Here is a 49,040-nt window from a genome sequence, read left to right as displayed (position 1 = left end):
CCCGCGGGGGGGGGGGGCGGGCGGGGGGCGCCCCCCCCCCCCCCCCCGCCCGGGGGGGGGGGGGGGGCGCCCCCCCCCCCCCCCGGGGGGGGGGGGGGGCGGCCGGCGGGGGGGGGGCCCGCGGCCTGGTTCTTCCCGGCCGCGGGGGCCTGGCGGGCCGACCGGTCGGCCGGGCTGGCGAAGGTGGTGAACTTCGGTGCTGCGGCCTTGCTCAGGTCCGGCGTGGTGACCCCGTGGGTCTTGCCGGTGGCAGGGCCGGCCGCGTGGGCCGTACCCGGTACGAGAGATGCGATCGAGATGCCGGCCGCCAGAACGGCTGCGGATGCTGCGAGTCGGCGATGAGACACCGAGCCCCCCCCAAATGTCTGTGAGTCCTTGATCGGGACTGAAAGCCCGCTCAGAGTACATAGCTCCATGGCGTTTGCTCACGCGGGTTTTCGCAGGTGGGACGGGCTTTTGCCGGAGTGTTCCGGTCCGGTTGCCCGGCCGGTGACGGGACCGGCGCTAGCGTGAGGACCGACTGTCCGTGCGAGCGGACGAGACCTGTGCTGAGTGGAGGCGTCCATGAAGGCTGCGGTGCGCAAGTGGGAGGCGGTGCGGGAGTTTGCCCGCGGGCTGCCGGAGGCCGTGGAGGAGTTTCCGTGGGGCCCGGAGGACTGCGTCGTGAAGGTCAACAAGAAGATCTTCGTCTTCCTGGGCAACACCGACGGCCCGCGGCCGCCCGGGCTCTCCGTGAAGCTCAAGGACGAGGCGCTGCACGGCCACGCCATGACCGCGCCCGGGGCGGAGCCGACCGGGTACGGGCTGGGGAGGGCCGGCTGGGTCTCCGTACCGCTGGGGGAGAAGGGGCAGCCGTCCCTCGAGGTGCTGTGCGAATGGGTGGAGGAGAGCTACCGGACGGTCGCCCTCAAGCGGCACCTGGAGGAACTCGACGCGCGAAACGAGTCAACCGGCTAAGCGCTTGCTCTTGTGCTGAGTGGAACGCGTTCCTAGCATCACTGGTGTTACATCAGTTGTGTCACACAGTGGTGGCAGGGGTGCCAGGGATGCTGGGGGCTCGATGGCAGTGACAGGGAACGTGTCCGGCAGCGGCCCGCTCGCGGGCGTGCGCGTCGTCGAACTGGCGGGCATCGGCCCGGGCCCGTTCGCCGCCATGCTCCTCGCCGATCTGGGGGCGGACGTCGTACGGGTGGACCGTCCCGGCGGTGGCGGGCTCGCGGTCGATCCCGCGTACGACGTCACCAACCGCGGCAAGCGGTCCGTCCTGGTCGACCTGAAGTCCGCCGAGGGCCCCGCGCAGGTGCTGGACCTGGTCGAGCGGGCCGACGTGCTCGTCGAGGGCTTCCGCCCCGGGGTCGCCGAACGGCTCGGCGTCGGCCCCGCCGACTGCCACGCCCGCAATCCGAAGCTCGTCTACGGCCGGATGACGGGCTGGGGCCAGCGCGGTCCGCTCGCGCACACCGCCGGCCACGACATCGCGTACATCGCCGTCACCGGCGCCCTCGGCATGATCGGGAATCCGGGCGAACCCCCGGCGGTCCCCGCCAACCTCGTCGGGGACTACGCGGGCGGCTCGCTCTACCTGGTCATCGGCGTCCTCGCCGCCCTCCGGCACGCCCGCACCCCGGGCGGCACCGGCCAGGTCGTGGACGCGGCCATCGTCGACGGCACCGCCCACCTCACCGCCATGATCCACGGGATGATGGCGGCCGGCGGCTGGCACGACCGGCGCGGGGCCAACCTCCTCGACGGCGGCTGCCCCTTCTACGGCACGTACGAGACCTCCGACGGCCTCTACATGGCGGTCGGCGCGCTGGAGCAGCAGTTCTACGACACCTTCGTGGAGCTGCTCGGGATCAAGGACCGGGCCCCGGCGCGCAAGGACGTGGCCCGCTGGGGCGAGCTCCGCGAGGCCGTCGCCGCCCGTTTCAAGTCCCGTACGCGGGACGAGTGGACGGCGGTCTTCGAGGGCTCCGACGCCTGTGTGGCGCCCGTGCTGTCCCTGCGCGAGGCGCCGCACCACCCGCACCTCGCCGCCCGCGGGACCTTCACCGAGTTCGGCGGGACCGTCCAGCCCGCCCCCGCGCCGCGCTTCTCCGCGACCCCGACCCGTGTCACCTGCGAACCGGCCCTGCCGGGCGCGGACACCGAGTCCGTGGCCGCCGACTGGGACGTACCGGCCCTGCTCCCGAAAGAGGCCTGATGGAACTGTCGATGATGCTCGACTACGCCGGCGACCCGCGGCAGGCGGCGGACCGTGCGGCCGAGCTGGAGGCGGCCGGGCTCGATGCCGTGTGGGTCGCCGAGGCCTGGGGCTTCGACTCCCCGACGATCATGGGCTATCTGGCGGCCCGCACCGAGCGGATGAAGATCGGCTCGGCCATCCTCAACGTCTACTCCCGCACCCCGGCCCTCATCGCGCAGACGGCGGCCGGGCTCGACGCGGTCTCCGGCGGCCGGGCGCTGCTGGGCCTCGGTGCCTCCGGCCCGCAGGTCGTCGAGGGCTGGCACGGCAAGCCGTACGACAAGCCGCTCGGCCGGACCCGCGAGACCGTCGAACTGTGCCGCCGGATCTGGCGCCGCGAGACGATCGACCACCACGGCATCACCGACATGCCGCTGCCGCCCGAGAAGGGCGGCCGGCACGGCAAGCCGCTGAAGATCCTCACCCGGCCGGTCCGTGACGCGATCCCCGTCCACATCGCCTCGCTCGGCCCCGCGAACGTGCGGATGACCGCCGAGATCGCCGACGGCTGGCTGCCCACCCTGTTCATCCCGGAGAAGGCCCACGCGGTGTGGGGGAGCGCCCTCGCCGAGGGCGCGGCCCTGCGCGCCCCGGAGCTCGGCCCGCTGCAGACCGTCGCGGGCGGGCTGCTCGCGATCGGCGAGGACGCGGCCGCCGTACGGGACCTGGCGCGCCCGCAGATCGCGCTGTACGTCGGCGGGATGGGCGCGGTCGGCAAGAACTTCTACAACGACCTCGCCGTCGCCTACGGCTACGAGGAGGAGGCCCGGAAGATCCAGGAGCTCTACCTCTCCGGCCGCAAGCGCGATGCGGCGGCCGCCGTCCCGGACGAGTTCTGCGAGCTCATGACGCTGTGCGGGCCGCAGAGTTACGTACGCGAGCGGGTCGAGGCCTTCCGGGAGGCGGGCGTCACCATGCTGAACGTCACGCCCGTCGGCGCCGAGCCGGCCCGGCTGATCGAAACCGTCAAGAGCTGGCTTTAGGGGGCCCGATGCAACGCCGCATCTTCGACGCCGACCACGAGGCGTTCCGCGAAACGGTCCGCACCTTCCTCACCAAGGAGGTGCTGCCGCACTACGAGCAGTGGGAGAAGGACGGCATCGTCAGCCGCGAGGCCTGGCGGGCCGCAGGCCGGCAGGGCCTGCTGGGCCTGGCCGTCCCGGAGGAGTACGGGGGCGGCGGGAACACCGACTTCCGCTACGCCGCCGTGATAGCCGAGGAGTTCACCCGGGCCGGAGCGGCCGGGCTCGCGATCGGCCTGCACAACGACATCATCGGCCCGTACCTGACCTCGCTCGCCACCGAGGAGCAGAAGCGGCGCTGGCTGCCCGGCTTCTGCTCCGGCGAGACCGTCACGGCGATCGCGATGACCGAGCCGGGCGCGGGCTCCGACCTCCAGGGGATCCGGACCAGCGCCGAGGACCGGGGCGACCACTGGGTGCTCAACGGCTCCAAGACCTTCATCTCCAACGGCATCCTCGCCGACCTGGTGGTGGTGGTCGCCAAGACCACCCCGGAGGGCGGGGCGCACGGCCTGTCGCTGCTGGTGGTCGAGCGCGGCATGGAGGGCTTCGAGCGCGGCCGCAACCTCGACAAGATCGGCCAGAAGGCGCAGGACACCGCCGAGCTGTTCTTCCACGACGTCCGCGTCCCCAAGGAGAACCTGCTCGGCGAGCTGAACGGCGCCTTCGTCCACCTGATGACCAACCTCGCGCAGGAGCGGATGGGCATCGCGATGGCCGGCATCGCCGCCGCCGAGTACCTGCTGGAGATCACCACCCAGTACGTCAAGGAGCGCGAGGCCTTCGGGCGGCCGCTGTCCAAGCTCCAGCACATCCGCTTCGAGATCGCGGAGATGGCCACCGAGTGCGCCGTCACCCGCACCTTCCTGGACCGCTGCATCGTCGACCACTCCAACGGCGAGCTGGACCACGTCCACGCCTCGATGGCCAAGTGGTGGGCCACCGAGCTCCAGAAGCGGGTCGCCGACCGCTGCCTGCAACTGCACGGCGGATACGGCTACATGACCGAATACCGGGTCGCGCGGGCCTTCACCGACGGCCGCATCCAGACCATCTACGGCGGTACGACCGAGATCATGAAAGAGATCATCGGCCGTTCGCTGCTCGGCTGACCTCCCCCTTGGAAACCTCCGAAAGGCTTGACCAGTGAGCACCGAAGCTTACGTATACGACGCGATCCGCACGCCGCGCGGCCGCGGCAAGGCCAACGGCGCCCTGCACGGCACCAAGCCGATCGACCTGGTCGTCGGCCTCATCCACGCCCTGCGCGAGCGCAACCCCGGCCTGGACCCCGCCACCATCGACGACATCGTGCTCGGCGTTGTCGGCCCGGTCGGCGACCAGGGCTCCGACATCGCCCGGATCGCGGCCATCGCCGCGGGGCTCCCGGACACGGTGGCCGGCGTACAGGAGAACCGCTTCTGTGCCTCCGGCCTCGAGGCCGTCAACCTGGCCGCCGCGAAGGTCCGCTCCGGCTGGGAGGACCTGGTCCTCGCCGGCGGCGTGGAGTCCATGTCCCGCGTCCCGATGGCCTCCGACGGCGGCGCCTGGTTCAACGACCCGATGACCAACTGGGACACCGGCTTCGTCCCGCAGGGCATCGGCGCCGACCTGATCGCCACCATCGAGGGCTTCTCCCGGCGCGACGTGGACGAGTACGCCGCCCTGTCGCAGGACCGCGCGGCCGCCGCCATCAAGGACGGGCGCTTCGCGAAGTCCGTCGTCCCGGTCACCGACCGCAACGGCCTGGTCGTCCTGGACCACGAGGAGTTCGTCCGTCCGGGGACGACCGCCGACACCCTCGCCAAGCTCAAGCCGTCCTTCGCGGACATCGGCGACCTCGGCGGCTTCGACGCCGTCGCACTGCAGAAGTACCACTGGATCGAGAAGATCGACCACGTCCACCACGCGGGCAACTCCTCCGGCATCGTGGACGGCGCCTCGCTCGTCGCCATCGGCACCCGCGAGGCGGGACAGCGCAACGGACTGGCGCCCCGCGCCCGGATCGTCTCCGCGGCCGTCTCCGGCTCCGAGCCCACCATCATGCTCACCGGCCCCGCCCCGGCCACCCGCAAGGCCCTCGCCAAGGCCGGCCTGACCATCGACGACATCGACCTGATCGAGATGAACGAGGCCTTCGCCGGCGTCGTCCTGCGCTTCGTCAAGGACATGGGCGTCTCCCTCGACAAGGTCAACGTCAACGGCGGCGCCATCGCGCTCGGCCACCCGCTCGGCGCCACCGGCGCGATGCTGCTGGGCACCGTCATCGACGAACTGGAGCGCCAGGACAAGCGCTACGGCCTCGTCACCCTCTGCGTCGGCGGCGGCATGGGCGTCGCGACCGTCGTCGAGCGACTCTGAACCGTCCTGCATCCCCCTGCCCCCGGACCTTCCGAAACGAAAGCAGTGACCATGAGCGAGTCCACCACGATCCGCTGGGAACAGGACGAGACCGGCGTCGTCACCCTGACCCTCGACGACCCGAGCCAGTCCGCCAACACGATGAACCAGGCCTTCAAGGACTCCATCGCGGCGATCGCCGACCGCGCCGAGGCCGAGAAGGACTCCATCCGCGGCATCATCTACACCTCCGCCAAGAAGACCTTCTTCGCGGGCGGCGACCTCAAGGACATGATCGGGCTGCGCCCCGAGCACGCACAGCTCGCCTTCGACACCGGCACCGCGATCAAGAGCTCGCTGCGCCGCATCGAGACCCTCGGCAAGCCCGTCGTCGCCGCGATCAACGGCGCGGCCCTCGGCGGCGGTTACGAGATCTGCCTCGCCTCCCACCACCGCGTCGCCCTCGACGCCCCCGGCTCGAAGATCGGCCTGCCCGAGGTCACCCTCGGCCTGCTCCCGGCCGGCGGCGGCGTCACCCGCACCGTGCGCCTCATGGGCATCGCCGACGCGCTGCTCAAGGTCCTGCTCCAGGGCACCCAGTACAACCCCCAGCGCGCCCTCGACAACGGCCTCGTCCACGAACTGGCCGCCACCCCCGAGGAGATGCTGGCCAAGGCCCGCGCCTTCATCGACGCCAACCCCGAGTCGAAGCAGCCGTGGGACGCGCCCGGCTACAAGATCCCGGGCGGTACGCCGTCCAACCCGCGCTTCGCCGCCAACCTCCCGGCGTTCCCCGCGAACCTCAAGAAGCAGCTGAACGGGGCCCCGTACCCGGCCCCGCGCAACATCTTGGCCTGCGCCGTCGAGGGCGCCCAGGTGGACTTCGAGACCGCGCTGACCATCGAGGCCCGCTACTTCACCGAGCTGGTCACCGGACAGACCGCCAAGAACATGATCCAGGCGTTCTTCTTCGACCTCCAGGCCGTCAACGCCGGCCGCAGCCGCCCGCAGGGCATCGCACCGCGCAAGGTCACCAAGGTCGCCGTCCTCGGCGCGGGCATGATGGGCGCGGGCATCGCGTACTCCTGCGCCCGCGCGGGCATCGAGGTGGTGCTGAAGGACGTCACCCCCGAGGCCGCCGCGAAGGGCAAGGCCTACTCGGAGAAGCTGCTCGACAAGGCGCTCTCCCGCGGCCGTACGACCGAGGCCCAGCGCGCCGAACTGCTCGCCCGGATCACCCCGACCGCCGAGGCGGCCGACCTGGCCGGCTGCGACGCCGTCATCGAGGCCGTCTTCGAGGACACCTCCCTCAAGCACAAGGTGTTCCAGGAGATCCAGGACGTCATCGCCCCCGACGCGCTGCTCTGCTCCAACACTTCCACGCTGCCCATCACGGGACTCGCGGAAGGGGTTGCGCGGCCCGAGGACTTCATCGGACTGCACTTCTTCTCGCCCGTCGACAAGATGCCGCTGGTGGAGATCATCAAGGGCGGGCGCACCGGCGACGAGGCCATCGCCCGCGCCTTCGACCTGGTCCGGCAGATCAACAAGACCCCGATCGTGGTCAACGACTCGCGCGGCTTCTTCACCTCGCGCGTCATCGGCCAGTTCATCAACGAGGGCGTGGCGATGGTCGGCGAGGGCGTCGAGCCCGCCTCGATCGAGCAGGCCGCGGCCCAGGCCGGCTACCCGGCCAAGGTGCTCTCCCTGATGGACGAACTCACCCTCACCCTCCCGCGCAAGATCCGCAACGAGACGCGCAAGGCCTTCGAGGCCGAGGGCCGCCCGTGGACCGCGCACCCCGCGGACGCGGTCATCGACCGGATGGTCGACGAGTTCGGCCGCCCCGGCCGCAGCGGCGGGGCCGGGTTCTACGTGTACGACGAGGCGGGCAAGCGCGCCGGCATCTGGCCGGGCCTGCGCGAGCACTTCGCCAAGCCGGACGCCGAGATCCCCTTCGAGGACATGAAGGAGCGGATGCTCTTCTCCGAGGCCCTGGACACCGTCCGCTGCCTCGACGAGGGCGTGCTGACCTCGATCGCCGACGCCAACATCGGCTCCATCATGGGGATCGGCTTCCCGGCCTGGACCGGCGGCGTGATCCAGTACATCAACGGCTACGAGGGCGGCCTGCCGGGCTTCGTCGCCCGCTCCCGTGAGCTGGCCGACCAGTACGGCGAGCGCTTCCTGCCGCCGGCCTCCCTGGTCGAGAAGGCCGAGCGCGGCGAGACGTACGCCGACTGATTCCGGGCCGGGCCGGATGCCGCGCTCCTGCGCGGCATCCGGCCCGGCCGGCTCAGCCGGACTCCGAGGCGAACGCCGCCCGCAGTTCCTCCCTGAGGGACCGCTGGAAGGCGGTGACCAGCGCCTGCACGACCATCGGCTGCATGTGCGCGGACAGCGCCTTCATCGATTCCACCCGCTCCGGATCGCTCTCGCCCTCCGTGAACGGCCCCCACACCTCGTCCCGGAACAGCGCCGTCAGCTCGTGAGCCGCCGATCTGGTGTGCTCCGTCAGCACCTTGCGCGCGGCGAGGATCGTCTCCTGCGCGATCGGCACGTCGAGGAGCGCGACTCCCAGCCGCAGCAGGCCCACGTCCACCCGGAAGCCCTCCCCGGCGGGGGCCAGCACGTTCATCGCCGTCAGCCGTCGCACGTCCGCGTCCGACAGGGTGCGCCCCGCCCGCTTCTCCAGCTCCGCCCGGGAGACCTCCCGCGCCGAGTCCGGCGCCCAACTGGACACCAGCGCACGGTGGATCGCCAGATCGTGCGCGCTCAGATCGTCGGGCAGGGCGTCCAGGTAGCGCTCGATGGCCGACAGCGTCATGCCCTGGTGCTGCAACTCCTCGATCAGCGCGAGCCGCGACAGGTGCTCCGGCCCGTAGTGGCCCACCCGACGGGGTCCGATCACGGGAGGGGGCAAAAGCCCGCGCGTGCTGTAGAACCGTACGGTGCGCACGGTGACGCCAGCCCTGGCCGCCAGCTCGTCGACGGTGAGCATCGGCTCTGGTGCCTGGTCGGCCATCGTCCGCGCCTCGCTCTCTGCTCCACAGCTTGGGTTCAACAGTATTGCTGTCGCACCAACGATGTGAAACGGCCAGGAGCTGCCCATGACCACGAAACTGCGACTGCCCGGACAACCCGAAGAGCTCACCCTCCCCGCCCTGCTGGCGCGCAACGCCGCCGAGTACGGCGATCTCCCCGCCCTCTCGTGGCGCGAGGGGGACGGCTGGACGACCCTCGGCTGGGCCGAGGTCCGCCGCAAGGTCGCCGTCCTCGCCTCCGGATACGCCGCCCTCGGCATCGAGCGCGGCGAACACGTCCTGATCATGATGGGCAACCGCCCCGAGCACTGGCTCAGCGATCTCGCCCTCGTCCACCTCGGCGCCGTCCCCGTCACCGTGTACGGGACCTCCGCGCCCGAGCAGATCGCCCACATCGCCCGCCACAGCCGGGCCCGGGTCGCCCTCGTCGAGGGCGCCCGCGAACTGGCCCGGTGGGAACCGCTGCTCGCCGACGAGCAGGTGCCCCTGGAGCGGCTGGTCGTGGCCGAGGCCGCCGATGCGGGTACGCACCGTACGTACGGATCCCTGCACGCGAGCGGCGCCCGCACGCACCGCCCCGACGCCTTCGAGAAGGCCTGGCAGGAGACCCGCCCCGAGGACCCGCTGACCGTCGTCTACACCTCCGGCACCACCGGCGACCCCAAGGGCGTCCGGCTGACCCACCGCAACATCGTGCTCCAGTCCGTCCGCCTCGACCGGCGCACGGACCTGCCCGAGCACGCCGAGCACATCTGCTACCTGCCGTTCGCGCACATCGCCGAGCGGATCCTCGGCATCTACCTGCCGCTGCTGCGGGCCGCGCACGTCCGGCTGGTCGCCGACCCGGCGGCCGTGGCGCCCGCCGTCCGCGAGCTGCACCCGGTGCAGTTCTTCGGCGTGCCCCGGGTGTGGGAGAAGCTCGCCGCGTCCGTACGGGCCGTGCTCGCGCAGCTCCCGGCCGCGCAGCGGGAGGCCATCGAGGCCGCGAACGACCTCGCCCGCGCCCGGGCCGGCCACCGGGAGCGCGGCGAGCAGGTCCCGGCCGCGCTCGAAGCCTCGTACGCCCGGGCCAAGGAGCAGGTGCTGGATCCGCTGCTGGGCCTGGCCGGGCTGGACCGGCTGCTGTGGACGGCCAGCGCCACCGCGCCGATGCCGATCGACGTGGTGCGGTTCTGGGCGGGCTGGGGGATCACCATCATGGACGCCTGGGGGCTCACCGAGACCTCGGGCGTGTGCACCGTCAACAGCCCGGACGGCTTCCGGCTCGGCTCGGTGGGGCGAGCGATCGAGGGGCTGGAGCTCCGGCTCGCCGAGGACGGGGAGATCCTCACGCGGGGCGCGACCGTCTTCGGCGGCTACCTGCGCCCCGACGGGTCGGTGGAGAGCGCGCACGACGCCGAGGGCTGGTTCCCGACGGGGGACATCGGCCGGCTCGACGAGGACGGATTCCTCTGGCTGACCGACCGCAAGAAGGAACTCATCATCACCTCGACCGGCAAGAACGTCTCGCCCGCCCTGGTGGAGAACACCGTCAAGGAGCATCCCCTGATCGGCCAGGCCCTGGTGCACGGCGACGGCCGCTCCTACCTCGTCGCCCTGCTGGTGCTGGACCAGGAGCTGGCCCCGGTGTGGGCGGCGGCCCGCGGCATCGAGGCCGGCTCGCTCGCCGAGCTCGCGGGGCACCCGGCCGTCGGGGAGGAGATCGCCCGGGCGGTCGGGGCGGCCAACGCCCGGCTCAACCGGACCGAGCAGATCAAGCGGTACCGGCTGCTGACCGAGGAGTGGGGACCGGAGTCCGGGGAGCTCACCCCGTCGCTGAAGCTGCGCCGCCGGGTGGTCCGGGAGAAGTACGGCGCGCTGATCGACGCACTCTACGAGGACCCCGGCCTGCAACCGGACACCGTCTAGCCCGGAGGGCACGCGCGGGTGCCCGTCACACGACGGGCACCCGCGGGAGCCCTCCGCCCCGCCCGGAATGCGTCTCCGGCCGGGGCTACCCGTTCAGCGGGGACTCAGCACTGCGAGCACTCGACGTTTCGAGGGGCGCCAGTCTCCAGGTTGACCACGAGCGTCACCCCTGCCCCGTGAGGGCAGATCCTGCGGGGCCGGCTGCTGGCCCGTCGCACGGTCCGCGTCACGCCCCAGGCCGCCGCCACCTCACTGAAGCGAGGGTCAACCCACGTACGGCTTCCAGGATTTTCGCTCACAGTAACTCCTTGGTGGCGGACCGTACTGACTGTACTGGAGTGGACTACTGCGGGGGCGGGGCAGCGCAAGCCGAACCACCCTCCGTGCACTCGGAGTGCATGCAGTCCCCGGCCTGGATCTCGGTGTCCGCGAGGGGACCCCACAGGTACGCGTCCGGCTCGTACCCGGCCTCCCGGATCGCGTCCATCGTGAGATCGAGCGTCGTGGCGTCACGCTTCAGCGTCTCCGGGCCCTCCGGCCGGTGGTCGACGAATCGGCCGACCGCCGCACACAGCTCGCGGTACACGGCGGTGTGGAGGATCAGCGCATGCCACCCCATGTCGACCAGCTTGGACGGGCGCAGGTGCCGCCCCGCGGACTGGCCGGCCGCAGCCGTGAACTTGAGGGCCTCGTCGACGATCCTGGTGGCGAGCGGCTCGTCGATGCCCTCGTTGTCGCGCACTACGAGGTGCATCACGCGAGTGAACCCTTCGTCGGTCAGGAGGTGTCGGGCCGTGGAGTCCAGGGTCGGAGTTGCCATGTCGTATTTCCTTTCGGTCGGGGCGGTGGACCCGCCCCGGGCGCCCGTGGGGGGAACGAAGCGGGCGCCGGGGCGGGGGTTCAGTGGGTGCCGACGACGATCACGGCGAGGATGCCGAGCACGATCCGCACATAGGCGATCTGACGGCCGAGCTCCGTCACGGGACGCTCATCCCGCGGTGCAACTCCAGCGCCCGCGCCATCTTCCGGGCCACGCGGGCGAGGCCTCGGGCGTGGTTCCAGTCGGCATGCGGCCCGGATCCACGCGGGCCGACGGCCGAGCAGTACTCCCACTCGGTGAGCCCGTCAGCCGCGCTCGGGGTCCGCTCGGTGGCCGGGATCCGTGCGACCTCGTCGTGCAGGGCCTGACCGCACGTGATCAGGTCATCGACCAGAGCGGCGACATCCGCCGGCTCTGGGCGCGAGGCGTATGGGGCGAGCGCCCGGGCCGTCAAAGCGGCCAGCTGTACGTGAGCCTGCTGCTCCATGGCGCTGCTCCCTACCATCGTCAGCGGGTGGTGAGACGAGCGTAGGATTCGACCTGCGCCCGTCGAAGTGACCCGGAGTACGGGTGAGTTGCGCAGCTCGCCACGATGAAGGGGCGACATGACCAGTAGCGGCCCCCGCACCCTGACCATCAGTCAGGGCACCGCGCATCGCAGCCGCGGCATAGTGTCCGGCTACGTCTTCCGCGTGATCCGAGAGCAGCTGGACCACACCCAGGAATCGTTGGCCGAGGCCTTCCACGTCTCGTCCGACACCGTGGCCGGATGGGAATCAGGCCGGCGGCCCCTGACCTCCCTGGCCGTCGGCCACATGCTCGTGCACCGCCACCGACTTATGCGTATGGGTGTGAGCCCGGCCCTGCTCCACGCCCTCGAAAAGGCACTGGAAGCGGACGTACTCCTTGCGAGCGCGCTTACAGACGACGAACCTGCGGGAGACAGCCCCCTGGGGTCGTGGGTCATGCAACGCGACCTCGTCGAGGTGCTGGCCTGGCCGCTGAACGGGGTAACCCCTGCGCCGATGCGCGCCCTCCCGACCCCGCCCAAGCCCCGCCGTGGCCCGGCGCCTATCCGACCCGAGCTGTCCGCAGATGACCGGCGAACCTTCTTCCGGCGCATGCGCCGGACCGCCGAGGAGTCCCGCACCGACCAGTTCCTGCTCCGCCGCCAAGCCCTCTACCTGGCCGGCTACGACGACGCCGCAGACACCTCCGAATGGCTCGCACAGCAGCAACGCGCGGAGCGGCCAGGGGACTGGCTCACCCAGTGGCTCAACGCCCGGTCCGTCGCCACAGTCGCCGCCCGCCAAGGGGACCGGGACCGCATGCGGCACTTCATTTCCACCAGGCTGGACGACTCTGCCGGCGAGGCTGCCAACCTGAACTACTGGGCGTACTGGATCGGCGAGAGCGCACACCTCCAGCTCTCAGACGACTTCATCGCCACCCCCTGCAACAGCGCCTGGCACGGCCACAAGCTGATCCAGCACCTTGTCGCCGGCCTCACACCCCATCAAGGGTTCTTCGACCTGAACATCCATACCCTCTGGGCCTTGCTCGCCGCCCGCCCCACGCTCCTGCGTGCGACCTCCACCGCCGGGCATGCACTGCGGGACCGGCTGCCCGTGCTGTTGGATGGCACCCAGTCCTCGACGCGCGCCCGTCGAGAGCTGGAAGGCATCCGGTACGCGATTCGCCTCGCCGAGGCGTGAAGGAGAGACACAGTGGCTGACGACCTGTCCGCGGTGGCCCGCTTCCTCTACGAAGCGGGCACGCTGAAGCACACGCGCCGCACGGGCTGGTGGATGGCCGGCATCAGCGACCCTGAAAGCGTCGCCGAGCACTCGTGGCGTACCGCCCTCATCGCGTCGGTCATCGCCAAGCTCGAAGGCGCTGACCCGGCCCGGGCTGCCTTTCTCGCGGTCTGGCACGACACCCAGGAGACCCGCACCGGGGACGTGAACCACCTCGGCAAGAAGTACGCCGCCAGCGCTGATGCCGTCGCGGTGACGGCCGACCAGACAGCAGGCATGCCCGAACTGCTCGCGTCAGCGATTCAAGATCTCGTGGCCGAGTACGAGGGCAAGGACTCGCCGGAGGCTGTCTGTGCTCGCGATGCCGACAAGCTGGAGTGCATGCTCCAGGGCATCGAGTACAAGGCACAGGGGTACGCGAGTGCGCAGAGGTGGATCGACAACTCTCGGGCCCGGCTCACGACAGAGACAGGGCAGCGTCTGGCTGACGAACTGCTGGGGCAGGGGCCGCTGGACTGGCTGCGCGCTGCTCTCGGGGAGCGGGCCTGAGTCCGGACGCACGAAACGCCCCCTCTCGGCCTTCGGGCCGAGAGGGGGCGTTGTGCTGAGGTCAGGCTGGGCGGCCTCCTCAGCCCCTGATCAGTGGAGCGTCATCCGGTGCCACTCAGCCGGCCTACGGGTCGCCGGGGCCCGGGTGCCCGTCGTGGGGCGGGGCGCACGGGGAGGCGGGGCAGCGGACTCCTAGCGGCCGATCAGCGGGTAGTGGTCGGAGAGGTTGGTGTACGTGTAGGAGGTGCCCCAGCTGGAGACCGTCCAGGGCGCCGACTGCTCCTTGACCACGTTGTTCTCCCAGCCGGCCGGGCGGGCGTTGCCCTTGCGGTAGAGGACGTAGTCCAGGTCCTCGCGCGGGTCGGTCGGGTAGCGGTAGTTCGCGATGGAGTTCAGCGCGGTGTCGAAGGAGTACGGGTGACCCGTGCGCGAGTCGGCGTCCGCCAGGTCGGCGTTGGCGAGCATCGACGCGAACTCGGGCGAGCGCGAGTCGACGTTCATGTCGCCCGCGACGATGACCTGCTCGTCCGCCGGGATGTTCTTGCCGTCCAGGAAGGCGTCTATCGCCTTGAACTGGCGGGCGCGCATGTCCGCCGCCTCGCCCGCGCCGCAGCCCGGGTCGGTGGACTGCGCGTGGGTGCCGACCACGTGGACCTTCGTGCCGCCCACGTTCAGCACGACGTAGGCGAAGCCCTTGTTGGACCACCAGTCGGCGCCGCAGGCGTCCTTGTAGACGACCTGCTCCTTGCGGATGATCGGCCACTTGCTCAGGACCGTGACGCCGCCGTCCTCCGGGGTGGTGGAGGAGTACGCGCCGCCCGTGGCGTCCCAGCCGCTCGTGCTGCGGCCCACGACCGGGGTCTGGTACGGGTACTGCGCCGAGGCGTTGGACTTCAGGGAGTCCGACGCGCCGTTGTCGAAGGCCTCCTGGAGCACCACCACGTCGTGGCCCTGGAAGAAGGACGCCTTGGGGATCTCCGAAGCCCGGTGGTCCTGACCCCAGTTGGGGTAGAGGTTCTTGCTCATCAGGAACGTGTTGTACGTCAGGACGCTGAGCCGCGGGGCCGCGGCGCTCTCCGCGGCCGAGGCGGCCGGCGCGCTGGTGACGGCCAGCGCGCCGACGGCGACCGCCGCAACGGCCGTGGCGGTGGCGCGGCCCAGATCGAGCTTGGTGTGCAGCATGAGGTCTCCATCATTCCTGCGGGGGGAGATCGACTCCGTCATCCAAGCAGCCGCGGTTACCTCTGGGTAACACCCGTGACAAGACTTTCTGTCCGGGAGAGGACGTCTGGCACTCGCATACTGGAACCATGAGAGAAGCAGAGCTCCCCGCCCGCGGACCGACGGCCGCGCGCCGCCCCGATCCCGGGCCGCCGGCGCCCGGCGGGGTGCTCTGGACCATCTCCGGCGACATCCGGGCCCTGCTGATGCTGCCCGCGGCCTTCACCCTGCAGGTCGCCCACCCCGCGATCGGGGCCGGCGTCGACGAGCACTCGGTCTTCCGCACGGACCCCTGGGGGCGCGGCGAGCGCTCGTTGCGCTCCGTCCAGCTGTGGGTGTACGGCGGGGAGGAGGCCGCCGAGGAGGGCCGCCGGGTGCGCCGCCTGCACAAGGAGATCCAGGGCATCGACACCCGGGGGCGGAGCTACCACTCCCTCGACCCCGCCTGCTACTCCTGGGTGCACGCCACCGGTTTCCCGATCTACCTGTACGCCGGGCGCTACCTGCTGCGCCGCTTCACCCCTGCCCAGGAACGGCAGCTGTACCGGGAGTGGCTCCAGGTGGGCCGGATCCTCGGCATCCGCGACCGGGACATGCCGCAGACCATCGAGGAGTACTGGCCGTACTACCGCCGGATGCTGGCCGAGGAGATCGAACCCACCGCGGTGGCCCGCGAGCTGGTCGCCACGGACGTGCCGCTGCCCCGGCCCGAGGGCGGCTCCCTGCCCGTACGGCTGCTGCTGCGGCTCACCTGGCCGGTGCTCCGGGCGGCGTTCCTGCACTTCCGGGCCTTCGTCACCGTCGGGTACATGCCGCCCGACGCCCGCGCCGCCATCGGGCTGGAGTGGAGCCCGGCCCAGGAGCGCAGGCTCCGGCGGTTCAGCGCGGCCGTACGACTCCTCGTACCGCTGCTGCCGGAGCGGCTGCGGTACCTGCCCATCGCGCGGGCGGCGCGGGCCCGGTGGCGCGCCGGCACCCCCTGAGGGGCGCCGGCGCGCGGGACCTCGTACGCGGCCGAAGCGGGTCCGGTGCCAGGTCCGTCACCGGGCCCGTCGCCGGGCTCAGCGCTCGTGGATCGAGTCCGTCGCCGCGATCTTCTTCCAGGACTTCGGCTCCACCGGCTGCGCGGCGGGGGCCTTGAGGGACCGGGTGGTCGGGGACGCGGCGCCCGGAGCCGGGGCGGCCGGCGGGGCGAACGCCGGCTTGCCCGGGGTGTACAGCCAGGTCTCGAACAACTGGGCCAGCGGCTTGTTCGACACCTTCTCCGCGTAGCGGACGAAGTCCCCGACCTTCGCGTTGCCGTAGGCCCGCTCGGTCGGCCAGCCCTTGAGGATCTGGAAGAACTTCTCGTCGCCGATCTCGTTGCGCAGTGCTTGCAGGGCGATCGCGCCGCGGTCGTAGACGGCCCCGTGGAACTGGTTGTCCGGGCCCGGGTCACCCGGCTTGACCTGCCAGAACGGGTCCTCGGCCGGACGCAGCCGGTACGCCCAGTCGGCGAGCTCCTGTGCCGTGCCCTCGCCCTCCTTCTCCGACCACAGCCACTGGCTGTAGCGGGCGAAGCCCTCGTTGAGCCAGATGTCCTTCCAGCCGTCGACGGACACGCTGTCGCCGTACCACTGGTGGGCCAGCTCGTGCACGACCACCGAGACGTTGGCGCCGTTGGAGAACTGTTTCGGGCTGTAGAACGGCCGGGTCTGGGTCTCCAGCGCGAAGCTCGACGGCACGTTCGGCACGTAACCACCGAGGGCGTTGAAGGGGTACGGCCCGAAGACCCCCTCCAGCCACTCGGCGACCTCGCCGGTCCGCTCCACGCTCGCCCGCGCCGCGCCCGCGTTGTCGCCGAGGTCCTTGCTGTACGCGTTGAGGATGGGCAGCCCGCTCGCCGTCTTGTCGGTGGTGACGTCGAACTTGCCGATGGCGAGGGTGGCGAGGTACGTGGCCTGCGGTTTGTTCGAGCGCCAGTTGTACCGGGTCCAGCCGAGCCGGGAACTCTGCGACTGGAGCACGCCGTTGCTGATCGCCTGCGTGCCGTCCGGGACGTTGACCGAGATGTCGAAGGTGGCCTTGTCGAGAGGGTGGTCGTTGCTCGGGAACCACCAGACGGCCGAGTCCGGCTCCTGCGCCGCGACACCGCCGTCCGGGGTGCGCTGCCAGGCCGACCAGCCGTCGATCTTGAACTCCGACGGCTTTCCGGCGTACTTGACGACGACGGTCGCCGGCTTGTCCTTCTGCAGCGGCTGTGCGGGGGTCACCTCCAGCTCGTGGTTCCCGGACGTGGCGAACTTCGCCTTGGCGCCGTTGACCCGGATCTCGCTGACCTTCAGGCCGAAGTCCAGGTTGAAGCGGGAGAGGTCCTGCTTGGCGGTGGTCAGCAGGGTGGCGGTGCCCTCCAGCAGGTCCGTGTTCGGCTGGTACTGCAGGCGCAGGTCGTAGTGGGACACGTCGTATCCGCTGTTGCCGCTGGCCGGGTAGTAGGGATCGCCGATGCCCGGGGCCCCTTGGACCGAACTCGCCGCCGACGCCGGGATCACCAGCAGGAGGGAAGCGGCGAGCACGCTCGGGGCGATGACTTTGCGGTGCACGAAGAGCTCCAAGTGGTAGAGGAGTCAGTTGTGTTCAAGGCCTTGTCGTCCGACCGTATTCAGGCCCGGCCTCCCACGTCATGTCCATGGCCCCTGCTGTCACACGATCGCCATTCGGCCGTCACGGGCCGGCGGCCGCACCGGCCCGGGCTGCGGCGCAGCCGGGTGCGCACCGTCCCGAAGAGCCGCATTCCGGTACCCGGACCGCCCGCTCGCGGGCCGGCGGACCGCGGAAGAAAGACCGGAAAGTGAGCAGTCGTGGCCGGTCTCACATTTCCTTATACGGGTCCCGCGAGCGGCCGGGGCTACCCGGCATACTGAGCGGTCGGTAATCTGGTCGGCATGACGATTCCTGTGCGCGCCGCCCGTAACTGTTGGCATGCTGCGATCAACCCGCTGCACGCGACCATCTACTTCTCGCCCGACCTGGGCAAGGAGTTCGCCGCCCTCGGTGTCACCGAACGGCCCGCCGTGAACCTCGCCTCTCGGTCCGCCGCCATGGGCGCCGTCGGAGCCGGGACGGTCACCGCCACCTTCTACAACTACCGCCACGACTTCATCGCCCGGCACCTGCCCGCCGTCTGGGAAACGATCACCCCCGGGCAGGCCCTCGACGCCCGGCTGCGCGCCGCCGACAGCACCCTGCGCCGGCTGCTGGGCGCGGAGACCATCGAGTCCCCCGAGCTCGCCGAAGCCGCCGACCTCGCCCTGCGCGCCACCGAGGGCTGCACCCGGCACGCCCGGACCCTCTACGCGGCCCATGCCGACCTCCCCGTGCCCGAGGAGCCGCACCTGCGCCTCTGGCACGCCACCACCCTGCTGCGCGAGCACCGCGGCGACGGCCACCTCGCCGCCCTGCTGCTCGCCGGCCTGGACCCGCTGGAGGCCCTGGTCAGCCACACCGCCACCGGCCGCGGCATGACCCCGAAGTGGATCAAAGCCATCCGCGGCTGGGAGCAGTCCGACCTCGACGCCGCCGCCGCCCGGCTGCGCGAGCGCGGGATCCTCGCCGCCGACGGCGAGCTCACCGAGGAGGGCAAGGCCGTACGCGAGCGCCTCGAGGCCGACACCGACCGCCTCGACGCGGCCCCGTACGAGCACCTCGGCGCGGAAGGCCTGGCCCGGCTCGCCGAACTCGGCGGCGGATTCGTCATGAAGGCCCTCGCCGCCGGCGCCTTCCCCGCCGACGCCTTCGGCAAGGCCTGAGGCAGCGGGCGGAGGCCCGAGCGCGGGGCTCCCGGCCCCTGCCACCGCCACCTGCCACAATTGGCAGCCTTCCAGTGCAAACGAAGGCAGGCGGGACCCGATCGTGACGATGTCCATCGAAGGCAGGATCGCCGAGGAGCTCGGCGTACGGGAGCGGCAGGTCAAGGCCGCCGTCGAGCTGCTCGACGGCGGCTCCACCGTGCCGTTCATCGCGCGCTACCGCAAGGAAGCGACCGAGATGCTCGACGACGCCCAGCTGCGCACCCTCGAGGAGCGGCTGCGGTATCTACGCGAACTCGAGGACCGGCGCGCATCGATCCTGGACTCCGTACGGGAGCAGGGAAAGCTCGACGCCGAGCTGGAGGCCCGGATCAACGAGGCCGACACCAAGGCCCGGCTGGAGGACATCTACCTCCCGTTCAAGCCCAAGCGGCGCACCAAGGCGCAGATCGCCCGCGAGGCCGGCCTGGAGCCGCTCGCCGACGGCCTGCTGGCCGACCCGTCGGTGGAACCGGCCGCCGCCGCGGCCGCGTTCGTGGACGCCGACAAGGGCGTCGCGGACCCGGCCGCCGCCCTGGAGGGCGCCCGCGCCATCCTCACCGAGCGGTTCGGCGAGGACGCCGACCTGATCGGCGAGCTGCGCGAGCGCATGTGGGGCCGCGGCCGGCTCGCCGCGAAGGTCCGCGACGGCAAGGAGGAGGCGGGCGCCAAGTTCGCCGACTACTTCGACTTCGCCGAGCCCTTCACCGCGCTGCCCTCGCACCGCGTCCTCGCCATGCTGCGCGGCGAGAAGGAGGACGTCCTCGACCTCACCCTGGAGCCCGAGGTCCCCGAGGACACGGCGGCCCCCGGCCCGTCCACGTACGAGGGCATGGTCGCCCGCCGCTTCGGGATCGGCGATCGCGGCCGCCCCGGCGACAAGTGGCTGGCCGACACGGTCCGCTGGGCCTGGCGTACGAAGATCCAGGTGCACCTCGGCATCGACCTGCGGATGAGGCTGCGCGCCGCCGCCGAGGACGAGGCCGTCCGGGTCTTCGCCGCCAACCTGCGCGATCTGCTGCTCGCGGCCCCGGCCGGCACCCGGGCCACGCTCGGCCTCGACCCGGGCTTCCGCACCGGCGTGAAGGTCGCCGTCGTGGACGCCACCGGCAAGGTCGTGGCCACGGACGTGATCTACCCGCACGTCCCCGCCAACAAGTGGGACGAGTCCCTCGCCAAGCTGGCCCGCCTCGCCAAGGAGCACGCGGTCGAGCTGATCGCCATCGGCAACGGGACCGCCTCGCGCGAGACCGACAAGCTCGCCGGCGACCTGATCACCCGCCACCCCGAGCTGAAGCTCACCAAGGTGATGGTGTCCGAGGCGGGCGCCTCCGTGTACTCGGCCTCCGCCTTCGCCTCGCAGGAACTCCCGGACATGGACGTGTCGCTGCGCGGCGCCGTCTCCATCGCCCGCCGCCTCCAGGACCCGCTCGCCGAGCTCGTCAAGATCGACCCGAAGTCGATTGGCGTCGGCCAGTACCAGCACGACCTCTCCGAGGTGAAGCTCTCGCGCTCGCTCGACGCGGTCGTCGAGGACTGCGTGAACGGCGTCGGCGTGGACGTCAACACCGCCTCCGCGCCCCTGCTCTCGCGGGTGTCGGGCATCAGCGGCGGACTCGCCGAGAACATCGTGGCCCACCGCGACGCCAACGGCCCCTTCCGCAGCCGCAAGGCGCTCAAGGACGTGGCCCGCCTCGGCCCGAAGGCGTACGAGCAGTGCGCGGGCTTCCTGCGGATCCGCGGCGGGGACGACCCGCTGGACTTCTCCAGCGTGCACCCCGAGTCGTACCCGGTGGTCCGGGGCATGGCCAAGACCGCCGGCAGCGAGGTGGCGGCCCTGATCGGCAACACCGGCGTGCTGCGCTCGCTGCGCCCGGAGCAGTTCGTCACCGAGGCCTTCGGCCTGCCGACCGTGACGGACATCCTGCGCGAGCTGGAGAAGCCGGGACGCGACCCGCGGCCGGCCTTCAAGACGGCCACCTTCAAGGAGGGCGTCGAGAAGATCGGCGACCTGGCGCCCGGGATGATCCTGGAGGGCGTGGTCACCAATGTGGCCGCCTTCGGCGCGTTCATCGACATCGGCGTCCACCAGGACGGGCTGGCCCACGTCTCGGCGCTGTCGAAGAACTTCGTGAAGGACCCGCGGGACGTGGTCAAGCCGGGCGACATCGTCCGCGTGAAGGTCATGGACGTGGACATTCCGCGCAAGCGCATCTCGCTGACCCTGCGGCTGGAGGACGAGGCCGACCGCTCGGCGGGCGCACCCCGCCAGCGTGAGGACCGCCAGGACCGCACGGACCGCCAGGACCGGCGCGGCGGCGGCCGTCCCCCGCAGCAGCGCGGAGGCGCCCAGGGCGGCCAGGGCGGAGGCCAGCGTCAGGGCAGCCAGCGTCAGGGCGGCCAGGGCGGCAGCGGCTCCCCGGCCCCGGCCAACAGCGCGATGGCGGACGCCCTGCGCCGGGCCGGCCTCACCGGCGGCCCCGAGGAGCGCCGCAAGCGCTAGGGCAGCGCGGCCCGCGGCTCCTCCGGCGGTGGCCGGGGGAGCCGGTGGGGCCCGGCGGGGCCCGGCGCCGGGCCGCCCGCGTCCGGTGGGGCCGACTTCCCGCGGATGGTCAACTCCGATTCACCGCACGGGAAATGCCGCTGACGCGGTCCTGCCGCATCGAACCTCGGCGTCACCGTTGCCGGGTCACGGGCGCGCGGCAGCGGCCGTAGCGCCCCGGAACCGCGAGGGTGCGATTGCAGCCACCGGCCTGCGACGGGCCGTGTTCCGGGATGGCCGAATAGGCACCCCACCTGGGGACATGTCTTGCGAACTCCCGTACAAGATCTGTAGGCATGGTGGAACGCCCGTTCGCCGACTGATGAACGGGCATCCGTTTCCCCCCTCAGGACCCCACTTCCAGAGGCCGCCTTGAAGGCGCAGGACGCCATGCCCATGCCCACGCACGCCTACCGACGCTGCCCGCGAAAGGGTCCGAAGAGGGATCACATGCCCCACTCGCAACCCAGCCTCCGTAAAAGGTGCGAGAAGATTCTCGGCCATCTGGATCTGACCCATCCGTTCTCCCTCGAAGGGCTGTGCAACCGGATAGCCGAGCAGCGCGGGCGCCCCATCCGCCTGCACCCGCTCCCCAAGGAGGCGGCGGAATCCGGGGTGTGCGGGCTGTGGGTGGGCACCGCCAGCATCGACTACGTCTTCTACGAGGCCCAGACCACCCCGCTCCACCGCGAGCACATCGTGCTCCACGAGCTCGGGCACATCCTGTTCGGCCACCACTCCCTGGAGGCCGAGGACACCGACGGGCAGGCCCCGGTCGTCCTCGGGCGCACCAACTACACCACCAGCCAGGAGCGGGAGGCGGAGATGCTCGCCAGCATGATCCGCATCCGCACGGCGGGCCCCTGCCCGCAGTCGGCCGCCGCACCCCGCGGCACCCTCGCCTGGCTGGAATCCGCCATGGGCTACAGGCGGGGGAACCATGGGCGCCGCTGACCTCACCGCCATCGGTGACTGGCTCGCCGTACCCAGCGTGGCCTGCCTCTGGACCGCGATCCTGTTGCGCGCCCCGGCCGCCCTGCGCTCCCCGCAGCAGCGCGGACTGTGGCTCGCCGTCGCCACCGCCGCCGCGGCGATGACCCTGAACCTGCCGGACGTCGTCACGTACGCGATGCGCGACCCGCACTACGCGCACACCGTCGGCCTCGTCCGCAACCTCATCGGCGTGCTCTCCGCGGGCACCGTGCTCTACTTCGTCGCCGCCGCCACCCGCGGCCGGGTCCTCCAACTCGCCGCCTGGATGGGCACGGTGGCCTGGCTGACCACCCTCGTGGTGCTGGACACCGCCGCCCCCGCGCACGGCACGCACACCATCCCGCCGCACGGCGATCCGGTGCCCTCCCTCGCGTACTGGCTGTTCCTGATCTCCGCCCACCTCCTCGCCAACACCACCTGCGTCTCCCTCTGCTGGCGCTACAGCCGCCGCAGCGAGAGCAGGGGCCTCGCCACCGGGCTGCGGCTGTTCGGCCTCGGCACCGCGCTCGCCGGCCTGTTCTGGTTCGTGTACCTCCTCAAGGCCCTGTTCGGCAGCACGTGGGCGATGCCCGCCCTGCCGCTGATGATGAACCTGCACGGGCTGCTGCGCGCCGCCGCGATCCTCGTGCCGACCCTGTTCGTCCTGCGCCGCACGACCGCCGACATCGCCACCGCCTGGCGGCTGTGGCCGCTCTGGCACGACCTCGTCCAGGCCGTGCCGCACGTCGCCCTCACCAAGCCGCGGGCCGGTCGCGTCGTGGAACTGCTGTGGCCGCCCGTCCCGCGCAACCTGCTGGTGTACCGCAAGGTGATCGAGACCCGCGACGCGATCCTGATCCTCGGCGAGTACGTCGCCCCGGGCGTCCCGGAGCTCGCCCGCAACCATGTCGCCGGGCAGGGGATCCCCGAGCAGCGGCGCACCGCGGCCGCGCTGGCCTGCGTACTGAAGGAGGCGCGGCAGGCGAAGCTCGCCGGACGGCCCGGACAGCCGGGGGAGGACGCGGCATGGGAGCTGCCGGCCGCCATGCAGACCTCCGCCGAGGGCGGCGACCTGGACGACGAGGCCCGGTTCCTGGTCGACGTGGCGCAGGCCTACGGATCCCCGGCGACCACGGACTTCACCCCGGCACGCCCGAACGCCCAGTAGCACCCGAACCGTGAACAACGTGTAGGAAGTGACCTTCTCTTGACCACCGTTCTGATCACCGGGGCCAGTGCCGGACTCGGCGCCGCCTTCGCCCGCGGCTTCGCGGCCAAGGGCTGCGGCCTCGTCCTGGTCGCCCGCGACAAGGACCGCCTCGAAGCCGTGGCCCGGGAGCTCGGCCGGGAGTTCGGCACGGCCTGCGAGGTGCTGCCCGCCGATCTGCTGGACGCCGCGGACTGCACGGTGGTCGCCGAGCGGCTCGCCGACCGGCACCGGCCCGTGGACATCCTGGTCAACAACGCGGGCTTCGGGCTGCCCGCGCCGTTCCCGTACAGCCCGGTCGAGGACGAGGAGCGGATGCTCGACCTGCTGGTGAAGGTCCCGCTGCGGCTCACCCACGCCGTGCTGCCGGGGCTGCGCGAGCGCCGCCGGGGCGCGGTGGTGAACGTCTCCTCGGTGGCCGGACTGCTGCCGACCGGGACGTACGGGGCCGCCAAGGCCTGGGTCACCGCGTTCAGCGAGTCCCTGCGGGTGGACATGGCGCCGTACGGGGTCCGGGTGCTGGCGGTGGTCCCGGGGTTCACCCGCACCGAGTTCCAGGCGCGGGCCGGGATGGACGTCAGCGCACTGCGCGAGGCGGTGTGGCTGGAGCCCGAGGCCGTGGTGGCCAAGGCCCTGCGGGACCTGGCCCTGCGCCGGCCGGTGAGCATCACCGGCCGGCGCTACCAGGCGTACGCGCTCGCCGCACGGCACCTGCCGCGGGGCTTCGTGGCCCGGCGGCTCCCCCGCAAGCGCCGCGCGCCCGCGCAGTAGCTAGAGCTCGGTGACCTTGCCGTCCGCGACCTCCAGGCGGCGGGTCACGTGCACCGCGTCGAGCATCCGGCGGTCGTGCGTGACCAGCAGCAGGGTGCCCTCGTACGCCTCCAGGGCCGACTCCAGCTGCTCGATCGCCGGAAGGTCCAGGTGGTTCGTGGGCTCGTCCAGCACCAGCAGGTTCACCCCGCGGCCCTGGAGCAGCGCCAGGGCCGCCCGGGTGCGCTCGCCGGGGGAGAGCGTGGCCGCCGGGCGCAGCACGTGCGCGGCCTTCAGGCCGAACTTGGCCAGCAGGGTCCGCACTTCGGCGGGCTCGGTGTCCGGGACCGCCGCGCAGAAGGCCTCCAGCAGCGGCTCGTCCCCGAGGAAGAGGCCGCGCGCCTGGTCCACCTCGCCGATCAGCACACCCGAACCGAGCGTGGCCGCACCGGAGTCGGGCGCCAGCCGGCCGAGCAGGACGGCGAGCAGGGTGGACTTGCCCGCCCCGTTGGCGCCGGTGATCGCCACCCGGTCCGCCCAGTCGATCTGCAGGCTGGCCGGGCCGAAGGTGAAGTCCCCGCGCCGGACGGACGCCTCGCGCAGGGTGGCGACGACCGAGCCGGAGCGCGGCGCCGCCGCGATCTCCATACGCAGCTCCCACTCCTTGCGGGGCTCGTCGACGACTTCGAGCCGCTCGATGGCGCGCTGCGTCTGGCGGGCCTTGGCGGCCTGCTTCTCGCTGGACTCGCCGCGCAGCTTCTTGCCGATCTTGTCGTTGTCGGTGGCCTTGCGGCGGGCGTTGCGCACGCCCTTGTCCATCCAGTTGCGCTGCATCTGGGCCCGGCCTTCGAGCGCCGAGCGCTTGTCGGCGTACTCGTCGTACTCCTCGCGGGCGTGCGTACGGGCCCGCTCGCGCTCCTCCAGATAGGCGTCGTAGCCGCCGCCGTAGAGGTTGATCTGCTGCTGGGCCAGGTCCAGCTCGAGGACCTTGGTGACGGTCCGGGTCAGGAACTCGCGGTCGTGGCTGATCACGACCGTGCCCGCGCGCAGCCCCTTCACGAACTGCTCGAGGCGCTCCAGACCCTCCAGGTCCAGGTCGTTGGTCGGCTCGTCGAGCAGGAAGACGTCGTAGCGGGAGAGCAGCAGCGAGGCGAGGCCCGCGCGGGCCGCCTGGCCGCCGGACAGCGCGCTCATCGGCAGGTCCAGGCTGACGGCGAGCCCGAGCTCGTCGGCGACCTCCTGGGCCCGCTCGTCGAGGTCGGCGCCGCCGAGGTTCAGCCACTGGTCCAGCGTCGTCGCGTAGGCGTCGTCCGCGCCCGGGGTCCCGTCGACCAGGCCCTGGGTCGCCACGTCCAGCGCCGTCTGGGCGGCGGCCACGCCCGTGCGCCGGGCCAGGAACTCCCGTACGGACTCTCCCCCGGACTCCGTCTGGGAGGTGCCCCCATGGGCGCCGCGCGGCTCCTGGGGCAGGTGGCCGACGGCGGCGGTGGGCGGGGAGAGCCGCAGCTCACCGGTCTCGGGCGTGTCCAGGCCGGCGAGCAGGCGCAGCAGGGTGGACTTCCCGGCGCCGTTGACGCCGACGAGGCCGATGACGTCGCCGGGCGCGACGACGAGGTCGAGATCGGCGAAGAGCGTGCGCTCACCGTGCGCAGCGGTGAGGTTCTTGGCGACGAGGGTTGCAGTCATGGTGCGCCGATCCTATCCGCGCACCGGGTCGTGGCCGTAAAGGTGGGACGGACGTCATTGCGGTCATCGGCGGGGCGTCACACCATGGGGTCATGTCGTTGCGAAACGTGCTCGTCGTGCTCTACGACGGCGTGCAGAGCCTGGATGTGACCGGGCCCGTGGAGGTGTTCGCCGGGGTCGCCCGCTTCCCGGGGCGGGCGGAGGCCGGGTACGCGATCCGAACGGTCTCCCCGGGCGGGGCGCCCGTACGGACGAGCAGCGGGCTCACGCTGGTGCCGGACGGGGACCTGGAGAGCGCGAGACCGGGACCGGGGACCACGGTGCTGGTGCCGGGAGGCCAGTACAGGGGGGACTTCGAGCCGCGGCTCACCGGGTGGCTGCGCGCGCACGGGGGTGGCGCGGAGCGGCTGGTGTCCGTGTGCACGGGCGGGCTGCTGCTGGCCGAAGCCGGGCTGCTGGACGGGCGGCGGGCCACGACGCACTGGTACGTGTGCGAGCAGATGGCCCGGGACTACCCGAAGGTGAAGGTCGAACCGGATCCGATCTACGTACGGGACGGCCGGGTGGCCACCTCGGCCGGGGTCACGGCGGGGATCGACCTCGCGCTGGCGCTGGTGGAGGAGGATCATGGCCGGGAGCTCGCGCTGGGCATCGCGCGGCACCTGGTGGTGTTCCTGCGCAGGCCGGGGAACCAGGCGCAGTTCAGCGCCCAGCTGGCGGCGCAGACCGCGCAGCGGGATCCCTTGCGGGAGGTGCAGCAGTGGATCACGGAGCATCCGGGCTCGGACCTGAGCGTGGAATCCCTGGCGGCGCGGGCCAGGCTGTCGCCCCGGCACTTCGCCCGTGCCTTCCAGGCGGAGACGGGGGTGACGCCGGGCCGCTACGTGGAGCGGGTGCGGGTGGAACACGCGCGGCGGCTGCTGGAGGACACGGGGGACGGCGTGGCCCAGATCTCCCGGGCCTGCGGCTACGGCACGCCGGAAGCCCTCCGGCGAGCCTTCGTGAAGAACCTGGGCCACCCCCCGGCCGAATACCGCCGCCGCTTCGGCCCCGGCGACACCTGAGGGCTGCCCCGTGATCCCCGGCGGGCGCGCGACGCCGGCTACGGCACCGGAACCACTGCCCCCGCAGGGGGCGGCGCAGATCGGCCGTTCCCGTTCCCGTTCGGGGGCGGTGCCCACCCACCCAGATCACCACTCCGGAGGAGACATGCAGATCGCCGTCCTGCTCTACGACCGTTTCACCGCCCTCGACGCCGTCGGCCCCTTCGACACCCTCGGCCGCCTTCCCGACGCCGAGGTCGTGTTCGTCTCGGAGCGTCCCGGTCCGGTGCGGACCGACAACGGGGCCCTCGCGCTCGTCGCCGACAAGGGGCTCGACGAGGTGACCCGGCCCGACATCGTCATCGTGCCCGGCGGGCCCCACCCCGAGGTGGAGATGGAGAATCCCGCCGTCGTCGACTGGCTGCGTGCCGTCGACGCGACCACCACCTGGACCACGTCCGTCTGCACCGGCTCGCTCCTCCTGGCCGCCGCCGGGCTGCTCAAGGGGCGGCGGGCCGCCGGCCATTGGCTCTACCTGGACCGGCTGCCCGCCTTCGGCGCCGAACCCACCGGCGAGCGCGTCGTGTACGACGGGAAGTACGTCACCGCCGCCGGGGTGTCCTCCGGTATCGACATGGGCCTCGGCCTCCTCGGCCGCATCGCCGGCGACGAGTACGCCCAGACCGTCCAGCTGATCACCGAGTACGACCCCCAGCCGCCGTACGACGCCGGATCGCCGGACAAGGCCCCGGCCGGGATCGTGGCGCGGCTGCGCGGGCTCAACCCCGCGCTCGGCTCCCGGCGGTCCAGCTGAACGACGGGGTACGGCGTTCCAGGAACGCGGCGACGCCCTCCGCGGTGTCGCCGCTTCCGGCCGCCTGCTCCGCCCAGTACCCGTCCCGGTCCGTCCGCCCGTCGGCGAACTCCTTGGCCGCCGCCTGCGTCAGCTGCGAGCGGGTGGTCAGGATGCGGGCGAAGTCCGCGACCCGCTTGTCCAGTTGCCCGGCCGGCAGCAGCTCGTTCAGGAAGCCCGCGCGCAACGCGTGCTCCGCGTCGATCAGCTCCGCCGAGAAGAGGAAGTACTTGGCCACCGCCGGGCCGACCAGCGCGGCCAGCCGGCGGGTCGACGACGCGGGGTAGACGATGCCCAGCTTCGCCGGGGTCACCCCGAACGAGGCCCCCTCCTCCGCGAAGCGCAGATCACAGGCGGCAGCCAGCTGGCTGCCGCCACCCACGCAGAATCCGCGGATCGCCGCGAGCGTCGGCTTGGGGAAGGCGGCCAGGGCTTCCTCCGCCGCCACGGCCAGCGCCTGCGGGGCCTCGGCCCCGGTCAGTGAGGAGATGTCGGCCCCCGCGCAGAAGGTCGGGCCGGCCCCGGTCAGGACGAGCACCCGTACGGCCGGGTCGGTCGCGAGCCCGTCCAGCAGGTCCGGGAGCGCCCGCCACATCGCCGCGGTCATGGCGTTGCGCTTGGCGGGATGCGAGATGACGACCGTGGCGACGCCGTCGGCGACGGTGTGCAGGAGGGCTGCGTCCCGGGTTGCGTCATTGGCTGCGTCCATGTGCCGGATGCTATCCCGGGCGGTCGATCCCATGATCAAGGGGAGTCCGTCCGGAGGGTGCTGAAAGGTCGTCGTCGCCGCGATCGTCCGCCGCCCCGCTCTTCCTCGTCGGCGGGCTGTTCCGGCTGGCCGGCGGCCTGGTGGTGCGCGGGGCGCACCTCTGGCCGAACCGGGTCCGGGGCGCCTTCGGGATCCTGCTGGGCTTCCTGATCCTCTCCGGCCGGCCGGGCAACGGTCTCTGCGTGATCGGAACGTTCTTCTCCCTCGCCCTGTTGTTCGACGGGCTGAGCCCGATGGTCATGGGCCCGGGGTTCCCGGCGCATTCGGGGCTTGGTCAGGGAAGACGAGCTCTCGGCGGACGCGACCGCCGCCGACGGGGCGGGCGTCGTGGCCGATAAGGGTCCCGCAGAAGATCAGGAACAGTCGCACAACTGACGCTGTCATACGCCAGCGGTCAGAAAGTGTCCGATTGACGCTGACTTCTGGTCAGGGGTCCGGCCTGGACCAGCCCGTTCCCCACTCTTGACGCGTGGAGACGATCGAGCGTGAAGACGGGGGCCGGGAGATGGACGTCAGCGGGAGTGTCCCGCCAGCCGAAGAGGGTGAGCCGGAGGCCCCGGCCGACCCCCTCGCATACGAAGGCGTGTGGCGGTTCACCGTGCCCGCTGTAGAAGAATCCGTTCCGCAGGCCCGCCGCGCCGTCCGTGACCTGCTCGGCCGCCAGGGCGTCCCGGCCCACCGGGACCTCGTGTACTCCCTGCTGCTGATCGTCTCCGAACTGGTGACGAACTCGGTCCGGCACGCGGCCCTGCTCTCGCCGCAGGTCGCGGTCGAGGTCGCCATCGGCCGGGAATGGGTACGGGTGGCCGTCGAGGACAACCACCCGTACCGCCCCAAGGCGCTGGAGGCGGATTTCGGCCAGACCGGCGGCCGGGGCCTGCTCCTGGTGCGCGAGATCACGCTCGAGTCCGGCGGGGTCTGCGACGTCGAGCACACCTCGACGGGCGGCAAGGTCATCTGGGCGGCCCTGCCGCTCACCGCGCCGGCCGCACCGACTCCCGCAGTCTGAAACGCCGTACGGGCTACCAGCCCGCGGCATCACCGGTCAGTTCCCGGATCGCGGGCCGGGCCGCGTCCAGCACCGTCATGAACCAGGCCGAGAAGGGCGCCTCGGCGTGCCGCTTGGCCAGTTCCTCGGCGGTGACGAACGCGGTGTCGCCGACCTCTTCCGGATCCGGCCGCAGATGCGCCTGCGCAAGTCCCACGAACAGGTGGTTGTACTCCTGCTCCACCAGACCCGAAGCGGGGTCGGGGTGGTTGTAGCGCACGGTCCCCGCCTCCGCGAGCAGCGAGGGCGACAGGCCCAGCTCCTCGTGGGTCCGCCGGGCCGCCGCCGCGAACGGCGACTCCCCGGGGTAGGGGTGACCGCAACAGGTGTTCGACCAGACGCCGGGCGAGTGGTACTTCCCGAGGGCCCGCTGCTGGAGCAGCAGGCGGCCCTGCTCGTCGAAGAGGAACACGGAGAAGGCCCGGTGCAGCAGACCGGGCGCCTGATGGGCGGAGAGCTTCTCGGCCGTGCCGATGGTGTTGCCGGACTCATCGACCAGTTCGAGCATGATCGGTTCCTGAGTGCCGGTGCCGGGGGACGCGCTGTTCGCGGCGGTGGCTGGTGTGGTCGGCATACCCATCCTTCGCTTCGGACTTCGACCTTCAGTCTGCCGTACAAAAGAGGCTTGTCCCCACTTCGGTGATCCGCGCATGTCCGCCCCCGCCGCGTGGTAGGCGGCGAGGGGCAGATCACACGCGCTGTCAGTTGACGGCCCGTACGGCGGCCGTGCCGGCCGCGGTCTCGTTCCGGACCGGCCGGGCCCCGCCGTCCCCTGCGGTCACCGGCCGCAGGACGTAGCCCGTGTACCCGTACTCGTGTCCGTGCCGCGCCCGTACGTCGAGCTCCTCGCGTACGGAGGCCAGCGCCGCAGCGGCCGCCGGACCGGCGGGACCGGCTCCGGCGACGCGCTCGCCGAGCGGGCCGTAGTACTCGGCCCAGTCGGAGTCAGGCTGGTGGTGTACGCCCAGCACCCGGTACCCGGCGGCCTGGGCGGCCGCGAGGTTGCGGGCGGTGGAACGCAGCGGGTACTCGGGGTCCCAGAAGGCGCGGGCCCCGGCGGACGGCTCGGCGACCGTCCATTCGCACTCGGTGAGCACGAGCGTGCCCCCGGGCGCGAGCAGCCGCTTCCACTTGGCGAGCGCGGTGTCGAAACCGATGGTGTAGGCGGAGCCCTCCGCCCATACGAGGTCGAAGGAGCCGTCCTCGTGGGGGAGTGCGCCCATGTCCGCCTTGACGGGGTGGATGCGGTCGGCGAGCCCGCGGGCCTCGGCGGCGGCGCGGAGCTCGTCGAGGAAGCCCTCGTACAGGTCGACGGCGGTCACCTCGGCGCCGGCCGCGCCCGCTTCCCCGGCGAGGAGCAGCGCGCTGCGGCCGGGGCCGCAGCCCAGGTCGAGGGCGCGCGGCCGCTCGGGCAGCGGTCCGCACAGGGACAGCAGGTGCCGGGTGGTCGCGTCGGAGCCGGGGGACTGCCGGGGCAGGCCGCGGTGCAGCGTGTAGAAGGCGTCGATGAACTCGGCGCGGGTGAAGTCGGGGGAGTGGCCGGTGCCGGTGTGGTCGGTGTTAGGAGTGTCACCAGTGATGTCGGTCAACGTGAACCCTTGGAACGGGGGCTCCGGCCGACGAGGACGATCGGTGTGGTCAGGCCTGGCCGGACGCCCGGAGGAAGGTGGGGATGAACCGGAGTGCGCCGCGCTCGGCAGCGACCACTGCGACGGTCATCTACCCACCTCCTTCTCGCTCATGTGTTCCGACGGTTCGGTACGGCGTTTCACCCTAACATCCAGGCGGTTTGTGGTATCTGGGCGTGATCGTCAATGATGATCGCGCCAGGCTCGAAGCCCTGGAATATTCGGCTTATCGGGGAGCAAACGGGTGATGAACCCCCGCTTCCATTCATCCGATAGCCTCTGCCGACGTGCCGCCGCCCCCACCAGGCGCCCGTCCAGTGTTCGCTGCAAGGAGTGAGTTCGTCTGTCGACCGTCATCCTCACCGGCCTGCCGGTCCCCGGATCACCGCTTAACGACGAGCTGCGCTCCCTCGGCTTCGACGTCCGCTCGGCCGCCGGGCCCGAAGACACCTCCGCGGTGCTGGCCGGCGTACCCGCCGACCAGCGCGTCGCCGTCGTCGACAGTGCCTTCGTCGGGCACGTCCACGCGCTGCGCCTCGCGCTGACCGATCCGCGCTTCGACGCCTGTGCCGTGACCGGCGCCTTCGCGGTCCAGCCCGCGGCCCGTGCGGCCCTGGACAAGGCCGCCGCCCTGGCGCCCGACGGCGCCGGACCGTACGCGGACCGGCTCGCCGCCGCCGTCGAGGCCGCCGGGACCACCGTCCAGCGCCCCGAGCTCGGCACTCTGGTCGCCGCCGTCCCCGCCACCGACGCGGAGCGCGCGGAGGCGGACGCCGCCGTCGCCGCCGTGGACGACGAGGCCGTGCGCCTGCGCACCGCCGTGAAGTCCCGCGACGGGTTCTTCACCACCTTCTTCATCAGCCCCTACTCGCGCTACATCGCGCGCTGGTGCGCGCGCCGCGGCCTGACCCCGAACCAGGTCACCACCGCCTCGCTGATCACCGCGCTGATCGCGGCCGGCTGCGCCGCCACCGGCGAGCGCTGGGGCTACGTCGCCGCCGGCGTGCTGCTCCTCGTCTCCTTCGTCCTGGACTGCACGGACGGGCAGCTCGCCCGCTACTCGCTCCAGTACTCGACGATGGGCGCCTGGCTCGATGCGACCTTCGACCGCGCGAAGGAGTACTCCTTCTACGCGGGCCTCGCGCTCGGCGCGGCCAGGAACGGCGACGACGTGTGGGCCCTCGCGCTCGGCGCGATGATCCTGATGACCTGCCGCCATGTCGTGGACTTCGCCTTCAACGAGGCCAACCACGACGCCACGGCCAATACGAGCCCGACGGCGGCGCTGTCCGACAAGCTCGACAGTGTCGGCTGGACGGTCTGGGTCCGGCGGATGATCATCCTGCCGATCGGTGAGCGCTGGGCCATGATCGCGGTGCTCACCGCGGCCACCAGCCCCCGGATCGTCTTCTACGCCCTGCTCGTCGGCTGCGCCTTCGGCGCGCTCTACACCACCGCCGGCCGGGTGCTGCGCTCGCTGACCCGCAAGGCCAAGCGGACCGACCGGGCCGCCCAGGCGCTGGCCGACCTCGCCGACTCGGGCCCGCTGGCCGAGCTCGCGGGCCGCGTCGTGGGCCGGCTGGCCCCCGGCGCCGGGATCGCCGCAGCCGTGATCGGCTCGGCGGCCCTGCTGTGGACGGCCTGGGCGTACGAGTTCGGCGCCCGCCAAGTGATCATCGCCGCCGTGTTCTACGCCGTGCTCGCCGGAGCGGCCGTCGCCCGCCCCCTCAAGGGCGCCCTCGACTGGCTCGTCCCGCCCGTCTTCCGGGCCGCCGAGTACACCACCGTGCTGATCCTCGCCGCCAAGGCGGACGTCCCCGGGGCCCTTCCCGCGGCATTCGGACTGGTCGCGGCGGTCGCCTACCATCACTACGACACGGTGTACCGCATCCGCGGCGGCACCGGCGCGCCCCCGCACTGGCTGGTGCGGACGATCGGCGGCCACGAAGGCCGGGTGCTGCTCACCGCGGTCCTGGCCTCCGTCCTGGCGACGCGCGCTACGGACTTCCCCGTCGCGCTCACGGCCCTGGCCGTGTTCGTGGCACTCGTGGTGCTCGTGGAGAGCATCCGCTTCTGGGTCTCCTCCGGGGCACCCGCCGTACATGACGAAGGAGAACCAGCATGATCGGCCTTGTACTCGCTGCCGGTGCCGGACGCCGCCTGCGTCCCTACACCGACACCCTGCCCAAGGCCCTCGTGCCCGTCGGCCCCGAAGGCGACGAGGAGAGCCTGACGGTCCTGGACCTCACCCTCGGCAACTTCGCCGAGGTCGGCCTCACCGAGGTCGCGATCGTCGTCGGCTACCGCAAGGAAGCCGTGTACGCGCGCCGGGAGGCCCTGGAGGCCAAGTACGGCGTCAAGATCACGCTGATCGACAACGACAAGGCCGAGGAGTGGAACAACGCCTACTCCCTGTGGTGCGCCCGTGACGTCCTCAAGCAGGGCGTGATCCTCGCCAACGGCGACACCGTCCACCCGGTCTCCGTCGAGAAGACCCTGCTCGACGCACGCGGCAACGGCCAGAAGATCATCCTCGCCCTCGACACGGTCAAGAGCCTGGCCGACGAGGAGATGAAGGTCGTCGTCGACGGCGACAAGGGCGTCCGGAAGATCACCAAGCTCATGGAGCCGTCCGACGCCACCGGTGAGTACATCGGCGTGACCCTCATCGAGCCGGAGGCGGCCGAGGCGCTCGCCGAGGCCCTGAAGACCACCTTCGAGCGCGACCCCGACCTGTACTACGAGGACGGCTACCAGCAGCTCGTGGGCGACGGCTTCGTCATCGACGTGGCCCCCATCGGCGACGTCAAGTGGGTCGAGATCGACAACCACGACGACCTCGCCAAGGGCCGGACGATCGCATGCCAGTACTGACGAGGCTCATCCCCTCCCCGGTCGTCGTCGACATCAGCCGCGGCGCCATGGACGACCTGGCCGGCCTCCTGGCCGACCAGCGGATCTCGGCGTCCGGCAAGCTGGCGATCGCGATCAGCGGCGGCTCCGGCCAGGTGCTCCGCGCCAAGCTGGAGCCCGTACTGCCGCACGCCGACTGGTACCCGGTCGTCGACGGCACCATCGACTCCGCGGTCAAGCTGGCCGACGACATAAAGGGCCGTCGCTACGACGCCGTGGTCGGCCTCGGCGGCGGCAAGATCATCGACGTGGCGAAGTACGCCGCGGCGCGCGTCGGGCTGCCGATGGTGGCCGTCGCCACCAACCTGGCGCACGACGGCATCTGCTCGCCGGTGGCCACGCTGGACAACGACAACGGCCGCGGCTCCTACGGCGTGCCCACGCCGATCGCGATGGTCATCGACCTCGACGTGATCCGCGAGGCCCCGGTGCGGTTCGTCCGCTCCGGCATCGGCGACGCGCTCTCCAACATCTCGGCCATCGCCGACTGGGAGCTCTCGCACAAGATCACCGGGGAGCCCGTGGACGGCCTGGCCGCCGCGATGGCCCGTACGGCCGGCGAAGCCGTCCTGCGCCACCCCGGCGGCTGCGGCGACGACGACTTCCTCACGGTGCTCTCCGAGTCCCTCGTGCTGACCGGCATCGCCATGTCGATCAGCGGGGACACCCGGCCGGCGTCCGGCGCCTGCCACGAGATCAGCCACGCCTTCGACCTGCTCTACCCGGGACGCTCCGCGCTCCACGGCGAGCAGGTCGGCATCGGCGCCGCCTTCGCGATGTACCTGCGCGGCGCCAAGGAGCAGTCCGGGCTCTTCGTCGAGTCGATGCGCGGCCACGGACTGCCCGTGCTGCCCGCCGAGATCGGGTTCAGCGTGGACGAGTTCGTCGCGGCCGTCGAGTACGCCCCCCAGACCCGCCCGGGACGTTTCACGATCCTGGAGCACCTCAATCTGTCCGCAGTCGAGATCAGGGACGCATACGCCGACTATGCCAAGACCATCCGTAGCTGAACTCCGGCCCGTCGTTCACCCGCCGGGCGTCAAGGACCGGCGCAGTGGCGAGCACTGGGGCGGTCGCCTGTACATGCGCGAGATCTCCCTGCGCATCACCCGCGTCCTGGTGACCACCAAGGTCACGCCCAACCAGCTGACGTACGTGATGACCCTCGCCGGTGTCCTGGCCGCGCCGGCGCTGCTGGTGCCGGGCATCTGGGGCGCCGTCCTCGGCGTGGTGATGGTCCAGCTGTACCTGCTGCTCGACTGCGTCGACGGCGAGGTCGCCCGCTGGAAGAAGCAGTTCTCGCTCTCCGGGGTGTACCTGGACCGGGTCGGCGCCTACCTGTGCGACGCGGCGGTCCTGGTCGGCTTCGGCCTGCGCGCCTGCGATCTGTGGGGCGGCGGCCGGATCGACTGGCTGTGGGCCTTCCTCGGCACCCTCGCGGCGCTCGGCGCCATCCTGATCAAGGCCGAGACCGACCTGGTCGGCGTCGCCCGGCACCAGACCGGGAAGCCGCCGGTCGCGGAAGCCGCCGCCGAGCCGCGTTCGTCCGGCATGGCGCTCGCCCGCCGGGCCGCGTCCGCGCTGAAGTTCCACCGGCTCGTCCTCGGCATAGAGGCGTCGCTGCTCATCCTGCTGCTGGCCGTCCTGGACCAGATGCGGGGCGACCTGTTCTACTCCCGGCTCGGTGTGGCCGTGCTGGCCGGCATCGCCATGCTCCAGACGGTGCTGCACCTGGTGTCGATCCTGGCCTCCAGCAGGCTCAAGTGACGACGCCGATGCGGCTGGGCGCCGTGATCATCACCATGGGCAACCGCCCCGACGAGCTGAAGGCGCTCCTCGACTCGGTGGCCCGCCAGGAAGGCGACCCGATCGAGGTCGTCGTCGTCGGCCAGGGCGTCGATGTCACCGGCCTGGAGGGCCTGTCGGCCGGTGTGCGCACGGTCTCCCTGCCCGAGAACCTGGGCATCCCCGGCGGCCGCAACGTCGGCATCGAGGCCTTCGGCCCGGGCGGCAGCGAGGTCGACGCCCTGCTCTTCCTCGACGACGACGGTCTGCTGGAGCGCACCGACACCGCCGAGCTGTGCCGGCAGGCCTTCGCCGAGGACCCGAAGCTCGGGATCGTCAGCTTCCGGATCGCCGATCCGGAGTCCGGCGAGACCCAGCGCCGGCACGTGCCCCGGCTGCGCGCCTCGGACCCGATGCGCTCCTCTCGCGTGACCACCTTCCTGGGCGGCGCCAACGCCGTCCGCACCACGGTGTTCGAGCAGGTCGGAGCGCTGCCGGGGGAGTTCTTCTACGCGCACGAGGAGACCGATCTCGCCTGGCGGGCGCTCGACGCAGGGTGGCTGATCGACTACCGGGCGGACATGGTGCTCCTGCATCCGAAGACCGCCCCCTCCCGGCACGCGGTCTACCACCGTATGGTGGCCCGTAACCGGGTGTGGCTCGCCCGCCGTAACCTGCCCGCCCCGCTGGTCCCGGTCTACCTGGGCGTCTGGCTTGTGCTGACGCTCCTGCGCAGACCGTCGGTACCGGCGCTCAAGGCCTGGTTCGGCGGGTTCGCAGAGGGATGGACCACCCCCTGCGGTCCCCGGCGCCCCATGAGGTGGCGCACGGTCTGGCGGCTGACCCGGCTGGGCCGACCGCCTGTCATCTGACACGGTCGCGTCTGAGAACATGACGCGATCACGGGCCGAGCGCCCCAGGCCCGATGCCACCTTCTGCCGCATCTTGAAGACGGAAAGTTTCATCTTGTGAGTGACACAACCCAGGATGGCGCCCTCGCCACGAGCAAGCCGCCGTCCGAAGACGCGGGACTTGCCCCCGCGGAGCTCGCCAGGAAGTACGGCCTGTCCGTCAGCGGCGCCCGGCCGACCCTGTCCGAGTACGTGCGGCAGCTCTGGGACCGGCGCCACTTCATCATGGCGTTCTCCCGGGCCAAGCTGATGGCCCAGTACAGCGAGGCGCGGCTCGGCCAGATCTGGCAGGTGGCGACGCCGCTGCTCAACGCGCTGGTGTACTACCTGATCTTCGGCCTGATCATGAACGCGGGCCGGGGCATGGCGAAGGGGGTCTACATCCCCTTCCTGGTGACGGGCATCTTCGTCTTCACCTTCACCCAGAGCTCTCTGATGGCGGGAGTCCGGGCCATCCCCGGCAACCTCGGCCTGGTCCGCGCCCTGCACTTCCCGCGCGCCTCCCTGCCGATCTCCTTCTCGATGCAGCAGCTCCAGCAGCTGCTGTACTCGATGATCGTCGTGGTGATCGTCACGGTCGCCTTCGGCAACTACCCGAAGCTGTCCTGGCTGCTGGTCATTCCGACCCTGGCGCTCCAGTTCGTCTTCAACACCGGCCTCGCGCTCGTCTTCGGGCGGATGGGTTCCAAGACCCCCGACCTCGCGCAGCTGATGCCGTTCATCACGCGTACGTGGATGTACGCCTCGGGCGTCATGTTCTCGATCAGCGGGGCGCTCAGGGACAGGCACGTGCCCGCGTGGGTCACGGACGTGCTCCAGTGGAACCCGGCCGCGATCTACATGGACCTGATCCGGTACGCGCTGATCGACGACTACGGCCGGCACAACCTCCCGCCGCACGTCTGGGCCTTCGCCGTCGGCTGGGCCGTCGTGATCGGCCTCGGTGGTTTCGTGTACTTCTGGAAGGCTGAGGAGCGTTACGGCCGTGGCTGAGATCAACCGGGGCAACGTCCCCACCGTCATCGCCGACGACGTGCACATCGTCTACCGCGTCAACACCGGCAGCACCGGCAAGGGCAGCGCCACCGCGGCGCTGAGCAAGATAATGCGCCGGGGCAAGGGCGATGCGCCGGGCGTCCGCCGGGTCCACGCCGTGCGCGGCGTCTCCTTCACGGCGTACCGCGGCGAGGCCATCGGCGTCATCGGCTCCAACGGCTCCGGCAAGTCCACCCTGCTGCGCGCCATCGCCGGTCTGCTGCCCTGCGAGTCGGGCAAGGTCTTCACCGACGGCCAGCCCTCGCTGCTGGGTGTCAACGCCGCACTGATGAACGACCTCACCGGTGAGCGCAACGTGGTCCTCGGCGGTCTCGCGATGGGAATGAGCCGCGAGCAGGTCCGGGAGCGCTACGACGACATCGTCGACTTTTCGGGCATCAACGACAAGGGCGATTTCATCTCCCTTCCGATGCGCACGTACTCGTCCGGTATGGCCGCACGCCTGCGATTTTCCATTGCGGCGGCGAAGGACCACGACGTTCTGATGATCGACGAGGCCCTGGCGACCGGTGACCGCAAGTTCCAGGTGCGTTCCGAGGAGCGCATCCGCGAACTGCGCAAGCATGCCGGAACCGTTTTCCTGGTGAGCCACAACAACAAGTCCATCCGCGACACCTGCAGCCGTGTGCTGTGGCTGGAGAAGGGTGAACTGCTGATGGACGGGCCCACCGAAGAAGTCGTCTCGGCCTACGAGAGGGCGTCCAGCGCCTGACGCGGCCCGTGCCGGCCCCCGTCGCCTCGAGCGGCGGGGGCTTCGGCATGCCCAGGACGTCCGGCGCCGACATTCGGTAGCGGAGTGAATACCCGAGAGGCTGCCGCGACGTTGTACAGCGTAAGCTGGAGCAGGCCTCAATCGCGGTCAGAGGGGACGATTCCCCGCAGGTGAACGGCCTGGGATACCCCGGGGAAAGTCCGGCGGCGTGTCCGAAATAGGATGTATTGGGTCGGCAGTGTAGAACGGGAGATGTGACGGCAATGGCTACGGGAATTCTCCGGCCCCCAGGCATTGAGGCCGTCCCCCGCGCGGGTGGCGGGCGGTGACCCCCGGGCACGGTATCCGGACCCGGCGGGACGCGGCCCCCACAGCCCCCGACGCCCACGCGCGCGCCACCCTCGGCAAGGCGCGGACGGAGAACTTCCCCGTCGCCCCGTCCTTCCTCCCCCGCGCCTGGCGCGACGGCCTGATGGCGGTGTACGGGTACGCCCGCCTGGTCGACGACATCGGTGACGGCGATCTCGCCCCCGGCGGGCACGACGCCGTACTCCTCGGCCTCGACCCCGCCGCGGCGGACGACCGGCTCGCCATGCTCGACGCCCTCGAGGCGGACCTGCATCGCGTCTTCGGCGCCACCGACGGGCCGCCGCGCCATCCCCTCCTGGTGGAGCTCCGGCCCGTGGTCCGCGCCCACGGCCTCACCCCCGAGCCCTTCCTCGGGCTCATCGAGGCCAACCGCCAGGACCAGCGCGTCACGCGCTACGAGACGTACGGCGACCTGCTCGCGTACTGCGAGCTCTCCGCGAACCCGGTCGGCCGCCTCGTGCTGTCCCTCACCGGCACCAGCACCCCCGAGCGGATCCGCCGCTCCGACGCCGTCTGCACCGCCCTGCAGATCGTCGAACACGTCCAGGACGTCGCGGAGGACCTCGGCCGGGGCCGGATCTACCTCCCGGCCGAGGACATGCGCCGCTTCCACGTGGGCGAGGCCGACCTCAAGGCCCACCGCGCCGGCGCGTCCGTACGGTCCCTGGTCGCGTTCGAAGCCGAACGCGCCCGCGACCTCCTGAATGAAGGCACCCCGCTCGTGGGTAGCGTGCACGGCAGGCTCCGGCTGCTGCTCGCGGGCTTCGTGGGAGGAGGGCGTGCCGCCCTGCGAGCCGTCACCGCCGCCGGCTTCGACGTACTCCCCGGCCCGCCCAAGCCCACCAGGAGCGGTTTGCTCCGCGAGGTGGCCGCCGTCCTGCGCACAGCGCCGAGAAAGGGGTGAGCCCGACCGTGGAGGGTTCCGCACACACGTCCGCACCGTCCGCACCGGTCCTGGCGGCCTACAGCTACTGCGAGGCCGTCACCGGCTCGCAGGCGCGCAATTTCGCGTACGGCATCCGGCTGCTGCCCTCCGACAAGCGGCAGGCGATGTCCGCGCTGTACGCCTTCTCCCGGCGCGTCGACGACATCGGCGACGGCACGCTGGCCCCCGAGGCCAAGCTGGCCCGGCTCGAGGAGACCCGCGCCCTCCTCGGCCGGATCCGGGCCGGGGAGATCGACGAGGACGACACCGACCCCGTCGCCGTCGCCCTCGCCCACGCGGCCCGCCGCTTCCCGATCCCGCTCGGCGGCCTCGACGAGCTCATCGACGGCGTCCTGATGGACGTCCGCGGCGAGACCTACGAGACCTGGGACGACCTCAAGGTCTACTGCCGCTGCGTGGCCGGAGCCATCGGGCGGCTCTCGCTCGGCGTGTTCGGCACGGTGAACACCGAAGGCCTCGGCGCATCCGAGGCGGCGCGCGCCGACGAGTACGCCGACACCCTCGGCCTCGCCCTCCAGCTCACCAACATCCTGCGCGACGTCCGCGAGGACGCCGGCAACGGGCGCACCTACCTGCCCGCAGAGGACCTCGCCAAGTTCGGCTGCTCCGACGGCTTCCACGGCGACCGGGCCCCCGCCGGGGCCGACTTCGCCGGGCTCGTCCACCACGAAGTCCGGCGCGCCCGCGCCCTGTTCGTCGAGGGCTACCGGCTGCTGCCCATGCTCGACCGGCGCAGCGGCGCCTGCGTCGCCGCCATGGCCGGCATCTACCGGCGCCTCCTCGACCGCATCGAGCGGGAGCCCGAGGCCGTGCTCCGCGGCCGCGTCTCGCTGCCCACGCACGAGAAGGCGTACGTCGCCGTGCGCGGCCTGTCCGGCCTCGACGCGCGGACCATCTCACGCCAGAGCACGCGGAGGCGGATGTGACCCCGCCGACCCGCCCGGGGTCCCCTCCCGGCGGACCCGCGGCCCCGCCGGGAGGGGACCCCGGCCGCGCCCGGCCGCCGCGCACCGGCGCGCCCGGACCCGTCTGCCGTGCCATGGCGTCCGCCGCCGTGCCGCAGCGGGCTGCGCAGCCGCGCCGGACGGTGGCGTTCGCGGCGGGAACCGCACCCGGCGCCGGCGCAACCCCCGCCGGGGCGGCCGCGTCTCTCCCGGAGGGCGCTGCAGGCCTCGGCACCGGGGAGGGCGCATGAGCGGCAGCGACAGCGGCAACCGCGCAGTCGTCATCGGCGGCGGCCTCGCCGGCGTGACAGCCGCCCTCGAACTCGCCGACGCGGGAGTGCAGGTCACCCTGCTCGAAGGCCGCCCGAGGCTCGGCGGACTCGCCTTCTCCTTCAAGCGCGGCGAGCTCACCGTCGACAACGGCCAGCACGTCTACCTGCGCTGCTGCACCGCCTACCGGTGGTTCCTCGACCGCGTCGACGGCGCCGGCCTCGCACCGCTGCAGGACCGGCTGGACGTACCCGTACTCGACGTCGCCCACCCCGGCGGGCCGCGCCTGGGCCGGCTGCGCCGCAGCGCCCTGCCCGTACCGCTGCACCTGGCGGGCTCCCTGGCGCGCTACCCGCACCTCTCGCTCGCCGAGCGCGTGAGCGTCGGCCGCGCCGCCCTCGCGCTGCGCCGGCTCGACCCGGCCGACCCGGCGCTGGACGGCCTGGACTTCGCGACCTGGCTCCGGCGGTACGGCCAGAGCCCGCGCACCATCGAGGCCCTGTGGGACCTCGTCGGCATCGCCACGCTCAACGCCACCGCCGACCAGTCCTCGCTGGGCCTGGCCGCCATGGTCTTCAAGACCGGCCTGCTCTCCGAGAACGGCGCCGCCGACATCGGCTGGGCCAAGGTCCCGCTCGGCGACCTGCACGACACCCTCGCCCGCAAGGCGCTCGACGCGGCCGGCGTACGCACCGAACTGCGCACCCGCGTCACCTCCCTCTCCCGTACGCAGGACGGGAACTGGCGGGTCGACACCGAGGGCGAGCCGCTCGACGCCGGCACGGTCGTCCTCGCCGTCCCGCAGCGCGAGGCGCACGGACTGCTGCCGCCCGGCGCGCTCGCCGACCCGGACAAGCTCCTCGACATCGGCACGGCGCCCATCCTCAACGTGCACGTGGTCTACGACCGCAAGGTGCTCAAGCAGCCCTTCTTCGCCGCGCTCGGCTCCCCGGTCCAGTGGGTCTTCGACCGCACGGACGCCTCCGGGCTGCCCGACGGCGGCCAGTACCTGGCGCTGTCCCAGTCGGTCGCCCAGGACGACATCGACGAGCCCGTCTCGGTGCTGCGCACGAAGTACCTGCCCGAGCTGGAACGGCTGCTGCCGGCCGCGCGGGGCGCCAAGGTGCGGGACTTCTTCGTCACCCGGGAGCGGACGGCCACGTTCGCCCCCACCCCCGGCGTCGGCCGGCTGCGCCCCGGGGCGCAGACCGACACGCCGGGCCTCTACCTCGCCGGTGCGTGGACCGCCACCGGTTGGCCCGCGACGATGGAGAGCGCCGTCCGCAGCGGACTGAGCGCGGCACATGCCGCACTCGCCGCGCTCGGCCGCCACCGCGAGCACCCCCTGCAGGAGGCGGCATGACGACCATCAGCACGACCGGAACAGCACGTACAGGAAACAGAGGAGAGCCAGTGAACCCGGGGAATCCGGCCGTCGAGAACACGGATGCCGGCAACGGCGCAGCCGGAGGCGGCGTGGAGAAGGCGGACACGATCGCACTCCTGGAGCGCGGCCGCGCGCTGTCGACTCCCGTGCTCCGCGCCGCCGTCGACCGGCTCGCGGCGCCCATGGACACCGTCGCCGCCTACCACTTCGGCTGGATCGACGCCGACGGCAAGGCGGCCGACGGCGACGGCGGCAAGGCCGTCCGCCCCGCGCTCGCGCTGCTCTCCGCCGAGGCCGCGGGAGTCGCGGCCGAGGTCGGCATCCCGGGCGCGGTCGCCGTCGAGCTCGTCCACAACTTCTCGCTGCTGCACGACGACCTCATGGACGGCGACGAGCAGCGCCGCCACCGCGACACGGTGTGGAAGGTGCACGGACCGGCCCAGGCCATCCTGGTCGGCGACGCGCTCTTCGCCCTCGCCAACGAGGTGCTGCTGGAACTCGGCACCGTCGAGGCGGGCCGCGCCGCGCGCCGGCTGACCACCGCCAGCCGCAAGCTCATCGACGGCCAGGCCCAGGACATCTCCTACGAGCACCGCGAGCGCGTCAGCGTCGAGGAGTGCCTGGAGATGGAGGGCAACAAGACCGGCGCCCTGCTCGCCTGCGCGGTCTCCATCGGCGCCGTCCTCGGCGGCGCGGACGACCGTACGGCCGACAAGCTGGAGGAGTACGGCTACCACCTCGGCCTCGCCTTCCAGGCCGTCGACGACCTCCTCGGCATCTGGGGCGACCCGGAGTCCACCGGCAAGCAGACCTGGAGCGACCTGCGCCAGCGCAAGAAGTCCCTGCCGGTCGTCGCCGCGCTCGCGGCGGGCGGACCCGCCTGCGAAGAGCTCGCGAAGCTGCTCGCCGCCGATGCCAAGAGCAACGACTTCGAGAACTTCTCGGAGGAGGAGTTCGCGGCCCGCGCCGCGCTCATCGAGGCCGCGGGCGGGCGCGAGTGGACCACCGAGGAGGCACGCCGCCAGCACGCGATCGCCATCCGCGCGCTGGACGACGTGGACATGCCGCAGAGGGTGCGCGAACAGCTCGTCGCCCTCGCCGACTTCGTCGTCGTGCGCAAGAGGTGATCGCCACCCGAGCAGGGATATGACTCGCGAGTCGCCGGCCGGCGCCACCCGACAGAGGTTCCGGCCGACGGCATACCCCAGCACAGCAGAGGACAACTGCCACGTAAGGGGAAGCCATGACAGCGACGACCGACGGCGCCGGTACCCCCGGCGCCGACCCGGCTGACAACGCGCCCGCTCCGGAGCCCGCAGGCCCCGCCGCCCGTCCGGGCGTGTGCGGTGCCGCCCGGTTCCGACCGGGCGAGCCCGCCGGTACGGCGACGGCCGTGCCGCCCGGCCAGGAGGCCGGGGGCCGCCCGGGGGCCGGGTCCGCCCGGATCCTGCCGGACGCCGGTGCGGACACCAGGCCCGGCGGCGGGCGGGGACCGGTGCTCGGGATGGAGCCGCGGGAGGCGCCGGACGGCACGCCGGACACGGTGCAGGGCGCCCAGGACGCCGCCGCGCGGGCCACCCGGCACCTGCTGAGGCGCCAGGACGAGGCCGGGTGGTGGAAGGGCGACCTGGAGACCAACGTCACCATGGACGCCGAGGACCTGCTGCTGCGGCAGTTCCTCGGGATCCGGGACGAGGCCACCACGCAGGCCGCCGCCCTCTTCATCCGGGGCGAGCAGCGCGAGGACGGCACCTGGGCCACCTTCCACGGCGGGCCCCCCGAACTCTCCGCCACCGTCGAGGCGTACGTCGCCCTGCGGCTCGCCGGCGACGCGCCCGACGCCCCGCACATGGCCCGCGCCTCGGCCTGGATCCGGGCCCACGGCGGGATCGCCGCCGCCCGCGTCTTCACCCGGATCTGGCTGGCCCTGTTCGGCTGGTGGAGCTGGGACCATCTGCCCGAACTCCCGCCCGAGCTGGTCTTACTGCCGCCGTGGGTACCGCTGAACATCTACGACTTCGGCTGCTGGGCCCGCCAGACCATCGTGCCGCTGACCGTGGTCTCCGCGAAGCGCCCCGTGCGCCCGGCCCCGTTCGCGCTCGACGAGCTGCACACCGACGCGCGGCGCCCGTACCCCGCCAACCGCCCTGCACCGCTGTCCAGTTGGCAGGGCGCCTTCCAGCGGATGGACAAGGTCCTGCACGCCTACCGCCGGTTCGCCCCGCGCCGGCTGCGCAAGGCCGCGATGGACACCGCCGCCCGCTGGATCATCGAGCGGCAGGAGAACGACGGCTGCTGGGGCGGGATCCAGCCGCCCGCCGTGTACTCCGTCATCGCCCTGCACCTGCTCGGGTACGACCTCGCGCACCCGGTGATGCGGGCGGGCCTGGAGTCCCTGGACCGGTTCGCGGTGTGGCGCGAGGACGGCGCACGGATGGTCGAGGCCTGCCAGTCCCCGGTCTGGGACACCTGCCTCGCCGCCATCGCCCTGGCCGACGCGGGCCTGCCGCCCGACCACCCGGCCCTGGTGAAGGCCGCCGACTGGATGCTCGGCGAGGAGATCGTCCGCACCGGCGACTGGGCGGTCCGGCGGCCCGGACTCGCCCCCGGCGGCTGGGCGTTCGAGTTCCACAACGACACCTACCCCGACATCGACGACACCGCCGAGGTGGTCCTCGCCCTGCGCCGGATCGCCCACCCGGAGCCGGCCAGGGTCGAGGCGGCCATCGCCCGCGGGGTCTCCTGGAACCTCGGCATGCAGTCCAGGAACGGTGCCTGGGGCGCCTTCGACGCCGACAACACCAGCCCCTTCCCGAACCGGCTGCCTTTCTGCGACTTCGGCGAGGTCATCGACCCGCCGTCCGCCGACGTCACCGCCCACGTGGTGGAGATGCTCGCCGTCGAAGGCAAGGCGGCCGACCCGCGGACCCGGCGCGGCATCGCCTGGCTGCTCGCCGAACAGGAGCCGGGTGGCGCCTGGTTCGGCCGCTGGGGCACCAACTACGTGTACGGGACCGGGTCGGTGGTCCCGGCCCTGACCGCCGCCGGGATCGCCCCGGAGCATCCCGCGATCCGGCGGGCCGTGCGCTGGCTGGAATCCGTACAGAACGGGGACGGCGGGTGGGGCGAGGACCAGCGCTCGTACAAGGACGCGGCGTGGGCCGGAAAGGGGGCCTCGACCGCCTCGCAGACCGCCTGGGCGCTCATGGCCCTGCTCTCGGCGGGGGAGCGGGACGGCAAGGCCGTCGAGCGGGGCATCGGCTACCTGGTGGAGACCCAGCGGGCGGACGGCTCATGGGACGAGCCGTACTTCACCGGCACCGGCTTCCCCTGGGACTTCTCCATCAACTACCACCTGTACCGGCAGGTGTTCCCGCTCACCGCGCTCGGTCGCTACCTGTACGGGGAACCCTTCGCGCCCGGGGAGGCCTGATGGCCGCCGCCCGGGCCGGCGGACCCGAGCCGCCCGCCCCGCTGCTGGTCGCCTGCGCCCTGCGCATCGAGGAGGCGGCCCTGCGCAGCGGCGGCGGCCGCGGCGCCGCGCGCCCCGAACCCGGCCATGCCGTCCTGCGTACGGGCATGGGCCCGCGCGCCGCCGAGCGGGCCGTCGGCCGGGCGCTCGCCGAGCCGCGGCTGCACCGGGCCCTCGTCCTCGCCACCGGGTTCTGCGCCGGGCTGGTCCCCGGGATGAGCCCGGGCGACCTGGTCGTCGCCGAGGAGACCCGGGATCCGCGGGGCGCCGTCGCCTGCGCCGGCACCGCCCTGCTCGCCGAGGCACTGGCCCGGGCCGCTCCGGGCCAGGCCGTGCACATCGGCGCACTGACCGGATCCGACCACGTCGTCCGCGGCCAGGAGCGCGCCCAGCTGCGCGCCACCGGCGCCATCGCGGTCGACATGGAGTCCGCGGCCACCCTGTGGACGGCCACCCGGGCCGCCGCGGGTGGCCGGAACCGTCCGGTTGCGGCCGTCCGGGTGATCGTGGACGCTCCGGAGCACGAGCTCGTCCGTATCGGCACGCTCCGCGGTGGAATATCGGCGTTCCGCGTACTGCGTGCCGTACTGCCCGCGTTTCATGACTGGCACCGTTCTTTGCTGCTCCCCAGGAGGTGAGCCAGATGGCCATGCCACTGCGACAGTCCATCAGGGTCGGGACGTATCTTCTCGAACAGAAGCTCCGCAAGCGTGAGAAGTTCCCGCTGATCGTCGAGCTGGAGCCGCTCTACGCCTGCAATCTGGCCTGCGAGGGGTGCGGGAAGATCCAGCACCCGGCCGGCGTGCTCAAGCAGCGCATGCCGGTCGCCCAGGCGGTCGGTGCCGTCCTGGAGTCCGGCGCGCCCATGGTGTCCATCGCGGGCGGCGAACCCCTGATGCACCCGCAGATCGACGAGATCGTGCGGCAGCTGGTGGCCCGGCGGAAGTACGTGTTCCTCTGCACCAACGCGATGCTGCTGCGCAAGAAGATCGAGAAGTTCACCCCGTCCCCGTACTTCGCCTTCGCCGTGCACATCGACGGGCTGCGCGAGCGGCACGACGAGTCGGTGGCCAAGGAAGGCGTCTTCGACGAGGCGGTCGCCGCCATCAAGGACGCGAAGAAGCGCGGGTTCCGGGTCACCACCAACTCCACCTTCTTCAACACCGACACCCCGCAGACGATCATCGAGGTGCTCAACTACCTCAATGACGACCTCAAGGTCGACGAAATGATGATCTCTCCCGCCTACGCCTACGAAAAGGCCCCCGACCAGGAGCACTTCCTCGGCGTCGAACAGACCAGGGAACTCTTCAAGAAGGCCTTCGCGGGCGGAAACCGGGGGCGCTGGCGGCTCAACCACTCCCCGCTCTTCCTCGACTTCCTGGAGGGCAAGGCAGATTTCCCCTGCACCGCCTGGGCCATTCCCAATTACTCCCTCTTCGGCTGGCAGCGCCCCTGCTATCTGATGAGCGACGGCTACGTGCCGACGTACCGGGAGCTGATCGAGGAAACCGACTGGAGCAAGTACGGCCGCGGAAAGGACCCGCGCTGCGCGAATTGCATGGCGCACTGCGGCTACGAGCCCACCGCCGTCCTCGCCACCATGGGCTCCCTCAAGGAGTCCCTGCGCGCGGCCCGCGAGACCCTCGGCGGCAACCGGGACAAGTCGGCATGACGCCCGCGTCGGGAGGGGGCAAGGGCTTCGACCTCGGCGCCCTGCTGGCCGAGCGCGGCGCGGAGCGGTACGAGCTGCACGCGCGGCACCTCAACCACCAGCTGCCGCGGATGCTGCACACGATCGGCTTCGACAAGGTCTACGTACGGGCCGAGGGCGCGCACTTCTGGGACGCCGACGGCAACGACTACCTGGACATGCTGGCCGGGTTCGGAGTGATGGGCCTGGGCCGGCACCACCCGGTGGTCCGCCAGGCCCTGCACGACGTCCTGGACGCCCAGCTCGCCGATCTGACCCGGTTCGACTGCCAGCCGCTGCCCGGGCTGCTGGCGGAGAAGCTGCTCTCGTACAGCCCGCACCTGGACCGGGTCTTCTTCGGCAACAGCGGCACCGAGGCCGTGGAGACCGCCCTGAAGTTCGCCCGGTACGCCACCGGGCGGCCCAGGGTCCTCTACTGCGACCACGCCTTCCACGGGCTGACCACGGGCTCGCTCTCGGTCAACGGGGAGGGCGGCTTCCGGGACGGCTTCGCGCCGCTGTTGCCCGATACGAAGATCGCCCTCGGGGACCTGGCCGCCCTGGAGCGGGAACTGAAGCGGGGCGACGTCGCCGCCTTCGTCGTCGAGCCGGTCCAGGGCAAGGGCGTGCTCGCGGCCCCGCCCGGGTTCCTGCTCGCGGCGCAGGAGCTGCTGCACCGGCACAAGGCGCTGCTGATCGCGGACGAGGTGCAGACGGGCCTCGGCCGGACCGGGGATTTCTACGCGTACCAGCACGAGCCGGGCGTGGAGCCGGATCTGGTGTGTGTGGCCAAGGCCCTGTCGGGCGGCTATGTGCCCGTCGGCGCGACCCTGGGCAAGGACTGGATCTTCAAGAAGGTCTACTCGTCCATGGACCGCGTGCTGGTGCACTCCGCCAGTTTCGGATCCAACGCGCAGGCGATGGCGGCCGGGCTGGCGGTGCTCTGCGTCATGGAGGACGAGTCGGTGGTCGCGAACGCCCGCGCGATGGGCGACCTGCTGCGCGGGCGGCTCGCGGCGCTCGTGGACGAGTACGAGCTGCTCCACGAGGTACGGGGGCGCGGCCTGATGATCGGCATCGAGTTCGGGCGGCCGTCCTCGCTGGGGCTGCGCAGCCGGTGGGCCATGCTCCAGGCGGCCCGCAAGGGGCTCTTCGCCCAGATGGTCGTGGTTCCGCTGCTGCAGAAGCACCGGATCCTGACACAGGTGTCCGGTGATCATCTGGAGGTCATCAAGCTCATCCCGCCGCTGATCGTGGACGAGCGGGACGTCGACCGGTTCGTCGGCGCCTTCCGCGAGGTCATGGACGAGGCGCACGGCGGCGGCGGGCTGATGTGGGACTTCGGCAGGAC

At 71.9% G+C, this 49,040-nt stretch carries 41 protein-coding genes and 1 pseudogene (1 of these 42 only partly in view); 33 read left to right on the top strand and 9 right to left on the bottom strand.

The window, feature by feature from the left end; translation table 11 throughout:
• Positions 1–564: 564 nt before the first annotated feature.
• The 6 genes from AB0I68_RS08235 to AB0I68_RS08210 all read left to right on the top strand — a co-directional run bounded on the left by AB0I68_RS08235 (position 565) and on the right by AB0I68_RS08210 (position 7,851).
• Positions 565–957 (top strand): MmcQ/YjbR family DNA-binding protein, encoded by a 393-nt coding sequence (locus AB0I68_RS08235; protein WP_363176395.1) that lies wholly within the window; start codon positions 565–567, stop codon positions 955–957.
• Positions 958–1,060: 103 nt separating this feature from the next.
• Positions 1,061–2,203, top strand: coding sequence for a CaiB/BaiF CoA-transferase family protein (locus AB0I68_RS08230; protein ID WP_363176394.1), 1,143 nt, complete (start codon positions 1,061–1,063; stop codon positions 2,201–2,203).
• Positions 2,203–3,228, top strand: coding sequence for an LLM class F420-dependent oxidoreductase (locus tag AB0I68_RS08225; protein WP_363176393.1), 1,026 nt, complete (start codon positions 2,203–2,205; stop codon positions 3,226–3,228). Before AB0I68_RS08230 ends, AB0I68_RS08225 begins: the two co-directional genes overlap by 1 nt.
• Before the next feature lie 8 nt (positions 3,229–3,236).
• The gene (locus AB0I68_RS08220; RefSeq protein ID WP_363176392.1) at positions 3,237–4,379 is read left to right on the top strand and encodes an acyl-CoA dehydrogenase family protein; all 1,143 of its coding nucleotides are present in this window, start codon (positions 3,237–3,239) and stop codon (positions 4,377–4,379) included.
• A gap of 34 nt (positions 4,380–4,413) precedes the next feature.
• Entirely contained in the window at positions 4,414–5,628 is a 1,215-nt protein-coding gene (locus tag AB0I68_RS08215) for an acetyl-CoA C-acetyltransferase (protein WP_363176391.1), read from the top strand.
• Between the two features lie 51 nt (positions 5,629–5,679).
• The gene (locus AB0I68_RS08210) at positions 5,680–7,851 is read left to right on the top strand and encodes a 3-hydroxyacyl-CoA dehydrogenase NAD-binding domain-containing protein (RefSeq protein ID WP_363176390.1); all 2,172 of its coding nucleotides are present in this window, start codon (positions 5,680–5,682) and stop codon (positions 7,849–7,851) included.
• Positions 7,852–7,903: 52 nt separating this feature from the next.
• On the opposite strand, the gene AB0I68_RS08205 is transcribed toward AB0I68_RS08210, so the two are convergent.
• Positions 7,904–8,632 (bottom strand): MerR family transcriptional regulator, encoded by a 729-nt coding sequence (locus tag AB0I68_RS08205; RefSeq protein ID WP_363176389.1) that lies wholly within the window; start codon positions 8,630–8,632, stop codon positions 7,904–7,906.
• 85 nt (positions 8,633–8,717) lie between these two features.
• Here AB0I68_RS08205 and AB0I68_RS08200 point away from each other — a divergent pair, with 85 nt between their 5' ends.
• Positions 8,718–10,559, top strand: coding sequence for an AMP-dependent synthetase/ligase (locus AB0I68_RS08200; RefSeq protein WP_363176388.1), 1,842 nt, complete (start codon positions 8,718–8,720; stop codon positions 10,557–10,559).
• Positions 10,560–10,902: 343 nt separating this feature from the next.
• On the opposite strand, the gene AB0I68_RS08195 is transcribed toward AB0I68_RS08200, so the two are convergent.
• Both AB0I68_RS08195 and AB0I68_RS08190 read right to left on the bottom strand, forming a co-directional pair.
• Positions 10,903–11,379 (bottom strand): hypothetical protein, encoded by a 477-nt coding sequence (locus tag AB0I68_RS08195; protein WP_363176387.1) that lies wholly within the window; start codon positions 11,377–11,379, stop codon positions 10,903–10,905.
• Positions 11,380–11,536: 157 nt separating this feature from the next.
• Positions 11,537–11,866 carry a DUF6415 family natural product biosynthesis protein gene (locus AB0I68_RS08190; RefSeq protein WP_363176386.1) on the bottom strand — a complete coding sequence of 110 codons (330 nt, stop codon included), beginning with the start codon at positions 11,864–11,866 and terminating at the stop codon, positions 11,537–11,539.
• 118 nt (positions 11,867–11,984) lie between these two features.
• Between AB0I68_RS08190 and AB0I68_RS08185 the strand changes: the two genes are divergently transcribed.
• Together AB0I68_RS08185 and AB0I68_RS08180 are read left to right on the top strand one after the other, a co-directional pair.
• Positions 11,985–13,094 carry a helix-turn-helix domain-containing protein gene (locus tag AB0I68_RS08185; RefSeq protein WP_363176385.1) on the top strand — a complete coding sequence of 370 codons (1,110 nt, stop codon included), beginning with the start codon at positions 11,985–11,987 and terminating at the stop codon, positions 13,092–13,094.
• A 12-nt stretch (positions 13,095–13,106) separates the two neighbouring features.
• Positions 13,107–13,685 (top strand): HD domain-containing protein, encoded by a 579-nt coding sequence (locus tag AB0I68_RS08180; protein ID WP_363176384.1) that lies wholly within the window; start codon positions 13,107–13,109, stop codon positions 13,683–13,685.
• A 192-nt stretch (positions 13,686–13,877) separates the two neighbouring features.
• Here the strand turns inward: AB0I68_RS08180 and sph are convergent, their stop codons facing one another.
• Complete coding sequence (sph, locus tag AB0I68_RS08175) at positions 13,878–14,867, bottom strand: sphingomyelin phosphodiesterase (RefSeq protein ID WP_363176383.1); 990 nt, start codon at positions 14,865–14,867, stop codon at positions 13,878–13,880.
• 128 nt (positions 14,868–14,995) lie between these two features.
• On the opposite strand from sph, the gene AB0I68_RS08170 reads away from it, so the two are divergent.
• Complete coding sequence (locus AB0I68_RS08170) at positions 14,996–15,889, top strand: oxygenase MpaB family protein (protein ID WP_363176382.1); 894 nt, start codon at positions 14,996–14,998, stop codon at positions 15,887–15,889.
• Between the two features lie 78 nt (positions 15,890–15,967).
• On the opposite strand, the gene AB0I68_RS08165 is transcribed toward AB0I68_RS08170, so the two are convergent.
• Positions 15,968–17,488 carry a M1 family metallopeptidase gene (locus AB0I68_RS08165; RefSeq protein WP_363176381.1) on the bottom strand — a complete coding sequence of 507 codons (1,521 nt, stop codon included), beginning with the start codon at positions 17,486–17,488 and terminating at the stop codon, positions 15,968–15,970.
• Between the two features lie 342 nt (positions 17,489–17,830).
• Here AB0I68_RS08165 and AB0I68_RS08160 point away from each other — a divergent pair, with 342 nt between their 5' ends.
• The 5 genes from AB0I68_RS08160 (at position 17,831) to AB0I68_RS08140 (ending at position 24,225) form a co-directional block, all read left to right on the top strand.
• Positions 17,831–18,694, top strand: coding sequence for a hypothetical protein (locus AB0I68_RS08160; protein WP_363176380.1), 864 nt, complete (start codon positions 17,831–17,833; stop codon positions 18,692–18,694).
• A gap of 103 nt (positions 18,695–18,797) precedes the next feature.
• Complete coding sequence (locus AB0I68_RS08155) at positions 18,798–21,236, top strand: Tex family protein (protein ID WP_363176379.1); 2,439 nt, start codon at positions 18,798–18,800, stop codon at positions 21,234–21,236.
• A gap of 489 nt (positions 21,237–21,725) precedes the next feature.
• Positions 21,726–22,229 (top strand): hypothetical protein, encoded by a 504-nt coding sequence (locus AB0I68_RS08150; protein WP_363176378.1) that lies wholly within the window; start codon positions 21,726–21,728, stop codon positions 22,227–22,229.
• Positions 22,216–23,415 carry an MAB_1171c family putative transporter gene (locus AB0I68_RS08145; RefSeq protein WP_363176377.1) on the top strand — a complete coding sequence of 400 codons (1,200 nt, stop codon included), beginning with the start codon at positions 22,216–22,218 and terminating at the stop codon, positions 23,413–23,415. Before AB0I68_RS08150 ends, AB0I68_RS08145 begins: the two co-directional genes overlap by 14 nt.
• Before the next feature lie 39 nt (positions 23,416–23,454).
• The gene (locus tag AB0I68_RS08140) at positions 23,455–24,225 is read left to right on the top strand and encodes an SDR family oxidoreductase (protein ID WP_363176376.1); all 771 of its coding nucleotides are present in this window, start codon (positions 23,455–23,457) and stop codon (positions 24,223–24,225) included.
• Here the strand turns inward: AB0I68_RS08140 and abc-f are convergent, their stop codons facing one another.
• The gene (gene abc-f, locus AB0I68_RS08135) at positions 24,226–25,890 is read right to left on the bottom strand and encodes a ribosomal protection-like ABC-F family protein (RefSeq protein ID WP_363176375.1); all 1,665 of its coding nucleotides are present in this window, start codon (positions 25,888–25,890) and stop codon (positions 24,226–24,228) included.
• Between the two features lie 92 nt (positions 25,891–25,982).
• Between abc-f and AB0I68_RS08130 the strand changes: the two genes are divergently transcribed.
• Together AB0I68_RS08130 and AB0I68_RS08125 are read left to right on the top strand one after the other, a co-directional pair.
• The gene (locus AB0I68_RS08130; RefSeq protein WP_363176374.1) at positions 25,983–26,954 is read left to right on the top strand and encodes a GlxA family transcriptional regulator; all 972 of its coding nucleotides are present in this window, start codon (positions 25,983–25,985) and stop codon (positions 26,952–26,954) included.
• A gap of 145 nt (positions 26,955–27,099) precedes the next feature.
• Positions 27,100–27,747, top strand: coding sequence for a DJ-1/PfpI family protein (locus tag AB0I68_RS08125; RefSeq protein ID WP_363176373.1), 648 nt, complete (start codon positions 27,100–27,102; stop codon positions 27,745–27,747).
• Here the strand turns inward: AB0I68_RS08125 and AB0I68_RS08120 are convergent.
• Positions 27,713–28,495 carry an enoyl-CoA hydratase/isomerase family protein gene (locus AB0I68_RS08120; protein WP_363176372.1) on the bottom strand — a complete coding sequence of 261 codons (783 nt, stop codon included), beginning with the start codon at positions 28,493–28,495 and terminating at the stop codon, positions 27,713–27,715. The genes AB0I68_RS08125 and AB0I68_RS08120 overlap by 35 nt on opposite strands.
• Positions 28,496–29,024: 529 nt before the next feature.
• On the opposite strand from AB0I68_RS08120, the gene AB0I68_RS08115 reads away from it, so the two are divergent.
• Positions 29,025–29,564 carry an ATP-binding protein gene (locus tag AB0I68_RS08115; RefSeq protein ID WP_363176371.1) on the top strand — a complete coding sequence of 180 codons (540 nt, stop codon included), beginning with the start codon at positions 29,025–29,027 and terminating at the stop codon, positions 29,562–29,564.
• A 13-nt stretch (positions 29,565–29,577) separates the two neighbouring features.
• Here AB0I68_RS08115 and idi read toward each other — a convergent pair whose 3' ends face one another.
• On the bottom strand, positions 29,578–30,177 hold the full coding sequence (idi, locus tag AB0I68_RS08110; RefSeq protein ID WP_363176370.1) for an isopentenyl-diphosphate Delta-isomerase: 600 nt from the start codon (positions 30,175–30,177) through the stop codon (positions 29,578–29,580).
• A 130-nt stretch (positions 30,178–30,307) separates the two neighbouring features.
• A pseudogene (locus AB0I68_RS08105) lies at positions 30,308–31,111 on the bottom strand (class I SAM-dependent methyltransferase); the annotation flags it as partial.
• 463 nt (positions 31,112–31,574) lie between these two features.
• On the opposite strand from AB0I68_RS08105, the gene AB0I68_RS08100 reads away from it, so the two are divergent.
• From AB0I68_RS08100 to AB0I68_RS08030, 15 genes are all read left to right on the top strand, one after another.
• A complete protein-coding gene (locus tag AB0I68_RS08100; RefSeq protein ID WP_363176447.1) occupies positions 31,575–33,356 on the top strand; it encodes a DUF5941 domain-containing protein in 1,782 nt (593 codons plus the stop codon).
• Positions 33,353–34,105 carry a phosphocholine cytidylyltransferase family protein gene (locus AB0I68_RS08095; protein WP_363176369.1) on the top strand — a complete coding sequence of 251 codons (753 nt, stop codon included), beginning with the start codon at positions 33,353–33,355 and terminating at the stop codon, positions 34,103–34,105. Before AB0I68_RS08100 ends, AB0I68_RS08095 begins: the two co-directional genes overlap by 4 nt.
• On the top strand, positions 34,093–35,154 hold the full coding sequence (locus AB0I68_RS08090) for an iron-containing alcohol dehydrogenase family protein (protein ID WP_363176368.1): 1,062 nt from the start codon (positions 34,093–34,095) through the stop codon (positions 35,152–35,154). Before AB0I68_RS08095 ends, AB0I68_RS08090 begins: the two co-directional genes overlap by 13 nt.
• Positions 35,132–35,911 carry a CDP-alcohol phosphatidyltransferase family protein gene (locus AB0I68_RS08085; RefSeq protein WP_363176367.1) on the top strand — a complete coding sequence of 260 codons (780 nt, stop codon included), beginning with the start codon at positions 35,132–35,134 and terminating at the stop codon, positions 35,909–35,911. The genes AB0I68_RS08090 and AB0I68_RS08085 overlap by 23 nt, the downstream gene beginning before the upstream one ends.
• Positions 35,908–36,801, top strand: a complete 894-nt coding sequence (locus AB0I68_RS08080; RefSeq protein ID WP_363176366.1) for a glycosyltransferase — start codon at positions 35,908–35,910, stop codon at positions 36,799–36,801. Before AB0I68_RS08085 ends, AB0I68_RS08080 begins: the two co-directional genes overlap by 4 nt.
• Before the next feature lie 96 nt (positions 36,802–36,897).
• Positions 36,898–37,833: an ABC transporter permease gene (locus AB0I68_RS08075; protein ID WP_363176365.1), complete on the top strand. Its 936-nt coding sequence runs from the start codon at positions 36,898–36,900 to the stop codon at positions 37,831–37,833.
• Complete coding sequence (locus AB0I68_RS08070) at positions 37,826–38,608, top strand: ABC transporter ATP-binding protein (protein ID WP_363176364.1); 783 nt, start codon at positions 37,826–37,828, stop codon at positions 38,606–38,608. The genes AB0I68_RS08075 and AB0I68_RS08070 overlap by 8 nt, the downstream gene beginning before the upstream one ends.
• Positions 38,609–38,951: 343 nt before the next feature.
• Positions 38,952–39,881 carry a squalene synthase HpnC gene (gene hpnC, locus AB0I68_RS08065; protein WP_363176446.1) on the top strand — a complete coding sequence of 310 codons (930 nt, stop codon included), beginning with the start codon at positions 38,952–38,954 and terminating at the stop codon, positions 39,879–39,881.
• 8 nt (positions 39,882–39,889) lie between these two features.
• Entirely contained in the window at positions 39,890–40,849 is a 960-nt protein-coding gene (hpnD, locus tag AB0I68_RS08060; RefSeq protein WP_363176363.1) for a presqualene diphosphate synthase HpnD, read from the top strand.
• Positions 40,850–41,114: 265 nt separating this feature from the next.
• Positions 41,115–42,500 carry a hydroxysqualene dehydroxylase HpnE gene (hpnE, locus tag AB0I68_RS08055; protein ID WP_363176362.1) on the top strand — a complete coding sequence of 462 codons (1,386 nt, stop codon included), beginning with the start codon at positions 41,115–41,117 and terminating at the stop codon, positions 42,498–42,500.
• Entirely contained in the window at positions 42,497–43,651 is a 1,155-nt protein-coding gene (locus AB0I68_RS08050; RefSeq protein ID WP_363176361.1) for a polyprenyl synthetase family protein, read from the top strand. The genes hpnE and AB0I68_RS08050 overlap by 4 nt, the downstream gene beginning before the upstream one ends.
• Positions 43,652–44,028: 377 nt before the next feature.
• Positions 44,029–45,957, top strand: coding sequence for a squalene--hopene cyclase (gene shc / locus AB0I68_RS08045; protein ID WP_363176445.1), 1,929 nt, complete (start codon positions 44,029–44,031; stop codon positions 45,955–45,957).
• A complete protein-coding gene (locus AB0I68_RS08040; RefSeq protein WP_363176360.1) occupies positions 45,957–46,634 on the top strand; it encodes a 1-hydroxy-2-methyl-2-butenyl 4-diphosphate reductase in 678 nt (225 codons plus the stop codon). The genes shc and AB0I68_RS08040 overlap by 1 nt, the downstream gene beginning before the upstream one ends.
• A 5-nt stretch (positions 46,635–46,639) precedes the next feature.
• Positions 46,640–47,671, top strand: a complete 1,032-nt coding sequence (hpnH, locus tag AB0I68_RS08035) for an adenosyl-hopene transferase HpnH (protein ID WP_363176359.1) — start codon at positions 46,640–46,642, stop codon at positions 47,669–47,671.
• Positions 47,668–49,040 carry the 5' portion of an aspartate aminotransferase family protein gene (locus tag AB0I68_RS08030; RefSeq protein ID WP_363176358.1) on the top strand. The gene runs 31 nt beyond the window's last position, so 1,373 of the gene's 1,404 nt are visible here — the first part of the coding sequence; the start codon lies at positions 47,668–47,670; the stop codon falls past the right edge of the window. Before hpnH ends, AB0I68_RS08030 begins: the two co-directional genes overlap by 4 nt.

This window comes from Streptomyces sp. NPDC050448, assembly GCF_040655295.1.
Classification (GTDB): domain Bacteria; phylum Actinomycetota; class Actinomycetes; order Streptomycetales; family Streptomycetaceae; genus Streptomyces.
Note: the sequence above shows the minus strand (reverse complement) of the source record. Positions and strands in the feature narration are given on the sequence as shown.

Coding starts and splice junctions, on each gene's coding strand:
- AB0I68_RS08235 (WP_363176395.1), top strand. CDS start 565: ATGAAGGCTGCGGTGCGCAAGTGGGAGGCGGTGCGGGAGTTTGCCCGC.
- AB0I68_RS08230 (WP_363176394.1), top strand. CDS start 1,061: ATGGCAGTGACAGGGAACGTGTCCGGCAGCGGCCCGCTCGCGGGCGTG.
- AB0I68_RS08225 (WP_363176393.1), top strand. CDS start 2,203: ATGGAACTGTCGATGATGCTCGACTACGCCGGCGACCCGCGGCAGGCG.
- AB0I68_RS08220 (WP_363176392.1), top strand. CDS start 3,237: ATGCAACGCCGCATCTTCGACGCCGACCACGAGGCGTTCCGCGAAACG.
- AB0I68_RS08210 (WP_363176390.1), top strand. CDS start 5,680: ATGAGCGAGTCCACCACGATCCGCTGGGAACAGGACGAGACCGGCGTC.
- AB0I68_RS08205 (WP_363176389.1), bottom strand. CDS start 8,632: ATGGCCGACCAGGCACCAGAGCCGATGCTCACCGTCGACGAGCTGGCG.
- AB0I68_RS08200 (WP_363176388.1), top strand. CDS start 8,718: ATGACCACGAAACTGCGACTGCCCGGACAACCCGAAGAGCTCACCCTC.
- AB0I68_RS08195 (WP_363176387.1), bottom strand. CDS start 11,379: ATGGCAACTCCGACCCTGGACTCCACGGCCCGACACCTCCTGACCGAC.
- AB0I68_RS08190 (WP_363176386.1), bottom strand. CDS start 11,866: ATGGAGCAGCAGGCTCACGTACAGCTGGCCGCTTTGACGGCCCGGGCG.
- AB0I68_RS08185 (WP_363176385.1), top strand. CDS start 11,985: ATGACCAGTAGCGGCCCCCGCACCCTGACCATCAGTCAGGGCACCGCG.
- sph (WP_363176383.1), bottom strand. CDS start 14,867: ATGCTGCACACCAAGCTCGATCTGGGCCGCGCCACCGCCACGGCCGTT.
- AB0I68_RS08170 (WP_363176382.1), top strand. CDS start 14,996: ATGAGAGAAGCAGAGCTCCCCGCCCGCGGACCGACGGCCGCGCGCCGC.
- AB0I68_RS08160 (WP_363176380.1), top strand. CDS start 17,831: ATGACGATTCCTGTGCGCGCCGCCCGTAACTGTTGGCATGCTGCGATC.
- AB0I68_RS08150 (WP_363176378.1), top strand. CDS start 21,726: ATGCCCCACTCGCAACCCAGCCTCCGTAAAAGGTGCGAGAAGATTCTC.
- AB0I68_RS08145 (WP_363176377.1), top strand. CDS start 22,216: ATGGGCGCCGCTGACCTCACCGCCATCGGTGACTGGCTCGCCGTACCC.
- abc-f (WP_363176375.1), bottom strand. CDS start 25,890: ATGACTGCAACCCTCGTCGCCAAGAACCTCACCGCTGCGCACGGTGAG.
- AB0I68_RS08130 (WP_363176374.1), top strand. CDS start 25,983: ATGTCGTTGCGAAACGTGCTCGTCGTGCTCTACGACGGCGTGCAGAGC.
- AB0I68_RS08125 (WP_363176373.1), top strand. CDS start 27,100: ATGCAGATCGCCGTCCTGCTCTACGACCGTTTCACCGCCCTCGACGCC.
- AB0I68_RS08120 (WP_363176372.1), bottom strand. CDS start 28,495: ATGGACGCAGCCAATGACGCAACCCGGGACGCAGCCCTCCTGCACACC.
- idi (WP_363176370.1), bottom strand. CDS start 30,177: ATGCCGACCACACCAGCCACCGCCGCGAACAGCGCGTCCCCCGGCACC.
- AB0I68_RS08095 (WP_363176369.1), top strand. CDS start 33,353: ATGATCGGCCTTGTACTCGCTGCCGGTGCCGGACGCCGCCTGCGTCCC.
- AB0I68_RS08090 (WP_363176368.1), top strand. CDS start 34,093: ATGCCAGTACTGACGAGGCTCATCCCCTCCCCGGTCGTCGTCGACATC.
- AB0I68_RS08085 (WP_363176367.1), top strand. CDS start 35,132: ATGCCAAGACCATCCGTAGCTGAACTCCGGCCCGTCGTTCACCCGCCG.
- hpnE (WP_363176362.1), top strand. CDS start 41,115: ATGAGCGGCAGCGACAGCGGCAACCGCGCAGTCGTCATCGGCGGCGGC.
- AB0I68_RS08050 (WP_363176361.1), top strand. CDS start 42,497: ATGACGACCATCAGCACGACCGGAACAGCACGTACAGGAAACAGAGGA.
- shc (WP_363176445.1), top strand. CDS start 44,029: ATGGAGCCGCGGGAGGCGCCGGACGGCACGCCGGACACGGTGCAGGGC.
- AB0I68_RS08040 (WP_363176360.1), top strand. CDS start 45,957: ATGGCCGCCGCCCGGGCCGGCGGACCCGAGCCGCCCGCCCCGCTGCTG.
- hpnH (WP_363176359.1), top strand. CDS start 46,640: ATGGCCATGCCACTGCGACAGTCCATCAGGGTCGGGACGTATCTTCTC.